General features: G+C 61.9%; 51 protein-coding genes and 1 riboswitch (1 of these 52 only partly in view). Of the genes, 18 read left to right on the forward strand and 33 right to left on the reverse strand.

The window, feature by feature from the left end; genetic code table 11:
- From BFP99_RS03155 to BFP99_RS03165, 3 genes are all read right to left on the reverse strand, one after another.
- On the reverse strand, window positions 1–372 hold a 372-nt coding region (locus BFP99_RS03155), incomplete at its 3' end, for an AMIN domain-containing protein (RefSeq protein WP_141690747.1).
- Window positions 373–387: 15 nt separating this feature from the next.
- Complete coding sequence (gene tsaE, locus BFP99_RS03160; protein ID WP_027604903.1) at window positions 388–858, reverse strand: tRNA (adenosine(37)-N6)-threonylcarbamoyltransferase complex ATPase subunit type 1 TsaE; 471 nt, start codon at window positions 856–858, stop codon at window positions 388–390.
- Window positions 846–1,706 (reverse strand): NAD(P)H-hydrate dehydratase, encoded by an 861-nt coding sequence (locus BFP99_RS03165; protein ID WP_065946606.1) that lies wholly within the window; start codon window positions 1,704–1,706, stop codon window positions 846–848. The genes tsaE and BFP99_RS03165 overlap by 13 nt, the downstream gene beginning before the upstream one ends.
- Window positions 1,707–1,769: 63 nt before the next feature.
- Here BFP99_RS03165 and queG point away from each other — a divergent pair, with 63 nt between their 5' ends.
- Window positions 1,770–2,834, forward strand: coding sequence for a tRNA epoxyqueuosine(34) reductase QueG (gene queG, locus BFP99_RS03170; protein ID WP_065946607.1), 1,065 nt, complete (start codon window positions 1,770–1,772; stop codon window positions 2,832–2,834).
- Here queG and BFP99_RS03175 read toward each other — a convergent pair.
- Both BFP99_RS03175 and orn read right to left on the reverse strand, forming a co-directional pair.
- Window positions 2,831–3,448 (reverse strand): trimeric intracellular cation channel family protein, encoded by a 618-nt coding sequence (locus BFP99_RS03175; RefSeq protein ID WP_175403002.1) that lies wholly within the window; start codon window positions 3,446–3,448, stop codon window positions 2,831–2,833. The two genes, queG and BFP99_RS03175, sit on opposite strands and share 4 nt — an antisense overlap.
- Before the next feature lie 171 nt (window positions 3,449–3,619).
- Complete coding sequence (gene orn, locus BFP99_RS03180; protein WP_010213620.1) at window positions 3,620–4,162, reverse strand: oligoribonuclease; 543 nt, start codon at window positions 4,160–4,162, stop codon at window positions 3,620–3,622.
- A 108-nt stretch (window positions 4,163–4,270) separates the two neighbouring features.
- On the opposite strand from orn, the gene rsgA reads away from it, so the two are divergent.
- Window positions 4,271–5,302: a small ribosomal subunit biogenesis GTPase RsgA gene (rsgA, locus tag BFP99_RS03185; protein ID WP_065925631.1), complete on the forward strand. Its 1,032-nt coding sequence runs from the start codon at window positions 4,271–4,273 to the stop codon at window positions 5,300–5,302.
- Between the two features lie 286 nt (window positions 5,303–5,588).
- Window positions 5,589–5,984: a type II toxin-antitoxin system PemK/MazF family toxin gene (locus BFP99_RS03190; protein WP_065925632.1), complete on the forward strand. Its 396-nt coding sequence runs from the start codon at window positions 5,589–5,591 to the stop codon at window positions 5,982–5,984.
- A 62-nt stretch (window positions 5,985–6,046) separates the two neighbouring features.
- Here the strand turns inward: BFP99_RS03190 and motB are convergent, their stop codons facing one another.
- On the reverse strand, window positions 6,047–7,063 hold the full coding sequence (gene motB / locus BFP99_RS03195) for a flagellar motor protein MotB (protein ID WP_065946608.1): 1,017 nt from the start codon (window positions 7,061–7,063) through the stop codon (window positions 6,047–6,049).
- 3 nt (window positions 7,064–7,066) lie between these two features.
- The gene (gene motA / locus BFP99_RS03200) at window positions 7,067–7,918 is read right to left on the reverse strand and encodes a flagellar motor stator protein MotA (protein ID WP_053139364.1); all 852 of its coding nucleotides are present in this window, start codon (window positions 7,916–7,918) and stop codon (window positions 7,067–7,069) included.
- 167 nt (window positions 7,919–8,085) lie between these two features.
- Between motA and BFP99_RS03205 the strand changes: the two genes are divergently transcribed.
- From BFP99_RS03205 to asd, 3 genes are read left to right on the forward strand one after another with little or no spacing between them, the layout of a single operon-like run.
- On the forward strand, window positions 8,086–9,621 hold the full coding sequence (locus BFP99_RS03205; protein WP_065925634.1) for an HDOD domain-containing protein: 1,536 nt from the start codon (window positions 8,086–8,088) through the stop codon (window positions 9,619–9,621).
- A gap of 58 nt (window positions 9,622–9,679) precedes the next feature.
- The gene (locus BFP99_RS03210) at window positions 9,680–10,495 is read left to right on the forward strand and encodes a rhodanese-like domain-containing protein (protein ID WP_065946609.1); all 816 of its coding nucleotides are present in this window, start codon (window positions 9,680–9,682) and stop codon (window positions 10,493–10,495) included.
- Between the two features lie 16 nt (window positions 10,496–10,511).
- Window positions 10,512–11,372 carry an archaetidylserine decarboxylase gene (gene asd, locus BFP99_RS03215; protein WP_003171334.1) on the forward strand — a complete coding sequence of 287 codons (861 nt, stop codon included), beginning with the start codon at window positions 10,512–10,514 and terminating at the stop codon, window positions 11,370–11,372.
- A gap of 49 nt (window positions 11,373–11,421) precedes the next feature.
- Here the strand turns inward: asd and serB are convergent, their stop codons facing one another.
- Entirely contained in the window at window positions 11,422–12,636 is a 1,215-nt protein-coding gene (serB, locus tag BFP99_RS03220; protein WP_065946610.1) for a phosphoserine phosphatase SerB, read from the reverse strand.
- A 133-nt stretch (window positions 12,637–12,769) separates the two neighbouring features.
- On the opposite strand from serB, the gene BFP99_RS03225 reads away from it, so the two are divergent.
- Window positions 12,770–14,302 (forward strand): AhpA/YtjB family protein, encoded by a 1,533-nt coding sequence (locus tag BFP99_RS03225; protein WP_065946611.1) that lies wholly within the window; start codon window positions 12,770–12,772, stop codon window positions 14,300–14,302.
- Between the two features lie 241 nt (window positions 14,303–14,543).
- Here the strand turns inward: BFP99_RS03225 and BFP99_RS03230 are convergent, their stop codons facing one another.
- The 5 genes from BFP99_RS03230 to BFP99_RS03250 form a co-directional block, all read right to left on the reverse strand.
- Complete coding sequence (locus BFP99_RS03230) at window positions 14,544–15,254, reverse strand: PqiC family protein (protein WP_027604914.1); 711 nt, start codon at window positions 15,252–15,254, stop codon at window positions 14,544–14,546.
- 173 nt (window positions 15,255–15,427) lie between these two features.
- Window positions 15,428–17,692, reverse strand: coding sequence for a DNA topoisomerase IV subunit A (parC, locus tag BFP99_RS03235; RefSeq protein WP_065925637.1), 2,265 nt, complete (start codon window positions 17,690–17,692; stop codon window positions 15,428–15,430).
- A 73-nt stretch (window positions 17,693–17,765) separates the two neighbouring features.
- Entirely contained in the window at window positions 17,766–18,761 is a 996-nt protein-coding gene (locus BFP99_RS03240; RefSeq protein ID WP_065946612.1) for an esterase-like activity of phytase family protein, read from the reverse strand.
- Window positions 18,761–20,665: a DNA topoisomerase IV subunit B gene (parE, locus tag BFP99_RS03245; RefSeq protein WP_027604917.1), complete on the reverse strand. Its 1,905-nt coding sequence runs from the start codon at window positions 20,663–20,665 to the stop codon at window positions 18,761–18,763. Before parE ends, BFP99_RS03240 begins: the two co-directional genes overlap by 1 nt.
- 54 nt (window positions 20,666–20,719) lie before the next feature.
- Window positions 20,720–21,328 carry a YqiA/YcfP family alpha/beta fold hydrolase gene (locus tag BFP99_RS03250; protein WP_065925639.1) on the reverse strand — a complete coding sequence of 203 codons (609 nt, stop codon included), beginning with the start codon at window positions 21,326–21,328 and terminating at the stop codon, window positions 20,720–20,722.
- Window positions 21,329–21,482: 154 nt separating this feature from the next.
- Between BFP99_RS03250 and BFP99_RS03255 the strand changes: the two genes are divergently transcribed.
- From BFP99_RS03255 to BFP99_RS03265, 3 genes are all read left to right on the forward strand, one after another.
- The gene (locus tag BFP99_RS03255; protein ID WP_065946707.1) at window positions 21,483–22,391 is read left to right on the forward strand and encodes a LysR family transcriptional regulator; all 909 of its coding nucleotides are present in this window, start codon (window positions 21,483–21,485) and stop codon (window positions 22,389–22,391) included.
- Window positions 22,392–22,609: 218 nt separating this feature from the next.
- Window positions 22,610–23,926 (forward strand): MFS transporter, encoded by a 1,317-nt coding sequence (locus tag BFP99_RS03260; protein ID WP_065946613.1) that lies wholly within the window; start codon window positions 22,610–22,612, stop codon window positions 23,924–23,926.
- 75 nt (window positions 23,927–24,001) lie between these two features.
- Window positions 24,002–24,985 (forward strand): M14 family metallopeptidase, encoded by a 984-nt coding sequence (locus BFP99_RS03265; protein ID WP_065946614.1) that lies wholly within the window; start codon window positions 24,002–24,004, stop codon window positions 24,983–24,985.
- Between the two features lie 11 nt (window positions 24,986–24,996).
- On the opposite strand, the gene cpdA is transcribed toward BFP99_RS03265, so the two are convergent.
- From cpdA to BFP99_RS03280, 3 genes are all read right to left on the reverse strand, one after another.
- The gene (gene cpdA, locus BFP99_RS03270; protein ID WP_065925642.1) at window positions 24,997–25,809 is read right to left on the reverse strand and encodes a 3',5'-cyclic-AMP phosphodiesterase; all 813 of its coding nucleotides are present in this window, start codon (window positions 25,807–25,809) and stop codon (window positions 24,997–24,999) included.
- Between the two features lie 97 nt (window positions 25,810–25,906).
- Entirely contained in the window at window positions 25,907–26,356 is a 450-nt protein-coding gene (locus BFP99_RS03275) for a DUF1249 domain-containing protein (protein ID WP_017526444.1), read from the reverse strand.
- A complete protein-coding gene (locus tag BFP99_RS03280; protein WP_027604920.1) occupies window positions 26,347–26,964 on the reverse strand; it encodes an NUDIX domain-containing protein in 618 nt (205 codons plus the stop codon). Before BFP99_RS03280 ends, BFP99_RS03275 begins: the two co-directional genes overlap by 10 nt.
- A gap of 193 nt (window positions 26,965–27,157) precedes the next feature.
- On the opposite strand from BFP99_RS03280, the gene BFP99_RS03285 reads away from it, so the two are divergent.
- A complete protein-coding gene (locus BFP99_RS03285; RefSeq protein ID WP_027604921.1) occupies window positions 27,158–27,904 on the forward strand; it encodes an RsiV family protein in 747 nt (248 codons plus the stop codon).
- On the opposite strand, the gene cytX is transcribed toward BFP99_RS03285, so the two are convergent.
- Window positions 27,873–29,150: a putative hydroxymethylpyrimidine transporter CytX gene (gene cytX, locus BFP99_RS03290; RefSeq protein ID WP_065946615.1), complete on the reverse strand. Its 1,278-nt coding sequence runs from the start codon at window positions 29,148–29,150 to the stop codon at window positions 27,873–27,875. The genes BFP99_RS03285 and cytX overlap by 32 nt on opposite strands.
- A gap of 96 nt (window positions 29,151–29,246) precedes the next feature.
- Window positions 29,247–31,151, reverse strand: a complete 1,905-nt coding sequence (thiC, locus tag BFP99_RS03295) for a phosphomethylpyrimidine synthase ThiC (RefSeq protein WP_065925644.1) — start codon at window positions 31,149–31,151, stop codon at window positions 29,247–29,249.
- A 149-nt stretch (window positions 31,152–31,300) separates the two neighbouring features.
- Window positions 31,301–31,406, reverse strand: a riboswitch (TPP riboswitch).
- Window positions 31,407–31,602: 196 nt separating this feature from the next.
- On the opposite strand from thiC, the gene BFP99_RS03300 reads away from it, so the two are divergent.
- Complete coding sequence (locus BFP99_RS03300; RefSeq protein WP_065946616.1) at window positions 31,603–33,042, forward strand: TolC family outer membrane protein; 1,440 nt, start codon at window positions 31,603–31,605, stop codon at window positions 33,040–33,042.
- Window positions 33,043–33,103: 61 nt separating this feature from the next.
- Here BFP99_RS03300 and waaA read toward each other — a convergent pair whose 3' ends face one another.
- Window positions 33,104–34,381, reverse strand: coding sequence for a lipid IV(A) 3-deoxy-D-manno-octulosonic acid transferase (gene waaA, locus BFP99_RS03305; protein ID WP_065925645.1), 1,278 nt, complete (start codon window positions 34,379–34,381; stop codon window positions 33,104–33,106).
- 23 nt (window positions 34,382–34,404) lie between these two features.
- Entirely contained in the window at window positions 34,405–35,295 is an 891-nt protein-coding gene (locus BFP99_RS03310; RefSeq protein WP_065925646.1) for a LysR family transcriptional regulator, read from the reverse strand.
- Window positions 35,296–35,397: 102 nt separating this feature from the next.
- On the opposite strand from BFP99_RS03310, the gene BFP99_RS03315 reads away from it, so the two are divergent.
- From BFP99_RS03315 to BFP99_RS03330, 4 genes are all read left to right on the forward strand, one after another.
- Complete coding sequence (locus BFP99_RS03315; RefSeq protein WP_027604927.1) at window positions 35,398–35,733, forward strand: DMT family transporter; 336 nt, start codon at window positions 35,398–35,400, stop codon at window positions 35,731–35,733.
- Between the two features lie 135 nt (window positions 35,734–35,868).
- Window positions 35,869–37,038, forward strand: a complete 1,170-nt coding sequence (locus BFP99_RS03320; RefSeq protein WP_065925647.1) for an NAD(P)/FAD-dependent oxidoreductase — start codon at window positions 35,869–35,871, stop codon at window positions 37,036–37,038.
- A complete protein-coding gene (locus BFP99_RS03325) occupies window positions 37,035–37,847 on the forward strand; it encodes an aldo/keto reductase (RefSeq protein ID WP_065946617.1) in 813 nt (270 codons plus the stop codon). Before BFP99_RS03320 ends, BFP99_RS03325 begins: the two co-directional genes overlap by 4 nt.
- A 41-nt stretch (window positions 37,848–37,888) precedes the next feature.
- On the forward strand, window positions 37,889–38,857 hold the full coding sequence (locus BFP99_RS03330; RefSeq protein ID WP_065925649.1) for a metal ABC transporter ATPase: 969 nt from the start codon (window positions 37,889–37,891) through the stop codon (window positions 38,855–38,857).
- A gap of 126 nt (window positions 38,858–38,983) precedes the next feature.
- Here BFP99_RS03330 and BFP99_RS03335 read toward each other — a convergent pair whose 3' ends face one another.
- From BFP99_RS03335 to BFP99_RS03360, 6 genes are all read right to left on the reverse strand, one after another.
- Window positions 38,984–39,919 (reverse strand): NAD-dependent epimerase/dehydratase family protein, encoded by a 936-nt coding sequence (locus BFP99_RS03335; protein ID WP_065946618.1) that lies wholly within the window; start codon window positions 39,917–39,919, stop codon window positions 38,984–38,986.
- Entirely contained in the window at window positions 39,912–41,336 is a 1,425-nt protein-coding gene (hldE, locus tag BFP99_RS03340; protein ID WP_065925651.1) for a bifunctional D-glycero-beta-D-manno-heptose-7-phosphate kinase/D-glycero-beta-D-manno-heptose 1-phosphate adenylyltransferase HldE, read from the reverse strand. Before hldE ends, BFP99_RS03335 begins: the two co-directional genes overlap by 8 nt.
- A gap of 103 nt (window positions 41,337–41,439) precedes the next feature.
- A complete protein-coding gene (gene cysC / locus BFP99_RS03345; protein ID WP_065946619.1) occupies window positions 41,440–42,048 on the reverse strand; it encodes an adenylyl-sulfate kinase in 609 nt (202 codons plus the stop codon).
- Window positions 42,041–42,745 carry a sulfotransferase family 2 domain-containing protein gene (locus tag BFP99_RS03350; RefSeq protein ID WP_065925653.1) on the reverse strand — a complete coding sequence of 235 codons (705 nt, stop codon included), beginning with the start codon at window positions 42,743–42,745 and terminating at the stop codon, window positions 42,041–42,043. Before BFP99_RS03350 ends, cysC begins: the two co-directional genes overlap by 8 nt.
- Before the next feature lie 153 nt (window positions 42,746–42,898).
- Window positions 42,899–44,707: a lipid A export permease/ATP-binding protein MsbA gene (gene msbA / locus BFP99_RS03355; protein WP_065925654.1), complete on the reverse strand. Its 1,809-nt coding sequence runs from the start codon at window positions 44,705–44,707 to the stop codon at window positions 42,899–42,901.
- 9 nt (window positions 44,708–44,716) lie between these two features.
- Entirely contained in the window at window positions 44,717–45,895 is a 1,179-nt protein-coding gene (locus BFP99_RS03360; protein WP_027604936.1) for an O-antigen ligase family protein, read from the reverse strand.
- 148 nt (window positions 45,896–46,043) lie between these two features.
- Between BFP99_RS03360 and BFP99_RS03365 the strand changes: the two genes are divergently transcribed.
- A complete protein-coding gene (locus BFP99_RS03365) occupies window positions 46,044–46,610 on the forward strand; it encodes a hypothetical protein (RefSeq protein WP_027604937.1) in 567 nt (188 codons plus the stop codon).
- Here BFP99_RS03365 and BFP99_RS03370 read toward each other — a convergent pair.
- From BFP99_RS03370 to BFP99_RS03400, 7 genes are read right to left on the reverse strand one after another with little or no spacing between them, the layout of a single operon-like run.
- Window positions 46,599–47,696, reverse strand: a complete 1,098-nt coding sequence (locus tag BFP99_RS03370) for a glycosyltransferase (RefSeq protein WP_065925655.1) — start codon at window positions 47,694–47,696, stop codon at window positions 46,599–46,601. The genes BFP99_RS03365 and BFP99_RS03370 overlap by 12 nt on opposite strands.
- A 39-nt stretch (window positions 47,697–47,735) precedes the next feature.
- The gene (locus BFP99_RS03375) at window positions 47,736–48,500 is read right to left on the reverse strand and encodes a hypothetical protein (protein WP_027604939.1); all 765 of its coding nucleotides are present in this window, start codon (window positions 48,498–48,500) and stop codon (window positions 47,736–47,738) included.
- Between the two features lie 51 nt (window positions 48,501–48,551).
- A complete protein-coding gene (locus BFP99_RS03380; protein WP_065925656.1) occupies window positions 48,552–49,508 on the reverse strand; it encodes a glycosyltransferase family protein in 957 nt (318 codons plus the stop codon).
- Between the two features lie 23 nt (window positions 49,509–49,531).
- Window positions 49,532–50,929: a PIG-L deacetylase family protein gene (locus BFP99_RS03385; RefSeq protein WP_065946620.1), complete on the reverse strand. Its 1,398-nt coding sequence runs from the start codon at window positions 50,927–50,929 to the stop codon at window positions 49,532–49,534.
- On the reverse strand, window positions 50,926–51,822 hold the full coding sequence (locus BFP99_RS03390; RefSeq protein WP_065946621.1) for a GNAT family N-acetyltransferase: 897 nt from the start codon (window positions 51,820–51,822) through the stop codon (window positions 50,926–50,928). Before BFP99_RS03390 ends, BFP99_RS03385 begins: the two co-directional genes overlap by 4 nt.
- Window positions 51,822–52,952: a glycosyltransferase gene (locus tag BFP99_RS03395; RefSeq protein WP_065946622.1), complete on the reverse strand. Its 1,131-nt coding sequence runs from the start codon at window positions 52,950–52,952 to the stop codon at window positions 51,822–51,824. The genes BFP99_RS03390 and BFP99_RS03395 overlap by 1 nt, the downstream gene beginning before the upstream one ends.
- Window positions 52,936–54,693: a carbamoyltransferase family protein gene (locus BFP99_RS03400; RefSeq protein ID WP_057702547.1), complete on the reverse strand. Its 1,758-nt coding sequence runs from the start codon at window positions 54,691–54,693 to the stop codon at window positions 52,936–52,938. Before BFP99_RS03400 ends, BFP99_RS03395 begins: the two co-directional genes overlap by 17 nt.
- 277 nt (window positions 54,694–54,970) lie before the next feature.
- Between BFP99_RS03400 and BFP99_RS03405 the strand changes: the two genes are divergently transcribed.
- Window positions 54,971–56,847, forward strand: partial view of a TonB-dependent receptor family protein gene (locus BFP99_RS03405; RefSeq protein WP_065946623.1) — the 5' portion only. The gene runs 223 nt beyond the window's last position; 1,877 of the gene's 2,100 nt are visible here — the first part of the coding sequence; its start codon is at window positions 54,971–54,973; the stop codon falls past the right edge of the window.

A 56,847-nucleotide genomic window follows, 5' to 3' on the forward strand; every position in this document is an offset into this window, starting at 1 on the left:
CAGCCGGTTGCCGTATTGGGCGTTTGGCGCCAGGGAGAAGCTTTTCGGGGTCACGACCTTTTTCAGGTCGATTACCACCCGCAGGTCGGTCGGCGTGCGCTGCGCCGAGCGCATGGCGGTAATCGGCGTGTTGGCGGTGGACACGTTCAACGGCGCGGCCAGGGTCGCACCATTGATGTCGATCACCAGGCGATCGGGCGCCGTGAGGGTAAAGACACTGTGCTGGACCGGGCCAGACAGGTCGAACACCAGTCGCGTGTTATCCGGCGCTCGCCACAGGCGAACACTCTTCACCTGTGAAGCAGCCAGAGCATTGACAGTCATTGCCGCAAGCAACACCCCTACGACAGCAACCAACGCGCGAAAGCGCATACCTAACCCCACCAATTATTTGAATTCCAAAGCCAGAGCGGCGCACCACGACTCACCGCGCGCGCCCTGGGGCAACAACTTCAGCTGACGTCCGTGATCATGCGGCGTAATGGTAATGGTCAGGTCCGGCTTTGGCAAAAAGCCTGTGCCTTTATCTGGCCACTCAATCAGGCACAGCGCATCTTCATCGAAGTAATCACGGATGCCCATGAATTCGAGTTCTTCGGGATCCACAAGGCGGTAGAGGTCGAAATGGAAAGCCCGCACTGCGCCGATCTCGTAGGGTTCAACCAGGGTGAACGTGGGACTCTTGACCGCCCCGGTGTGGCCCAACCCGCGAATGATCCCCCGGGACAGCGTGGTCTTGCCCGCCCCCAGGTCGCCTTCAAGAAAGATCAGCCCTGACCCGGCCGTGACCTGGGCAATACGCTGACCTAACGCCACCATGGCGTCTTCATCGGCCAGGAAAAGAATTACTTCAGACACGGCGACTGTTCCTCCAGCAATTGACGAATGGCGGGTATCAGGTCGCTGGCGGCCAGCCCGCGACCAAAGCTGCCCTGGCGATCCCCTGCCGTGGCGTGCAACCAGACGGCCAGGCAGCTGGCTTCATAAGCCGGCATGCCCTGGGCCAGCAGCGCACCTACCAGGCCGGCCAAAACGTCACCGAGGCCCGCCGTCGCCATCGCCGGATGGCCTTGGTCACAGCGTGAAACGCGCCCGTCCGGGCTGGCAATCAAACTGCCAGCACCCTTGAGGATAGCCACTGCCTTGAATTTCTGACTCAACGCGCGCGCCACCTTAAGACGATCGGCCTGAACCTCGGCTGTCGAAATACCCAACAAGCGCGCCGCCTCCCCAGGATGCGGAGTGATCACGCAATGGGCCGGCAGGCTCACACTGCCAGTCGCCAGTTGATTGAGTGCATCGGCATCCCAGACCTGCGGCTGCCGTGCATTGGCTGCAACAGACAACAGGCTTTTACCCCAGGCGGCTTCGCCCAGGCCGGGGCCAATGACGATTACCGAGATTTTTTCCAGCAAGCCCATCAACTGGTTGGCCGAACTCACGCCGACGCTCATGACTTCCGGCAAACGGGCCAGCGCGGCCGGCACATGCTCAAGTCGAGTGGCCAGGGACACCATGCCCGCGCCACTGCGCAGGGCACTTTCGGCACTCAACAGCGCGGCACCGCCAAAGCCCCGGTCGCCGCCAATCATCAACAGGTGGCCGAACTGGCCTTTATGGGCGTCCGGGGAACGCGCAGCCAGTTGCGGCAAATGGCCGTGCAACAAAGGCTGAACGTCGGTTATTTCGTGTTTTGTCTGCGGCATGCGTCTTCAAGCTCCGATGTCTGGCAGAATTATACGCATCTAACCTGTGGTTTCCCGTGTCTCATGCCCGCTATTACCTCCGATCTGCCCGCCCTCGCCCAATCGATCAAGGACTGGGGCCGCGAGCTGGGCTTTCAACAAGTCGGCATCAGCGGCCTGGACCTGGCCGAGCATGAACAACATCTGCAACGCTGGCTCGACGCGGGCTACCACGGCGAGATGGACTACATGGGCGCCCATGGCAGCAAACGCTCGCACCCGGACGAACTGGTGCCGGGTACCCTGCGCGTGGTGTCGCTGCGCATGGATTACCTGCCCGGCGACACGCAGATGGCGCAACTGCTGGCAAAACCGGAAAAAGCCTACATCTCGCGCTATGCCCTGGGCCGCGACTACCACAAGCTGATCCGCAAGCGCGTGCAGCAGTTGGCCGACCGCATCCAGGCGCAGATCGGCCCTTTCGGCTTTCGCGCCTTTGTCGACAGCGCGCCCGTGCTGGAAAAGGCCATTGCCGAACAAGCCGGCCTTGGCTGGATCGGTAAAAACACCCTGGTGCTCAATCGCAAGGCCGGCAGTTATTTCTTCCTCAGCGAACTGTTTGTCGATTTGCCGCTGCCCGTGGATCCACCCCACGCCACGGAGCACTGCGGCCGCTGCACCGCCTGCCTGGATATCTGCCCCACCAACGCGTTTGTCGGCCCCTATGTGCTGGACGCCCGGCGCTGCATTTCCTACCTGACCATCGAACTCAAGAGCGCCATCCCTGAAGACCTGCGCCCGCTGATCGGCAATCGGGTATTCGGCTGCGATGACTGTCAGATCGTTTGTCCGTGGAATCGTTTCGCGCGACCCACTGCCGAGAGCGATTTCACGCCACGGCACAACCTGGATAACGCAGAACTGGCGGAGCTGTTCATGTGGGATGAGGATAAATTCCTCAGCAGTACCGAAGGCTCACCGTTGCGCCGTGCCGGTTACGAGCGCTGGCTGCGCAACCTGGCGGTGGGCCTGGGCAATGCGCCGTCGAGCATTCCGGTGCTGGAAGCCTTGAAGGCACGCCGGGATTACCCGTCGGAGCTGGTGCGCGAGCATGTGGAATGGGCGCTGAACCAGCACGCATCGCGCTAGTGCACGTCGTCGTTGTAGACGAACTTGGGCATTTCCCAGTGAAACCGGATCGCCAGCAGGCGCAATAGAAAGCCGCTGAACAGGGTCAGTAGAATCGCCTGCTCGCTGGGCAGTTCCAGGTAGAGGCACAGCAGGTAAAACCAGGCGGCGAGGAATGACACGCTGGCGTACAGTTCACGGCGGAAGATCAGCGGAATGTCGTTGCAGAAGATATCCCGCAGAATGCCGCCGAAGACGCCGGTGATCACCCCGCTGACCGAGGCCACCAGCATGCCGTGGCCCATTTCCAGGGCGGTCATGCAGCCGATCAAGGTGAAAGCAACCAGGCCCACGGCATCCAGCGCGAGGAACAGCGAGCGCAGGCGACGCATCAAGGGTGCGATAAAGATCGTCACCAGCGCCGCGATGGAGGTCAGCACCAGGTATTCCGGATGCTTGACCCACGTCAGCGGGTAGTGGCCGAGCAATACATCACGTACCGAGCCGCCGCCCAACGCCGTCACGCAGGCGATCAGCACCACACCAAACCAGTCCATGCCGCGCCGGCCGGCGGACAACGCGCCGGTCATGGCTTCGGCGGTGATGGCGATGAGGTAGAGCATCAGCAGCATGATGGCGATCCTTGTAGTGAGCGGGCTTGCCCCGCGCTGGGCTGCGCAGCAGCCCCAAATACTTGGCGATGATATCTATAGGGAGAAATGCGGCAACGGCAGTGGGCCGCTACGCAGCCCAGCGCGGGGCAAGCCCGCTCACCACAGGAAGCCCGGACACGGTAAGAAACCGTTTCAAGCCTTGATGAAATGCTTGCGGTAATGCTGCAGCTCGGCGATCGACTCGCGAATATCATCCAGCGCCAAGTGCGTGCTGCCTTTATGGAAGCTGTCCTTGACCTCCGGCGCCCAGCGCGCAGCCAGTTCCTTGAGCGTGGACACATCCAGGTTGCGGTAGTGGAAGTAGCTTTCCAGCGCTTTCATATGGGTATAAAGGAAGCGACGGTCCTGACAGATGCTGTTGCCGCAGATCGGCGACTTGCCCTTGGGCACCCACTTCTCCAGGAAGGCAATGGTTTCGGCTTCGGCTTCGGCCATGCTGATGCGGCTGTCACGCACACGCTGAGTCAGGCCGGAGTTGCCGTGGGTGCGGGTGTTCCACTCGTCCATGGTGGCAAGCACGGCGTCGCTGTGGTGGATGGCGATCACCGGACCTTCGGCCAAGGTGTTGAGGTTGCTGTCGGTGACAATGGTCGCCATCTCGATGATGACGTCGGTGTCAGGGTTCAGACCGGTCATTTCCAGATCGATCCAAATCAGGTTCTGTGGGTTTTGCATGGCTTGATTCTCTTGGCACCTTGGCGTAGCTGCGCAGTTTAGCAGGCGGGGCCGTGCTAGACTCGCGACCGTTTTACCCAACCTTTGCATTATCGACACGGAACACCAATGGCCAAACGCCAGCTCAATCGTCGCCAAAACTGGCGCATCGAAAAGATTCAAGGTGAACGCGCCGCCCGCGCCGCCAAACGTGAATCCTCCGCCGTGGAAGCGCTCGAGGGCGGCGACCTGGGCCCCGAACAGACGGGCCTGGTAATTGCGCACTTCGGTGTGCAGGTCGAAGTCGAGGCGCTGGAAGGCGAACTCGCGGGCCTGGTGTTCCGCTGCCACTTGCGTGCCAACCTGCCTGCGCTGGTCACCGGCGACAAGGTGGTATGGCGCGCCGGCAACCAGGGCATCGGCGTGATCGTCGCCCAACTGCCGCGCAGCACCGAACTGCGTCGCCCCGACAGTCGTGGCCAGCTCAAGCCGGTAGCGGCCAACGTCGACATGATCGTGATCGTGTTTGCACCGCTGCCCGAGCCCCATGCCAACCTGATCGACCGCTACCTGGTGGCAGCCGAGCATGCCGGCATTCGCCCGTTGTTGCTGCTGAACAAATTCGACCTGATCGACGAGCAGAATGCCCCCGCGCTCAACGCGCTGCTGGCGGTCTACCGCACCCTGGGCTACCCGGTGCTGGAAGTCTCGGCCCATCACGGCAATGGCATGGAACAGCTGCAACAGCAGTTGGACGGACGTATCAGCGTCTTTGTCGGCCAGTCGGGCGTGGGCAAATCCTCGCTGGTCAATAGCCTGCTGCCGGAAGTCGATACCCGCGTGGGCCCGCTGTCGGAGCTGTCCGGCCAGGGCACCCACACCACTACCACGGCGCGGCTGTTCCACTTCCCGGGCGGCGGTGAGTTGATCGACTCCCCGGGCATCCGTGAATTCGGCCTCGGCCACGTCAGCCGCAGCGACGTGGAAGCTGGCTTTATCGAATTCAACGACCTGATCGGCACCTGCCGCTTCCGCGATTGCAAACACGATCGCGAGCCGGGCTGCGCCCTGCTCAAGGCCCTGGAAGACGGCCGCGTGCAGCAGCAGCGGATGAACAGCTATCGGTCGATTATTGCGAGCTTGCCGGAAAGCAGTTATTGAGCAGGCATTTCCTGATACATATAAATGGAGACGTAAAGCACCCTGCTCCATTGATTTAGCGGGAGCTGGCATCAAGAATTCGGCACAACTGGGTGGCTCACCGACGCAAGCCAGCTTGAATTCGACATTCCTGATGCCCATAATCGCTCCGTCACCAGCGCAGGCTGGCAGGAGTCTGGATCCTTTTCGGGGTTGATCCAGCGGCGCAGAAGGGGCGATGCAAGCTCCACTGCGTGTCGAATGAAGCCGCCTTCGGGCGGCTTTGCTTTTTGTGGGGAATTGACGATTGACTCTCTACTATCATCCCAAACAAGGCGATGTGCTGCTTTGTGACTTCACCCGCGGCTTTGTGGCCCCGGAGATGCTCAAGATCCGCAAGGTGGTGGTGATATCCCCTACAGCCACCCACAAGCGCAAACTCTGTACCGTTGTACCGATCTCCTCTACCGCGCCGGAGATCCAGTACGACTGGCATCACCTGCTTCGTACAAATCCACTTCAATCCGATGGCTACAAAGAGCTGTGGGTGAAGTGCGACATGATTTATACCGTCAGCTTCGAGCGCCTCGACAAGCTGCATAGAAAGACCCGATCCAAAGGACGAGAATACTTCGTGCCACGCTTGGGCACCGACGACATGCAAGGCGTGATCAGCGGGGTCAAGGCCTATCTACCACTCTGAGTAGAAATGAAAACGCCCCGATCAGTCGGGGCGTTTTCATTGGTAGACAAGCTGTATATGGCTTAGGACCCCGTCGCCGGCGCCGTGGGGTCTTTCACGCCGCCATCATCAAACAGGTTCAGCTTCTGCCGCAGCTCATGGGCCGGCAATGGCTCCTGGCCGGGCGGGATGGCATGTGGGTCGGCCGGCACTTCACCCGGCGCACCTGCTCCCGGGGTCGGTTGTGGTGGCGGCTGATCGCCTTCAATCGCACGCTGGGCCTTTTTGGTCAGCACCACGATATCGATGCGGCGGTTGATCGGGTTGAACGGATCCTTCGCATCAAACAGTTGCGAGGACGCAAACCCCACCACCCGCGCCACTTGCGGGTCGGGATAGCTGCCGGCCACCAGCACACGACGCGCGGCGTTGGCACGGTTGGCGGAAAGCTCCCAGTTGCCGAAGTCACCCTGGCCCGCGTAAGGCTTGGCATCGGTGTGGCCGCTGATGCTGATCTTGTTCGGCACCGCCTTGATAGTGTCGGCCATGGCCAGCAGGATGTCTTCAAAGTACGGTTTCAAGCGTGCGCTGCCAGAGTCGAACATCGGCCGGTTGGCGGCGTCGGTGATCTGGATACGCAAGCCATCCGGGGTGATCTCGAACGAAATCTGATCCTTGAACTTCAGCAGTTGCGGGTTTTCCTCCACCTTGTTTTGCAACTCTTGCAGCAACAGCTCAAGACGTTCCTGCTCGACCTGCTCGGCCATGGCTTCGACGGTATCGCGCTCGATCGGGATTTTTTCCTGCGGTGCTTCGGTCTTGACTTCCGGGTTGATGGTGCGCTCAGGCGCCAACTGCGGCGAACCGCCCAGGTCGATCACAAAGGGCGTGCCGCTTTCCGAGAAGCCAATCGGGTCTTTGAAGTAGCCGGCAATGGCGATCTTCTGTTCGGGCGTGGCGGTGGACATCAGCCACAGCACCAGGAAGAACGCCATCATCGCCGTGGCAAAGTCGGCGAAAGCGATTTTCCAGGCGCCGCCATGGTGCCCCGCAGCGAAGCGCTTGACGCGCTTGATGATTATCGGCTGGTTGTTTTCCATGGCTTAGCGACCGCGAACCGCTTGTTCCAGCTCGGCGAAGCTTGGGCGATGCTTCGGGTACAGCACCTTGCGACCGAACTCCACCGCCAACGAAGGCGGCATGCCGGAAGCGGACGCCACCAGGCTGGCCTTGATCGATTCGTACAGGTTGATTTCTTCCTTGGCATCGTGGGCCAGGGAGGTCGCCAGCGGGCCGAAGAAGCCGTAGGCCGCGAGAATACCGAAGAAGGTACCCACCAGCGCCGCACCTACGTGCATGCCGATAGCCGCCTGGTCACCTTCCCCCAGGGAAGCCATGGTTACCACGATACCCAGCACCGCCGCGACGATACCGAAGCCGGGCATGCCGTCGGCTACACCGGTCACGGCATGGGAAGGATGCTCCAATTCTTCCTTGAGGCTGAACAATTCCATGTCGAACAGGCCCTCAAGCTCATGGGGAGCCATGTTGCCGGAGGACATGATGCGCAGGTAGTCACAGATGTAGGCGGTCATGCGCTCATCTTTGAGCACGGCCGGGTACTTGGCGAAAATCGGGCTGGCCGCGGCGTCCTCGATGTCGGCCTCGATGGCCATCATGCCTTCGCGGCGGCTCTTGTTGAGGATCTCGTAAACCAGGCCCAACACTTCCAGATAGAACGTGTGGGTGAAACGCGAACCGAACATGCCCAGCGACTTCTTGATCACGTGCATGGTCATGTAGCCGGGGTTCGCCTGCAGGAAGGCACCCAGTGCCGCACCACCGATAATCATCACCTCGAAAGGCTGGATCAGTGCCGCAATTTTACCGTGGGACAGGACGTAGCCGCCGAGCACGCTCGCGAAGACGACGATAATGCCGATAATTTTAGCCATAGGAGATGAGTACTTGCGCCGTCGGGTTCATGGACATATTTGGGGGAACTGGAAAACTCTTGTTCTACTTATCGGCAAAACTGCGCCAGACTATAGCCCGTTAAGGCGAAAAGCCAGTTCGGCCCGCTCCGGGTGTGTTGACCGCAAGTGATGATCGCGCCCCAATCATGGCTAATGAAACGACAGTCCCAACTGCAAAACCTGCTTCTCTAGCCGCTTGGATCAAGCGCCTGGACGAAGTGCTGCTGCCTGTTCCACAGGCCAGCCATGACCGCGTGTGCAAAGCCATCCGCGATAGCCGCAGTTCGTTGCGAGATATTGCCGAGCTGATGCAAAACAGCCCGGCCCTCGTACTCAGCGTCATGCGCGAGGCCAACAGCCACACCCATGGCAGCCTGACGGCGCCGGCGGAAAACCTCGAAGTGGCGCTTAACCGCCTGGGCCTCAAACGCGCCGAGGAACTGCTGGCACGCCTGCCGTCAGTGCCGGCCCATGAAATTCCCGTAGCGCTGCGCCAGTTGCTGCTGGTCAGCCAGCACGCCTCGCAACAAGCCAATGGATTGTTCGGCAGTCGCCTGGCGCGGCTGTGGCAGGACATTCATTGGGGCAGCCTGCTGTTTCTTTCACCGATGTGGCCGATGGCCGTTGCCTACCCCAAGCTCCTGGAAGAATGGGAACTGCGGGTCATCCACAAGGGCGAGTCGGCACGCAAGGTCGAACAGGCATTGTTCGGCGTGCGCCTGCTGGACCTGTGCCTCGGCCTGACCGAGACCTGGCACCTGCCGATCTGGGTGTCCCAGGGGTATACCTTGCTGCGGACCGAGCAGCGCTTGCTGGTCAAGGCCCTGCACATCGCCCGCGAAGACGACCCTCTTCGTCACCAGCAACTGCTCGACGCCGATCCCAACCTGCGCCGCTGGTTGAATCAGCCGGCCAATACGGTACTGCTGGCCAACGGCCTGGCGATGTCGGCCCAGGAGTCCTGGACCTGCCCGCACACCCAGCGCTGGCAATACCTCACCGCGTTGTACCTGCAACAGCCCCTGGGCGAAGTGCAGCAACAGGTCCACCAGCAAGCCGTCACCAGTGCCCGCGACACCTTGATGCCCGATCTCTGGCACCCGGCGCTGTCGCTGATCTGGCCGTGGCATGTACACAAGATTCATCGCGGCCTGTTACCGGCACCACCGCCCACCGCCGAAGCCCTGGCCGTCTGGCGCAAGCGTTGTACCGAACTGCTGGTGGAGCCGAGCCGTTTTGCCAACGCCATGCATTTGACCACGTGCGCCAAGGAAGCCCTGGTGGCCAGCGGCATGCAGCGCGTCCTGTTATTTATGGCCGATCGAGCCCTGAGCACCTTGCGTGTGCATCAGGCCGACGGCCTGCCGAAGGACGCCGCCAACCTGAGCCTGGAAGTGGTCAACAGCACGCTGCTGCAGCGCCTGCTGGAAAAGTCCGCCCAGGTGCGCCTCACACCGGAAAACCACGCCCAGTTCTCGGCACTGCTGCCGCCGATCCTGCGCCGCCTGTTCACCGGCGAGCACCTGTTGTTGCGCTCCATGAGCTGCAACGGTCGGGTGGTGATGGTGATGGTCGCCGACCAGGGCGGCGGGCCATTCTCGGAAACCACCGTGCAGGCCTTCGGTAAAACTGCCCAATGCATCGAGAAAGCCCTGCACAGCTTTACCAACCGCAGCGCTTGATGCTTGCGCTACAATCGCCGTCCTTTAATCGCCAACATTTGTGCCCAGGAGACCTCACATGCCTGACTTCTCTGGCTTGCCGCTGGTGATCGAGTCCAGTGACCTGCTCGCTCAACTGGATGCCGAACACCTGATTCTGGTGGACCTCACCAGTGCCGCCCGCTACGCCGAAGGGCACATCCCCGGCGCGCATTTCGTTGACCCCAAGCGCACCCAGCTGGGCCAGGCGCCGGCACCCGGCCTGCTGCCCGGCAAGGCCGAGCTTGAGAAACTGTTCGGCGAACTGGGCCACACGCCCGACGCCACCTACGTGGTCTATGACGACGAAGGCGGTGGCTGGGCCGGGCGTTTCATCTGGATGCTCGATGTGATCGGCCACCAGAAATACCACTACCTGGATGGCGGCCTGCTGGCGTGGCTGGAGGGCAAGCACCCGCTCTCCACCGACGTGCCCGTCCCGGCCGGCGGCCCGGTCAGTCTTACGCTGCACGATGGCCCCACCGCCACCCGCGAATACCTGCAAAGCCGTCTTGGGGCTGCCGACCTGGGCATCTGGGATGCGCGTGGCCCGCTGGAATACTCCGGCGAGAAAGTCCTCGCGGCCAAAGGCGGCCACATCCCCGGCGCGGTGAATTTCGAGTGGACTGCCGGCATGGACAAGGCGCGCAACCTGCGCATTCGCCGCGACATGCCGCAGATCCTCGAAGACCTCGGGCTGACCAAAGACAAAGAAATCATCACCCACTGCCAGACTCATCATCGCTCTGGCTTCACCTACCTGGTGGCCAAGGCGCTCGGTTATCCGCGAGTCAAAGGTTATGCCGGTTCCTGGGGCGAATGGGGCAACCACCCCGACACCCCCGTCGAGATTTAAGGTTTAAGGACAGTCAATGAAAAAGCAGTTGTTTATCCTCAGCCAGTACCTGCTGCCGCACCACCTGCTGTCGCGGTTGGCCGGCTGCATCGCCGAGTGCCGCGTGCGCTGGTTCAAGAATGCCTTCACCACGTGGTTCGCCAAGCGCTATCAAGTGGACATGTCCCAAGCCCTGGTAGAAGACGTGACCGCTTACGAGCACTTCAACGCCTTCTTCACCCGCGCCCTGAAAGACGGTGCTCGCCCACTGGACCAGACCCCTGGCGCAGTATTGAGCCCAGCCGATGGCGCAGTCAGCCAGCTTGGCCCCATCGAGCACGGTCGTGTGTTCCAGGCCAAAGGCCACAGCTTCAGCGTGCTGGAACTGCTGGGCGGCGATGCAGCGGTCGCTGCGCCGTTCATGGGCGGCGATTTCGCCACCATCTACCTGTCGCCGAAGGACTACCACCGGGTGCATATGCCACTGGCCGGTACCCTGCGTGAAATGGTCTACGTACCTGGGCGGATTTTCTCGGTGAACCAGACCACCGCCGAAAACGTGCCGGAGTTGTTCGCGCGTAACGAGCGTGTTGTCTGCCTGTTCGACACCGAACGCGGCCCGATGGCCGTGGTATTGGTCGGTGCGATGATTGTGGCGTCGATTGAAACCGTATGGGCCGGCCTGGTGACTCCGCCGAAGCGCGAGCTGAAAACCTTCCGCTATGACGAAGCTGCGCGCGCGCCGATTCACCTGGAGAAGGGTGCGGAACTGGGTCGCTTCAAGTTGGGCTCCACTGCGATCGTGCTGTTCGGGCCGGATCAGGTGAAGTGGGCAGAAGAACTGGTGGCGGGTTCGCCGGTGCAGATGGGCCAAGGCATCGCTTTACCTAAAGCCTGACGCCGAACCCAATGTGGGAGGGGGTTTGCTCCCTCCCACATTTAGTCAGTTACAACTGACCGTCGCGGTCGCGAAAGCCCAGCAGATACAGCACGCCATCCAACCCCAAGGTCGAAATCGCCTGCTTGGCCGATTGCTTGACCAATGGCTTGGCGCGGAACGCCACCCCCAAACCAGCAATTGCCAGCATCGGCAAGTCGTTGGCGCCGTCACCGACCGCAATGGTCTGCTCTAGACGCAAACCTTCCTTGTGGGCCAATTCCTTCAGCAGGTCCGCCTTGCGCTGCGCATCGACAATCGGCTCGACCGCGACGCCGGTCACCTTGCCATCCACCACTTCCAATTCGTTGGCGAACACATAGTCGATGCCCAGCCTGGCCTGCAATTGCTTGGCGAAGTAGGTGAAGCCACCCGACAGGATTGCCGTCTTGTAGCCCAGGCGCTTGAGTTCGGCAAACAGGGTTTCGGCGCCTTCGGTCAGGCGCAGCGACGCGCCGATGGAGTCCAGCACGTTCACGTCCAGGCCCTTGAGCAAAGCCAGGCGCTCCTTGAAGCTGGCGCGGAAATCCAATTCCCCGGCCATGGCGCGCTCGGTGATTTCGGAAACCTGCTCACCCACGCCGGCCGCCTTGGCCAACTCGTCGATAACTTCGGCTTCGATCAGCGTGGAGTCCATGTCGAACACCGCCAGGCGGCGATTGCGACGGAAGAGAGAGTCTTCCTGGAAGGCGATATCGACATTCAGCTCCTGGGCCACGCTGAGGAATTCGGCGCGCAGGGCTTGCGGGTCGGCAGGCTCACCGCGCACGGAGAACTCGATGCAGCCCTTGCCCTTGTCGGCCGGGGTGTCCAATGGCATGCGCCCCGACAGACGGTCGATATGGTCGATGTTCAAACCATACTGCGCGGTAATAGAGCTGACGCGCTGCAGCTGTTCGGCGGTGACCTTGCGGGTCAGCAGCGTCACGATATGGCGCTTCTTGCCCTGGCCGGCCACCCACTGCTGGTAATCCGCTTCGGACACCGGGGTGAAACGCACCTGCTGATCGAGCTTATACGCCGTAAACAGGATGTCCTTGAGCACCGATGAGGCCTGCTCGGTGCTGGGGATTTCCACCAGGATGCCGAACGACAGCGTGTCGTGGATCACCGCCTGGCCGATGTCGAGAATGTTCACACCACCTTGGGCCAGAACGCCGGTAATGGCTGCGGTAAGACCTGGGCGGTCTTCACCAGTGATGTTAATCAGGACAATTTCGCGCAAGGCGCACCCCCAGGCTGGAAAAAAACCGCATTCTACCCACTTTCAGTGACCATCGGGCACAGCCAGCGCTTTGCCGGTCTTGGGCCTGTCGCTATACTGCGCGTCAACTTCACGGACCAAGAGCCGAGCTCAAGTGAACCGGCCCACGCCAGTAAAAACCGACAACTTCTTCCTGCTGATCTTCCGGGCACTGCGCCACCGCCGTGTACCGATCGCATTACGCATCGCCAGCCATAACGTGATCCTGGTCGCATTGGCCCTGGTGATCTACGCCTGCGTGATGGGTTTGCAATTCAAGCAGGCCATGCACGAGCAGGCCGACGCCCTGGGCGAGAGCCTGACCACGCAGACCGCCACTTCGGCGACTGAGCTGCTGGTGTCCAACGACATCCTCAGCCTCAACGTGCTGCTCAACAACCTGACCAAGAACCCGCTGGTGGCCCATGCTGCCATCTACAGCGTGGACAACCGCATCATGGCCGAAGCCGGGCAGCGCCCGAAAAACGGCCTGTTGGGCGAAGCCGAAGGCCTGTACCAGAGCAATATCACGTTTCAGGATGTGAAGGCCGGCCAACTGCGTATCAGCCTCGACATGCAGCAGTTCCAGCAGCCGATGACCATCAGCCTGCAAAGCATGGGCATCCTCAGCGCCATCCTGCTGGCATTGGCCCTGGCCCTGAGCCTGCGCCTGGGGCGGCATATCTCCACGCCGCTCATGCAACTGCGCATCTGGCTGCGGGACATCGACGAGCACACCCCGGCAACCGACCGCCAGGATGAAATCGGCGACCTTGCCCGCCAGCTGCACGCCAGCTTCGCCCCGGAACCGGTGGTGCCCGAGGTCGAGCCAGAGCCTGAATACGACGACACCGATTACGACGAAGAGCCCGAGTTCGAAGTGCGCAACCTGCGTGACCCGGGCTTCGACGAGCGTCCGCCGGTGGCGGGCCTCAAGCCGGCACCGCGCCATGCCTTCAAGGCCGAAGAAGACGAGCTGGACGATGAAGACCCCTTCGCCGACCTGCGCGATACGTCAGCCGACAGCCCCGCAATCGCCCCCAAGGCGGCGCCGGTACGCAGCAGCGAGCCGCAGTACAGCGCTGTGCTCGCCGTGCAATTGGGTGCCCAGGACCAATTGCGTCGCCTGCCCCGCGCACGCCTGACCGAACTGCTGGAGCGCTACCGCGACTGCCTCGACCAGGCCGCCTCGCTGTACCAGAGCGAACTGCACACCCTGAACGACGGCAGCACGCTGATGCTGTTCCACAGCGAAGACAGCGGCGAAGATTACCTGACCAATGCGATTTGCTGCGGTGAGTTGCTGCGCGCCCTGGGCCATGAATTGCAGATCGAAGTCGCCGACAGCGGGATCACCCTGCAACTGCAACTGGGCCTCACCGTGGGCGACGACCTGTTCGGCATGAGCCAGATCGACCTGCTGCTGACTGAAAACGCCCAGGACGCACTGGCCTTGTCCCAACACAGCCGCAACCTGCTGCTGGTCGAGCGCAAGATCAGTGAAGACACGCTGATCCGCCAGCGCGCGCGTATCCGCCCGATTGCCAGCCCTGAGGGGGCAAGCTGCGTGGAGCGGTTGATGGAGCCGTATCCATCGATGCTGGAGCGGCAGTTGGCACGGATGCACGAGACCCGCGCAAAGCCCTGAAGCACACCGCCGGACTAATGTCTCCTGTAGGAGCGAGCTTGCTCGCGAAAAACGTCAACGATAACGCGTTGTTCCTGAATGAACGCGGCGCCTGTGAGTTTTTCGCGAGCAAGCTCGCTCCTACAAAAAACATTAGGGCTTGCCCCCTCCCACATTTGGATCTCAACAAGCCTCAAGTCAATCGCAGATAAGCAAAAAGGCCCGCTGATTCAGAGGGCCTTTTGTTTGTGTGGCATTCAGATCAGAACCTGAACACTTCCATATCCGTACGGATCGGCGTAGCCATCGGCATCTTCGGCTTTTGCGGCTCTGCCGGCTTGGCCTGTACCGGGGCCGACTTACGGGGCGCCTCGGCGATGGGGGGCTGGTTGGCCAGGGGCTTGAGGGCCACCGACAACTGCTGCGCCAATTGCTGCAGCAGCACGCCCTGGGCCTGAACCTGGGACGCGGTGGTGCCGGCATGTTCTTCCTGCAGGTGCACGATGCGGTTATCACGCACCTGGCCGCGACGGTCGATCAAGCGCCATTGCGCATCGAGGATCGCCGGTTGCGATTTACCGGAGTCGAGCCGGGTAATGGTCAGCAAGACCTGCACATCCGGGCTGAAGCCGGTTGGTGCGGGCGCCAGGACCACACGCTGGCTGTCCAACTGACCGGCCACCTGACGCAACATCAACTGGTTGATGTCAGACGATAAACTGCCTGCCCAACGACCATCGGTGGAACCTTGCAGGCTTCCATCGTTCTGACGTTGCAGCAGGGTTTCGCGTTGCAGGTAGTCGGCGACGACCACCGGCCCGAGCAAAACGGCCATGCCAGCGGTCTGGGCTGGCTGAGCTGGACTTCCGCTGTCCAGCTGGTACAGCGACACAGGCTGGTGTGTGCTGCAACCCGCCAACCCCAAAAGGCCAGCGAGCATCAAAAATAGAGGAACGCGTGGAGCAGTCATCATCCCATCCAGGTGGCTGCCACAAGGCGAACCACAATGTAATACTAAAAATAACCTAAACACGCTCGGCCACGCCGGCGCTGGAAAGGCCATATCATCCGTGAATATGCGCCATGACTCCAGCGCCAAAGCGTCGATCTACGCTTTAAATCGTAGATCGAGGGCTCTAATACGCCTTAAACCGGCGTTTCCACCAGCAAAGCATCCACACGCTGGAAGCCGCGAGGCAGTTTATTACCGCGACGACCACGCTCGCCCTTGTAGTGTTCGAGGTCGTCGGGGCGCAATGACAACGTGCGCTTGCCGGCCTGGAGCACCAGGGTGGCACCTTCCGGGATCACCGCGATGTCGGTCACGTACTCTTCGCGACTGGCCACCCGCTCGCCGGGAATACCAATAATCTTGTTGCCCTTGCCTTTGCCCAACTGCGGCAGATCGCTGATCTTGAACACCAGCAAGCGCCCTTCGGTGGTCACCGACGCCAGCCAGTTGCCTTCGCGGTCTTCCACCGGACGCGGCAGGATGACCTTGGCGTTGTTCGGCAGGCTCAACAACGCCTTGCCCGCCTTGTTCTTGGCCTGCAGGTCTTCACCCTTGACCACGAACCCGTAACCCGCGTCGGAAGCGATCACATACAGAGAATCGTCATCCGGCAGCAGCACACATTCAAAATTCGCCCCAGGTGGCGGCGTCAGGCGACCGGTCAACGGCTCGCCCTGCCCCCGCGCCGATGGCAAGGTATGGGCCGGCACCGAATAACTGCGCCCGGTGGAGTCAATAAACACCGCAAACTGGTTGGAGCGCCCGGCGGCGGCAGTCTTGAAGCCATCACCGGCCTTGTACGACAAGCCAGTGGCGTCAATATCATGCCCTTTGGCTGAGCGAACCCAACCCTTTTCCGACAGAACGACGGTAATTTTCTCGTTCGGCAGCAGTTCGGTCTCTGTCAGCGCCTTGGCTTCGGCACGTTGCACGATTGGCGAACGGCGGTCGTCGCCATAGGTTTCGGCGTCCTTGATCAACTCGCTGCGCACCAGCTTCTTCAGCTTGGCTTCGCTGCCCAGCAGGGCTTGCAGCTTGGCTTGCTCCTTGAGCAGCGCGTCCTGTTCGTCGCGCAGCTTCATCTCTTCCAGGCGTGCCAACTGACGCAAGCGGGTGTCGAGGATGTAGTCGGCCTGGATCTCGCTCAGCTCGAAGCGCGCGATCAGCTCAGCTTTCGGGTGCTCCGCGGTACGGATGATGTGGATCACTTCATCCAGGTTGAGGTAGGCAATCAGCAAGCCGTCCAACAGGTGCAGGCGCCGTTCGACCTTGTCGAGGCGGAACTGCAGGCGGCGGCGTACGGTTTGTATCCGGAACTCCAGCCACTCGACCAGCAGGTTGCGCAGGTTTTTCAACTGCGGCTTGCCGTCCAGGCCGATGATATTGACGTTGACCCGGTAGCTGGACTCCAGCTCAGTGCTGGCAAACAGATGCTGCATCAGCACTTCGTGGTCGACCCGGCTGTTAGTCGGGATGATCACAATACGGCATGGGTTTTCGTGGTCGGACTCGTCACGCAAGTCAGCGACCTGGGGCAATTTCGACGGCTTGGCCTGCATCAGCGCGGCAATCTGTTCCAGCACCTTGGCACCGGACACCTGGTGCGGCAGGGCGGTGACGATAATGTCGCCGTCTTCGATGTGATACACGGCGCGCATGCGCACCGAGCCCTTGCCGGTTTCGTACATCTTCAGCAGGTCGGCGCGCGGCGTGATGATTTCCGCTTCGGTCGGGTAATCCGGGCCCTGGATATGCTCGCACAGCTGCTCGACCGTGGCCTTGGGCTCATCCAGCAAGCGTACGCATGCGGTGGCGACTTCGCGCAGGTTATGCGGCGGTACGTCGGTGGCCATGCCGACCGCGATACCGGTGGTGCCATTGAGCAGGATATTCGGCAAACGTGCGGGCAACACCAGGGGTTCGTCGAGAGTACCGTCAAAGTTCGGTCCCCAGTTCGCGGTACCCTGGCCCAGTTCGCTGAGCAACACTTCCGAATAGCGCGACAGGCGCGCCTCGGTGTAACGCATGGCCGCGAAGGACTTGGGATCATCCGGCGCACCCCAGTTACCCTGGCCGTCGACGAGGGTGTAGCGGTAGCTGAACGGCTGGGCCATCAGCACCATGGCTTCGTAGCACGCCGAATCGCCGTGGGGGTGGAACTTACCGAGCACGTCACCGACGGTACGCGCCGACTTCTTGTGCTTGGAATCGGCGTCCAGGCCCAACTCACTCATGGCGTAGATGATGCGCCGCTGTACGGGCTTGAGGCCGTCGCCGATATGCGGCAATGCACGGTCCATGATCACGTACATGGAGTAGTTGAGGTAGGCATTTTCGGTGAAGTCAGCCAGCGACCGGCGTTCTACGCCATCTAAGCTGTCTGCGAGGATGTCACTCATGCGGGCCTCATCATTGTTTGGTAAGGCGCAGCGGAAATGCCGCCGCGCCGGATCGATTCAAAAAAGTAGCGGCTCATGGCTGGGCGCTCCAGCCGCCAGCGGGGGCGGCAAAACGATAGACCATGGGGCGTTTTTCACCATCGGCGCGGGGGCCGAAATTATTGTCGATGCCCAGCCAGGCACCGTCTGCGTCCACCACCAGGGCTTCGGCCAGGCCATAGGGCTGGGCGTAACGCCGCTCGGGCGTCAGGGTTTCGTCGGCGAACGACCAGCACAGCTCGACCTTGGCCGTGACCGTATCGCGCCGGCAGATCTGGAACGCATTGCGCTCCAGGGTAAACAGCTTGCCGTTGAACAGTGACAGATCGGCGAAATCCTTGGACACCGCCTTGGCACCGACGAACTTGGCCGGCTGCATCTCCTGGCCGGCCTCGCTCAGCAACACGCAAGGGCCGTCGCAATCCCACAGGCTTTGCGGGCGCTTGATGGAGATGAGGCCGCGCCGCTCACGCTCCGCAGCCAGCCAGATCTGATTGCCCTCGGGGTTGATTGCCAGGCCTTCGAACAACGCATTGAAGTGCAGCAACATGCCACTGGCCCGGGCTTCACGCACCATGCCCGGGGCGATCTTCAACCATTCAGGCGCACCGCTCACCGGTACTTGCAGCACCGCCGCATGGGCTTCGCTGACAATGTAGCGATTGCCGGCGGCATCGCAGGTGATGCCTTCGAAATCCAGGTCGCCGCCGCGAATGAACGACGCAGCCTTGGTGCGCGAACGCAGCCCCCAGGGCAGCCCGGATTCCGGCACCGGCGGCACATCGATGCTTACCGCTTCGGCTTGCCAGGTCGGCGCACGGGTATCGAGACGGTAGATCTGGTCGTCATCACGATCGGAAACCGTCCACAGCTCCTTGCCACACAGCGCCAGGCCCGACAGGTTCCCGCCGCGCATGCCGTCCACCGGGTGTTCGGACACCAGCTTGAGCTCAGCCACGGGCGCGGCAACTACCGAAGTGGCCACCAGCCCGCTCAACATCAGGATCGCCAGGGCGACACCTGTGCGCATCAGCCCAGGACCTCAGCCAGGTTGCCCTTGGATTCCAGCCAGGACTTGCGGTCCGGCGCGCGTTTCTTCGCCAGCAGCATGTCCATCATTTCCGAGGTGGCGGCGAAGTCTTCCAGGGTCAACTGCACCAGGCGCCGGGTGTTGGGGTCCATGGTGGTCTCACGCAGTTGCGGCGGGTTCATTTCACCCAGGCCCTTGAATCGGGTGACCTGCGGCTTGCCACGCTTCTTCTCGGCCACCAGGCGGTCGAGAATGCCATCGCGCTCGGCTTCGTCCAGGGCGTAGAAAATCTCCTTTCCCAGGTCGATCCGGTACAGCGGCGGCATGGCGACGTAGACGTGACCGGCATCCACCAACGGACGGAAGTGCTGCACGAACAACGCGCACAGCAGGGTCGCGATGTGCAGGCCGTCGGAGTCGGCGTCGGCGAGGATGCAGATCTTGCCGTAGCGCAGTTGGCTCATGTCGGCTGCGCCTGGGTCGACGCCGATGGCCACGGCAATGTTGTGCACTTCCTGGCTGGCAAGGACTTCGCTGCCATCGACTTCCCAGGTATTGAGGATCTTGCCGCGCAACGGCAGGATCGCCTGGAATTCCTTGTCCCGCGCTTGCTTGGCGGAACCACCGGCGGAGTCACCTTCGACCAGGAACAGCTCGGAGCGCATCGGGTCCTGCCCGGCGCAATCGGCCAACTTGCCCGGCAATGCCGGGCCCTGGGTAATGCGCTTGCGCTCGACCTTCTTGCTGGCCTTGAGGCGACGGCCGGCGTTGTTGATCGCCAGTTCCGCCAGGGCCAGGCCCAGTTCCGGGTGCTCGTTGAGCCACAGGCTGAAAGCATCCTTGACCACACCGGAGACAAACGCCGCCGCTTCGCGGGACGACAGGCGTTCCTTGGTCTGGCCGGAGAACTGCGGCTCTTGCATTTTCATCGACAGCACGAACGCAATGCGCTCCCACACGTCTTCCGGCGCCAGCTTCACGCCACGCGGCAGCAGGCTGCGGTATTCGCAGAATTCGCGCATGGCATCCAGCAGGCCCTGGCGCAGGCCGTTGACGTGGGTGCCGCCCTGGGCGGTGGGGATCAGGTTGACATAGCTTTCCTGCACGCTGTCGCCGCCTTCGGGCAGCCACAGCAGCGCCCAGTCGACGGCTTCCTTGTTGCCGGCCAGGCTGCCGCAGAACGGCTCGTTGGGCAGGCGTTCGAAATCACTGACGGAGTCTTCCAGGTAGGAACGCAGGCCGTCTTCGTAGTGCCACTCGACTTTCTCGCCAGTGCCTTTGTCTTCAAAGGTCACCAGCAGGCCCGGGCACAATACGGCCTTGGCCTTGAGCACGTGCTTGAGGCGGCTGATGGAGAATTTCGGCGAATCGAAGTACTTAGGGTCCGGCGCGAAGTACACGCTGGTGCCGGTATTGCGCTTGCCGACGGTACCGATGACCTGCAGGTCGGTGGCTTTGTAGCCATCGGCGAAGGTCATCTCGTACTCGTTGCCGTCGCGCTTGACCTTGACCCGCACCAACGTGGACAGGGCGTTGACCACGGAAATACCCACACCGTGCAAGCCACCGGAGAACTGGTAGTTCTTGTTGGAGAACTTGCCGCCGGCGTGCAGCTTGGTGAGGATCAGCTCGACGCCCGACACACCCTCTTCCGGGTGAATGTCCACCGGCATGCCGCGACCATCGTCGGACACTTCCAGGGAGTGGTCGGCGTGAAGAATGACGTGCACCGACTTGGCGTGCCCGGCCAAGGCTTCGTCGACGCTGTTGTCGATGACTTCCTGGGCAAGGTGGTTCGGCCGGCTGGTGTCGGTGTACATGCCGGGGCGTTTGCGCACCGGGTCGAGGCCCGAGAGGACTTCGATGGCGTCGGCGTTATAAGAGCTAGCGCTGGGAGTGGCCATGGGGTCTCGTCGTGAGTCGTTCGATTAAAAAGTAACCTGCAATTTCCAAGGCAATTACAGTGCCGAGAAATCGAAGGATTGATACTGATCTGCGCCAATGCCGGCAAAACTCAACAATGCCGGTAATTGCCGGGCAAACCCCTGGTAACCATGGTCGCCACCGGCCTGGATGCGCAAGGCACAGGCCCGGTAATACTGCTGGGCGAGGCGATAATCCAGTGTTTCATCGCCGGTCTGCAACCACACCTGGTAACGCGCGGCGTCCTGGGGCGCCGGTACTTCCAGCTCGGCCAGCGCCGTGACATGGTCGTGGGTCAGTTCCCAGGTTTCATCGGTGTAGAGGTTCTTCTGGGTGCCCAGGTAACCGTCGAACATCCGATGGGGGCTGACCGCCGGGTTGACCAGGAGTGCCTTGAGGCCATGGCGCTCGGCAAGATGGGTTGCATAGTAGCCGCCGAGCGAGCTGCCGACCAGCAGCGGCCGCCCCAGCTGGGCAATGGCTTCCTCCAATTGAGGAATTGCCTGACGGGGATGGTGATGCAGGGCCGGCACGCGCAATTGATCAGCCAGGCCCAGGGTGTCCATCACGGTAACCAGCTGGCAGGCCTTGTTGGACGCGGGCGCACTGTTGAAACCGTGGATATACAGGATCGAAGCGGACATGCCGGGGCCTCGCTGGGGCTGCCAAAGAGGCGCAGTTTACAGGGAACAGGGGGCTTGTGGGTGCAGCCGATCGCCGCTGACGGTACTATCTGCGGCCCGGGAACCCGGATATATGGCCGGAGGCCAGTGGCCCGACTTCAAGCGGGGAAACACCATGCAACTTGAATGGCTTGAGGATTTTGTCGAACTGGCGCGCACTCGCAGCCTGTCGCGTGCCGCCGAAAATCGCTGTGTCACGCATCCAGCGTTCGGTCGACGTATCCGGGCGCTGGAAGAATGGGTCGGCACGCCATTGATCGAGCGCAAGCAACCCCTGTCACTGACACCCTGCGGCCTGCTGTTCCTTGATGCCGCCACTCAATCGCTGGAATTGCTGGGCACTGTCAGAGCGCAGTTCAAAAATGACACCCTCAGCCGCGACGAACCGGTGCGCATCGCCACCGGCCGGACCCTGGCCTGTGACTTTTTCCCCGATTGGTACGAGTCATTGCACCCGAAACTGGGCAGCTTTGCGGTGTCATTGCTCACCAGCGGTGCGCAAGAAGCGATCAGCCGGTTGTCCGCCGGCGAGGTTGATCTGCTGCTGAGTTTTTCCAGCCCGCTGACCCAGACGCTGTTGGACCCGGAGCATTTCGACTCCCGAGTACTGGCCAAGGAGGAACTGCTACCGGTCAGCGCCCCGAGCGCCCCTGGGCAGCCGCAACTGCAGATACTCGCCGACAGCAACGCCCTGCCCATCCCTTGGCTGGCCTTCTCACCCACTCTGACACTGCGCAGCGTACTGGCCCGGCATTTGGATCGACTGCCGCAGCGCCTGGCGCTGCGAATGGTTTACCAAGCGGACTCCTATGAAGCCATTCTGGAAATGGCCAAGCGTGGCCGGGGGCTGGCGTGGTTGCCGCGCATGGTCGTCAACGACGCGCTGGCATCGGGCGAGCTGCTGATGGCGGGGGGCGCCGAATTTTGCGTCAGTTTCGACGTTTCGCTGCATCGCCTGCGCGCCAACCGGAGCGAGATGGTGATGAGGATATGGACAGCCTTGACCCCCTCCACCACCCAGTAGCCGGATTTACGCGCTCTATCACCGCTGCCGGCAACAACCTGCCGGGTCGTGCCGAAACAGCTCAAATCTGTGCCGAAAGAGCAATTGCCGTTCTGCCGCCTTTGGTTCACTTTCATCCGGGCTTTCACCCATAACAATTAACGCCTTCGATGTCGCCAGGCCGCGCTGCGGTTCGGAGAGTCCGTAGGCCAACAGTGAAACAAACCCGGTGCACACTCATGACAACTCAATCATCCGCCTTATCATCGGCCCAAGCTCCCACCCGGCGCGGCCCATGGAAAGAGATCATCGCTGCCAGCGTCGGCAACGCGCTGGAGTTCTATGACTTACTGATCTATGGCTATTTTGCAGTCGTCATCGGCAAACAGTTTTTTCCGTCCGATAACGAAACCACCTCATTGCTGCTGGCCGTAGGCTCGTTCGGCATTTCCTTTTTGATGCGCCCGCTGGGCGCCATTGTGCTCGGTTCATACACCGACAGAGCCGGACGAAAGGCGTCATTGACGCTGTCGATCATGATCATGCTGGTCGGCACCGCAATGATTACGTTCGCCCCGACCTACGAGCAGATCGGCCTGGCGGCGCCGCTGCTGATCATCGTTGCCCGCATGCTCCAGGGGTTTTCCACGGGCGGCGAATTTGGCGCGGCGACCGCGTTCATGGTCGAACACGCCGACGCCGGGCGACGGGGTTTCTTTGCCAGCTGGCAATTGTCTACCCAGGGGCTGGCAACTGTGCTGGCGGCGGGTGTCAGTGCGATCCTCAGCTATGCGCTGTCGGATGTGCAGTTGAACGATTGGGGCTGGCGTGTAGCCTTCGGCTTCGGCCTGCTGATCGGGCCGGTAGGCTTTTACATTCGCAGACAAATCGATGAAACGCCGGACTTCAAGAAAAACGTAGCCAACGTAGCGGTCAAGACCCCACTGCGGGATGTCCTGATCAAAGGGCACGTCAGCCTGTTGCTGGCTATCGGCGTGGTGGCGGGCGCGACCGCATTCAATTACGTGCATAAGCTGTACATGCCGATCTACGCCTTTAAACAACTGAGCATCACCGCCACGTCGTCCTACCTGGGGGCCCTGATGACCGGCATTACGTTGATGCTCATGGCCCCGATTTTCGGTGGGCTTTCCGATCGCCACGGGCGATTCCGAGTGTTGACCATCGCCTTGTCGATTACCGGACTGTCGTCTTATCCGATGTTCCTGCTGCTCAATATCTTCCCCAGTTTCTCCACGCTGCTGGTCGTGCAAGCGCTTGTCGGCGTATTGATTGCGGCCTGCCTGGGGCCAATCCCGGCAATGCTTGCCGACATCTTCCCAACCAGCATTCGCGGTACTGGGCTGGCGCTGAGCTACAACTTTTCCGTGACCCTGTTTGGTGGTTTCGCCCCGTTGATCGTGACCTGGATGATCGAGGCAAGCGGCAGCAAACTGGCGCCGAGCTTTTATGTGATGGCAACCATTTTGATCAGCGTACTGGCGATCGCCTGCCTGGGCCGGCGCATGCGCAGCGCCCATCCCTGCGCCAGTTAAGGGCCGCGAGTCCCCCCTGCTTGTCGCGGCTCGCCCCCGCGACAAGGTACCCACCTTGAGCCCTCGGAGGCAGACATGAAAACCCTTGAGCAGGTTCGTGCATCACTGACACCGTACCCTGTGGAAGTCGAGTTCCCCGATCTCAGCCAATGGAAAGCCGGCAACTGCGGGATCGACTATGTCCACAGTTTTGACAGCGGCACGCCTGGGCCACATGTGCTGGTCATGGCACTGACCCATGGCAATGAAGTCAGCGGAGCAATCGCAGTAGACGCCTTGCTGCGCAGCGGCGTGCGCCCTCGCAAAGGCCGTTTGTCACTGGCGTTCGGCAATATCGAGGCCTATCACCGCTTCGACCCACACGACATTGACGCCACCCGTTTTGTCGACGAGGACATGAACCGTGTCTGGCTACCATCAACACTGGACGGCGAGCGAGACTCCGTGGAACTGCGTCGCGCACGTGAGCTGCGACCGCTGATCGACAGTGTCGACTTGCTGCTCGATATCCATTCGATGCACGAAGAATCCCCACCACTGATGATGTGTGGGGCCTGCGCCAAAGGCCTGAAATTCGCAAAATCGTTAGGCGTACCGGCAACCGTGGTGGTCGACGCCGGCCACGCCAATGGCCGGCGTATGCGTGACTATGGTGGGTTTGGCGATCCCGCCAGCCAAAAAAACGCACTGCTGATCGAGACCGGCCAACATTTTTCTAAAAAAAGCCAACACGTCGCCCTCGATATTGCCGCACGCTTCCTGATGGCGACTGATGCAGTCGCCGAGGCCGACGTCTTGAAGCTCCTGAGCCAGGAAAAGCCGGGGCCCCAGCAATGCCTGCAAGTCACTGAACCGGTGATCGCCCACGGCATGGACTTCCGTTTTACCGATGACTTCCGCGGCCTTGAGCGCATAGCCCAGGCTGGAACAGTGATCGCTCGGGACGACCGGCGCGAGATCGTCACACCCCATGACGACTGCGTGTTGATCCAGCCCTCGCTGCGGCAGTTGGGTCCAGGGGTTACGGTAGTGAGGCTGGCGAAGGTTCTGGATATTTAGCCGCCGAGACGTCAATAGCCGTCACTGCCGTAGTCCACCTGGAAGGCGAAGCCTTCGACCCGCTCCACCCCGGTCTCCAACCGTCCGTCGGCATACAGGCGCAACCAACGATAACCCGGCGCTTGCTCGCTGACCTTGAAATCCTCGCTGCCCGGCGCGAACTGGATGCAGGTGGACGGCGAAGCCAGCAGGCGCACGCCGTTGCGCTCGCGGTCGATCTCCTGGTGCACGTGGCCCCAGAGCACTGCCCTCACCTGCGGAAAACGGTCCAGCACGGCAAACAACGCATCGGGGTTGCGCAAGCCGATAGGTTCCATCCACGCACAGCCGATGGGCACCGGGTGATGGTGGAAACACACCAGATGATGGCGGTTCGGGGCTTCGCTCAAGGCTTGAGCCAGCAATTGCAGCTGCGAATCCTGCAGGTAGCCCGGCACCGAGCCCGGCACGGCGGAGTCGAGCAGGGTGATACGCCAGTTGCCGACGTCCACTACGGGCTCCAGCAGGTCACTGTGCGCGGCGGCGTGCACCATAATCTGCGGTTCGTCGTGATTACCGGGAATCCAGCGCGCCGGGGCCTTGATCTGCTGAGTCAGGTCACGAAATGCCTGGTAAGACGCCAGCGTACCGTCCTGGGACAAGTCCCCCGTGGCCACTACCAGGTCGATGTGCGGCTGTTGCTGGCGCACCAATCCAATCACCCGCTGCAGGCTCTCACGGGTGTTCATGCCCAACAGCAGGCTGTCGGCCTCGGCAAACAGGTGGCTGTCGGACAGCTGCACCAGCAGCGCAGCATCGGGGTTCAAGGTGGATACGCTCGGCAAGGCGCTCTCCCAAGGCAATCACAGGAATATAGAGTTGGAGCGATTATGCTGGGGCAGGACGCAAAGAGGAAACCCAGGAAGCAGACGCAGTTCACATCTACCGCACGACTTCGAACTCGTGGCCCAGGGCCAGGCAGTGGCTCAACCATTCACCGAGGAACACATTGAGCTGTGCTTTCTCATCGGGCTGGTGCATGAACACATTCGGGTAAGGATAAATGCTGCGAAAGCGCCGCGCATGTTCGGCGCTGATCACTTCGGCCATCCGCGCATCGTGGTACACCTGCACTTCCAGCTGCGGCACCGGCAGCCACGGCAGGCTGTGTTCCTGGCGCACCCGCAGGGTGGTGGTGTACGGGCAATTGACGATGACTTCCAGGGCCAGCACGCCCAGCATCTGGTCGCCATGGGTCACGCCGATGCGGCGCGCCTCCGGGGTGTGGCGCATGTCGGGCAACAGACGCATCAGCCGCGCATAGTTGGCCTCGCAGGCGGCTTGCAGCCCGATCAGGTCGACTCGATAACGTTCCCGTGCCTTTACTGCCATAACCCCCTCACTTCCGCGCGATTAAGCGCAAGCCATTGCAGGGCGATAATGCTGGCTGCGTTGGAAATCCTGCCGTCGCGCACGGCTTGCAGGGCGTCTTCAAAAGCCCAGACCGTGACGCGGATGTCTTCTGCCTCTTCTTCCAGTCCATGGACACCACCGGCCCCCGAGCTGTCGCAGCGACCCAGGTACAAGTGGACAAATTCGGTACTGCCACCGGGCGACGGGAAATACTTGGTGATCGGCCACAGTGCGGAGAACGTCAGCCCAGCTTCCTCCTCGGCCTCGCGGTGTGCAACCTCCTCCGGCTGCTCATCCCTGTCGATCAGGCCGGCGACCATCTCGATCAACCATGGATTGTCGGTACGGCCCATGGCACCCACGCGAAACTGCTCGTTGAGCACCACTTCATCACGCTGCGGATCGTAGGGCAGAACACACACGGCGTCGTGACGGACGAAGACTTCGCGATTGATCACTCGGCTCATGCCGCCAGCGAATTTTTCGTGGCGCAATTGCACGCGATCGAGCTGGTAGAAGCCCTTGTAGGCATTGTCGCGCTGAACAATCTCGATCGTGCTCGGCGTCGATTTCGCAATGTCTGTCATACCCTTCCTCATCATGTCCGGTGCAATTCGCGCCATCCTAACGCGCTCGTGCCCCTTGGTGCAGCCCCTTTGCGGTTGCCGGGCCAGACGGAGGAGGTCAAACTCACGCTCAATCAGCTTAGTGGCGAACTGACTGCCTTGCTGGTAGTCGAAGCTGCACAATTTCGCTCTTATCGATAGACGAAGGACATCCATGTCGCTTTTAAAAATCGCCTCCGTGGCCTGCATCGCCCTGACCCTCGGCGCCTGCCAAAGCCTGTTCCAACCCAGCTATCGCACACCGCTGGAAGCCACCCGCGACGCCAGCGAGCAGAGCAAGCCGGGCTGCGCCGCCAGCGATTGCCCGCTGGTGAATATCGACACCGTGCACTTTGCCAAGGAACCCAAGCTGGATGCCTTGATCGAACAACGCCTGCTGGAAATGACCCGTACCAACGCGGGCGACCCGCTGCCGTCGAGCCTGGAGTCCTATCGCGAGCAATTCCTCGGCACCGCCGCCCCACGCAACAGCATGTACTTGCAGGCCAAGGTACGGGAGCAGCATGACGGTTTGGTAATCATCGAGCTGTCCAGCTACCTGGACCAGGGCGCCACCCACGGCGAGCCTGGCCGCGCGTTCATCAACTATTCGCGTCAGCAGCAAAAGGCCCTGTGGCTGAGCGATATGCTGCTGCCAGGCAAGGAAGACGCGTTCTGGAAAGCCGCCCAGGTGGCCCACAACAGCTGGCTGATCAGCACCCGCCTGAGCCTGGAACCGGAGTTCGTGAAAACCTACCCGTTCCAGAAAACCCCGAACGTGGCGCTGACCTACGGGGGCGTGATCCTCAAGTACCCCACCAGCACCATCGCGCCGTACGCCCTGGGCCATGTCGAGTTGCAGATCCCCTACTCGCGCCTGGAAGGCATCCTCAAGCCTGAGCTGGTGCCCGCGCGCCGCTGAAGGCCCGTCCCAGGATGAACTGCAACAACCCTGCCAGCACCAGCGCCGGCAGGGTTGCCCCGATGTCCGGGTACAGGTTGGCCAACAGATGATACGTGCCGATGCCACCCAGCCAGGCCACCAGTGCCGGCCAACGCAGGCTGGCGAACGTGCCATGAGCACGACGGCGCAGGATGAAATGATCCACCAGCACCACGCCGAACAACGGCGCAAACACTGAGCCGATCAGCAACAGGAAGTTCTGGTATTGCGCCAACGGGGCAAAACAGGCGATCAGGGTGCAGATCACACCAATGGCCAGGGCCAGGTGCTCGACCTTCACGCGCAACAGCATCCCACTGGACACCGCCGCCGAGTGAATATCGGCAAAGGCGTTTTCCGACTCGTCCAACAGGATCAGCAACAGCGGAATCCCCAGGCCAGCCCCGGCCAGCGCCAGCAACAGCGCATTCACTTCACCACTGGGCGCAAACGCCAGGGTGTAGGCCACGCCCAGGCTCATCAGCCAGAAATTGCCGATAAAGAAGCCCAGCGCCGTGCCGCCAAACACACTCTTGGCGCGCTTGCCGAAGCGTGAGTAATCGGCAATCAGCGGCAACCACGACAGCGGCATGGCGATGGCGATATCAAAGCCGACGGCAAAGGGCATCGAACCGTCACCGGCCCGAGCCCGGAGTGCGCCGAGGTCAGCCTTGGCGAACAGGTTCCAGGTCAGCCACAGGCAGGCCGCCAGCAGCAGCCAGATCCCCCATTTGCGCAGGATCTGGCGTACGAACGTCAATGGCCCGCTGACCGCCAGCAAGGTCGCCAAACCACCGAAGAACAGTGTCCACAGCAACGGGCTGGCCAACAGGCTGCCGTCGCTGAACGTGCGTGCGCCCAACAGGCTGGCGGCATCGCGCATCACAATGATCTCGAACGAGCCCCAGCCAATCAGTTGCAACAGGTTCAGCAACGCCGGCAGGCTCGCACCTTTGGCCCCGAGGCTGAGCTTGAGGGTGGCCATGGCGGACAGCCCGGTGTCGCTGCCGATCACACCGACGGCAGCCAGCAACAGCACGCCGACCAGGGTGCCGAGGAAAATCGCCAGCAAGGAACCGGACAAGCCCAGGCCCGGCGCGAGCAAGGCACCGGTCTGCAGGACCATCAGGCCGATGCCAAGGGAAAACCACAGGGAGAACAGGTCGCGGGCGCCGAAGACACGCTTGTCGGAGGTGACCGCGATGTCAGGGGAATAAGTGTTCAAATCAGAAGTCTCAAGAGAACATGGTTACGAGCCGCAAGCCGCAAGAAAAAGCAGATTCAGCTTTTAACTTGTAGCTTGCCGCTTGCCGCTTGCCGCTTAAACTTTCTTGTACAACTGACTGCCTTCCTGCTTGAACCGCTCCGCCTGCTCCGCCAAGCCCTTGGCCACGTCCACATCCACCGCGTCAATGCGCTGGTTGGCCGCGTACTCGCGCACTTCCTGGGTGATTTTCATCGAGCAGAACTTCGGCCCGCACATGGAGCAGAAGTGCGCGACCTTGGCCGAGTCCTTCGGCAGGGTTTCGTCGTGGTACGAACGCGCGGTGTCCGGGTCCAGGCCGAGGTTGAACTGGTCTTCCCAGCGGAACTCGAAGCGTGCCTTGCTCAAGGCGTTATCGCGGATCTGCGCGCCCGGATGCCCCTTGGCCAAGTCCGCCGCATGGGCGGCGATCTTGTAGGTGATGATCCCGGTCTTCACGTCATCCTTGTTCGGCAGGCCCAGGTGTTCCTTGGGCGTGACGTAGCAGAGCATGGCGCAACCGAACCAGCCGATCATCGCCGCACCGATGCCGGAGGTGATGTGGTCATAGCCCGGCGCGATGTCAGTGGTCAGTGGGCCGAGGGTGTAGAACGGCGCTTCGTCGCAGCATTCGAGCTGCTTGTCCATGTTCTCCTTGATCAACTGCATCGGCACGTGGCCGGGGCCTTCGATCATGGTTTGCACGTCGTGCTTCCAGGCGATCTTGGTCAGCTCGCCAAGGGTTTCCAGTTCGCCGAACTGCGCGGCGTCGTTGGCGTCGGCAATCGAGCCTGGGCGCAGGCCGTCGCCGAGGGAGAAGCTGACGTCATAGGCCTTCATGATTTCGCAGATTTCGTCGAAATGCGTGTAGGTGAAGTTCTCTTTGTGGTGCGCCAGGCACCACTTGGCCATGATCGAACCGCCACGGGACACGATGCCGGTGACGCGCTTGGCGGTCAGCGGCACGTAGCGCAGCAGCACGCCCGCATGGATGGTGAAGTAATCGACGCCCTGCTCGGCCTGTTCGATCAGGGTGTCGCGGAACAGCTCCCAGGTCAGGTCTTCGGCCGCGCCGCCGACTTTTTCCAGGGCCTGGTAGATCGGCACGGTACCGATCGGCACCGGCGAGTTGCGGATGATCCACTCACGGGTTTCGTGGATGTGCTTGCCGGTGGACAGGTCCATCACGGTGTCCGAGCCCCAGCGAATGCCCCAGGTGAGTTTCGCCACTTCTTCTTCGATGGACGAACCCAGGGCGCTGTTGCCGATGTTGCCGTTGATCTTCACCAGGAAGTTACGGCCGATGATCATCGGTTCCAGTTCGGTGTGGTTGATGTTGGCCGGGATGATTGCGCGGCCACGGGCGATTTCTTCACGCACGAATTCAGGGGTGATGATTTTCGGCACGCTGGCGCCGAAGCTGTGGCCGGCGTGTTGCTGGTCGAGCAGGCCACTGGCACGGGCCTCTTCCAGCTTCATGTTTTCGCGGATGGCGACGTATTCCATCTCCGCAGTAATGATGCCTTTGCGCGCGTAGTGCATCTGCGTGACGTTGGCCCCGGCCTTGGCGCGGCGCGGGTTTTTCACGTGGGCGAAACGCAGCGCAGTCAGCTCCGCGTCGCTCAGGCGCTGTTGGCCAAAGTGCGAACTCAAGCCCGACAGGCGCTCGGTGTCGCCACGCGCTTCGATCCACGGCGAGCGCACATCGCCCAGGCCTTTGCGCACATCGATGATCACATTCGGGTCGGTGTACGGGCCGGAGGTGTCGTAGACCACCACGGGCGCATTGATTTCGCCGCCGAAGTCGGTGGGGGTCACGTCCAGGCTGACTTCGCGCATGGGTACGCGAATGTCCGGGCGAGTGCCCTGCACGTAGATTTTTTGCGAGCGGGTAAACGGCTGCACGGAGCCGGAGTCGACCTTGGCCGATTCACTCAAATGCACGGTGTTTTTCAGTTTTGTACTTTTTATTTCTGTGCTCATCACGGGCTCTCCAACTATCCAGGCGGTGGATTTTTTGTCGGAGCGAACCTGTGACGGACGGATGCACTGAAACCAGTGCTGTGCTTGGTGCACGAGGGTTGTTCGAAGGTCGAACAACATCCCGGACGAAGCACAAGAGGACTCGCCGGGGGACGAGAAATCTTGTTCCCTACGCAGGCGTTAACCTGATCAGGTTCAACGGGATCCGGTATTTACCGATCTCAGCCTTCCAACAAGGCACCCCGACAAGAACTCGGCCAGTCTAGACCATGCCGTGGGCAAATTGCCAATAGCGGTGCATTCAGCGTGATGAATGGCGTGATTGCGGGATTGTTGCGCCGAGTCAGCGCCACTACACTCGATTGCCGCCACAATGCTTGACGCCAGGAATGGCCCGTCTTAGCCTTGGGCGTTAAATTATCGCCGTAATATTCACACTAGGGATCGCCTCATGCTGCGCAAACTCTCACTGGCTCTCGCCGTGTCTTGTGCGACCAACGGAATGGTCTGGGCAGCTGAAGCGCCCTTGTCCGCCAAAACTGACCTGGTCAGCGTCTATCAGGAAGCGGTGGATAACAACGCCGACCTCGCTGCCGCCCGCGCCCAATACGGCGCGCAGAAAGAAGTCGTGCCCCAGGCCCGCGCGGGGTTGCTGCCGAACCTGTCGGGCGGTGCCGACATCAATAACGTGCGCACCCAGATCGACACACCCGCCGCCACGGCCAACCGCGACGCCCACTCCTGGCGCGCGACCCTGAGCCAGCCGCTGTTCCGCGCCGATCGCTGGTTCCAACTGCAAGCCGCCGAAGCCACCAACGAACAGGCGGCGCTGCAACTCTCGGCCACCGAACAGAACCTGATCCTGCAAAGCGCCGAGAGCTACTTCGCCGTGCTGCGCGCCCAGGACAACCTGGCCTCGACCAAGGCCGAGGAAAATGCCTTCAAGCACCAGCTGGATCAATCCAACGAGCGCTTCGACGTGGGCCTGTCGGACAAGACCGATGTGCTGCAATCCCAGGCCAGCTATGACACTGCACGGGCCAACCGGATCCTGGCCCAGCGCCAGGTGGACGATGCCTTTGAAGCGCTGATTACCCTGACCAACCGCCAGTACAACTCGATCCAGGGCATTGTCCACACGCTGCCGGTGTTGCCACCGCTGCCCAACGACGCCAAGGCCTGGGTCGAGACCGCCGGTCGCCAGAACCTGAACCTGCTGGCCAGCAACTACGCCGTCACGGCCGCCGAAGAAACCCTCAAGCAGCGCAAGGCCGGCCACGCGCCGACCCTGGACGCCGTCGCACAGTATGAAAAAGGTGACAACGACGCCCTTGGCTTCAGCAACCCGAATGCCTTCGGCACGCCGTACCGTGGCGATGTGGAGCAGCGCACCATCGGCCTGCGCCTGAACATCCCGATCTACAGCGGCGGCCTGACCAGCTCGCAGGTGCGGGAGTCGTATTCGCGCCTGGGCCAGACCGAGCAGCAACGCGAAGGCCTGCGTCGCCAGGTGGTGGAAAACACGCGCAACCTGCACCGCGCAGTAAACACCGATGTGGAACAGGTCCAGGCGCGCCGCCAGTCGATCATCTCCAACCAGAGCGCAGTGGAAGCCACGGAAATCGGTTACCAGGTGGGTACGCGCAATATCGTCGACGTGCTGGACTCACAGCGCCAGCTCTACGCGTCGGTGCGCAACTACAACAACAGCCGCTACGACTACATCCTCGACAACCTGCGCTTGAAACAGGCGGCGGGCACCTTGAACCCAGGGGACCTGCAGGACCTGACGCGCTACCTCAAGGCCGACTACAACCCGGATCGCGACTTCCTGCCGCCGGACCTGGCCAAGGCCGCCGCCGAGCAGCTCAAGGCCCGCCCGGGCTACTGAGCACACCACAAAACCAATGTGGGAGGGTTCTACACCCTCCCACATTGGTAACGGTGTTAAGTCAGTGAGCTATCAGTCTATCCAAACCATCCAGCAAGCGCTTAAGCGCCCCCTGATTAGCCTGCATCACCTTGAGCCCCGCCTGCGCCATGCGGCGTGCATCCTGCGGCAGTTCGAACAGCTGGCGTACGGCCTCGGCCAGCCCTTCTGCGTCCTCCACCTCTCGCAACGCCCCCGCTTCGCGCATCATCGCGGTGATTTCGAGGAAGTTGAACACATGGGGGCCCATGATCACCGGCTTGGCCAGCGCCGCCGGTTCCAGCGGGTTGTGCCCGCCGGTCGCGACCAGGCTGCCGCCGACAAAGGCGCTGTCGGCCAGGGCATAGAGAAACAACAGCTCGCCCATGGTATCGCCGAGCAGTACCGAGGTTTGCGCGGTCACCGGCTCGCCGCTGGAGCGACGCACCGTGGCAAACCCTTGTTGCGCACACAACTCGAACATCGGGCCGAAGCGCTCCTGATGACGCGGCACCAGGATCAGCAGCGCGTTGGGATAGCTCTCGAGCAGTTGCCGGTGGGCCGCCAGCACCACGTCATCTTCGCCTTCGTGGGTACTGGCAGCGATCCACACCGGGCGCTCAGCGGCGCCCCATTGCTCGCGCAGGACGGCGGCACGCAGCGGCAGCTCGGGGTCGATGGTCAGGTCGAACTTGATCGAGCCGGTGACTTCGACGGTTTCCGGGCGTGCGCCCAGGCTTAGGAAACGCTGGGCCTCAGTCTCGGTCTGTACCGCGAACAGGCTCATTTCCGATAGCATCGGCGCCGTCAGCCTGGCAAAACGCGCATAGCCCTTGGCCGAACGCGCCGACAGCCGCGCATTGGCCAAGGCCACCGGAATACCGCGCCGGGCGCAGGCGTGGATATGGTTGGGCCACAACTCGGTCTCCATGATCACCGCCAGCCGGGGCTGTACACGATCGAGAAAACGCTTGGCTGCACAGGGCAAATCGTAAGGCAGGTAGCAATGCTGGATGCGCGGCTCGTTGGCGAACAACGCCTGGATGCGCTCGGAACCGGTGGGCGTCATGCAGGTGACGGTGACCGGCAGCTGTGGATAACGCGCCAACAAGCCGCGGATCATCGGCGCCGCGGCAATGCTTTCGCCCACCGACACCGCATGCACCCAGATCCCGCCCGGCTGCATCGCCGGCAAGCCATAGGAAAACCGCTCGCCGACGCGCCGGGCATAGGCCGGCGCCTTGCGTGCACGCAACCAGAGACGTAAGGCCACCAACGGCAGCGCCAGGTAAAACAGACAGCTGTAGAGAGTTCTATTCATGGCGTCGGAGTTTATCGGCTTTTTCAGTCGATCGCCTGCAAGCACTCGGCAAAACGTTTGGCGAGAAAGCGCGCGGCGGGGCCCAGGTGCTCGTCGCGCCGCCAGACCAGCTCCACCACCAGGGCCGGTGGCGTCCATTCGCTGTCCAATTCCACCATCTGCTGCTGATAGGTCGGGTATTGCACGATATGCCGTGGCAGCCACGCCCAGCCCAGGCCGCTCATCAGCCATTCGGCCAGTACGTAGAAACTGTCGGCACGCCACACCAGCGGGCTGGCCGCTTCGCTGCCGGGGTAGACACTGGTCTGGGTCGACATCAACAACTGGCGAAACTGGGCCAGGTGCTGGCACGTCACGTAGGGCTCCTTGGCCAACGGGTGGTTCACGCCGCACACCGTGACCATCTCCACGCTGCCTACCACCCGCCGCTCCAAGGCTTCGGGGATCTGGTCGTGATAGAACAGCAGGCCCAGGTCGGCCTGGCGCTCCACCAACTTGCGCGCCACATCGCCCTGGGCGGCGCTGGACAGTTGTACTTCCAGCAACGGGTATCGCCCCGCCAATGCCTCAAGGCTGTCGAGTACCGGCTGGAACAACATCGCTTCATCCTGGGCCAGGCGCAGGCAGGCTTCTTCACCGCGGGTCAGTGACAGTGCCCGGCCATTGAGGCGCTCACATTGGCGCAGCACTTCGCGGGCCTCCTCCAGCAACACACTGCCGGCTTCGGTGAGGCTGGGCTGGCGGCCGCTGCTACGCTCGAACAGGCTCACGCCAAGGTCGGTCTCCAGCATCGCAATCGCGTTGCTGACTGCCGATTGCGCCTTGCGCTGCCCGCGCGCCACCGCTGAAAACGAACGCTGCTCGGCGACGCTGACAAACAAACGCATCTGCTCCAGGTTCCATTGCATGCTCACCCCACAACCCATCTTAATTTCGGATAGGTAATGACTTTACCCCATCTGATAAAACTCTAGAATGCCGGCCTTATCAGATTGCTTTACACCGAGGACTCACCCATGAACGCCGCCTACTGCTACCTGGCTATTGCCATCTGCTCGGAAGTGATCGCTACCGTTTCCATGAAAGCCATCAAGGGCTGGAGTACTCCCATCCCGCTGTTGCTGGTGATCGTCGGCTACGGCGTGGCGTTCTGGATGCTGACCCTGGTGGTGCGTACCGTGCCCGTCGGCGTGGCCTATGCGGTATGGGCCGGGATGGGCATCGTGATGGTGAGCATTGCCGCGCTGTTTATCTATGGGCAGAAGCTCGATGTGCCGGCGATGCTGGGGATGGGCCTGATTGTGCTGGGCGTGGTGGTCATCCAGCTGTTCTCGAAAACTGCAGGGCATTAAAAGCAGCAGTAAGTTGCGAGCGACAAGCGGCAAGAAAGAGCGCCGCGAATCGCTTCTAACTTGCCGCTTGCAGCCGATAACTTGTCGCTGCGCGCTATACTGCACGCCCTTTTCTATCCACGAGGTCTCGCGCGCATGCCTATTTCCACCGACGTCCTGATTGTCGGCGCCGGAGTTGCCGGCCTCTGGCTGAATGCGCGCCTACGCCGCCAGGGGTTTTCCACGGTGCTGGTGGAAAACGCCACATTAGGTGGCGGGCAAAGCGTGAAATCCCAGGGGATTATCCACGGCGGTGCCAAATACGCCCTGCACGGCGCCCTCACCGGCGCCTCCGAAGCGATTGCCGATATGCCGCGCCGCTGGCGTGAAGCCCTGGCCGGTGACGGCGAGCTGGACCTGTCCGGCGTGCGTGTGCTCTCGCAAGCCCATTACCTGTGGTCCCCAGGCACGATCGCCGGCAACCTCACCAGCTTTTTTGCCAGCAAAGCCGTGCGCGGCCGTGTCGATCAGGTCAAGGGCGACGACCTGCCGCCAGCCCTGCAAGACCGTGGCTTCAAGGGCAAGGTCTATCGCCTGGCCGAACTGGTGGTGGACGTACCCAGCGTGATCGAACGCCTGGCGCAACTGGCCGGTGACGGCTTGCTCGCCGGGCAGCATATCGCCCCCCTTTACGAAGGCGACACCTTGGTGGGCTTGAACGTCGATGGCCGCGAAATCCGCGCCCAGCGCATCGTCCTGAGCGCCGGTGGCGGTACCGCCGAACTGCTCGCCGCCCTGGGCCTGAGCCAGCCGGCCATGCAGAAACGCCCGCTGCATATGATCATCGCCAAGGGCCCAGGCCTGAAGCCGCTGTACGCCCACTGCCTGGGCGGCGGTACCAAACCGCGCATCACTGTCACCACGCACCCGGCTGCCGATGGCAATTGGGTGTGGTACATGGGCGGCGACATTGCCGAGGCCGACGGCGTGGCACGCACACCCGAAGAACAGATCGCCACCGCCCGGAAAGAGTTGGCGCACCTGCTGCCCTGGATCGATATGAGCCAGACCCACTGGGCCACGCTACGGGTCGATCGCGCAGAACCCCTGCAATCGGGCCTGAGCCGGCCTGACAACGCCTTCGTCGCCGAAGAGGGCCGTCTGCTGGTGGGCTGGCCGACCAAGCTGGCGCTGGCGCCGGATTTCGCCGATCGCGTGATCAACAGCCTCGAACGCGACGGCATCCGCCCAAGCGCATCGGAGCCTTTGCCCGACCTGCCAAAACCCGCCATCGGCGTACCAGCCTGGGAGCAACTGTTGCCATGAGCCTGCCGACCCTGCACGACCTGCACCGCCCCTTGGGCAGCACCGGCCTGCTGGTGTCGCCGCTCGGCCTCGGCACCGTCAAGCTGGGCCGCGACCAGGGTGTGAAGTATCCCAGCGGCTTCACCATTCCCGATGACGACGAAGCACGGATGTTGCTGCGCCAGGCCCGCCAGCTGGGCATCAACCTGATCGATACCGCACCCGCCTACGGGCGTAGCGAAGAACGCCTGGGGCCACTGCTGCGCGGCCAGCGCCAGGACTGGGTGATTGTCAGCAAGGTCGGCGAAGAGTTCGAAGAAGGCCTGTCCCGCCATGATTTCAGCGCTGCCCATACACGGATGTCGATCGAACGCAGCTTGAAACGACTTGAAACGGATTTTATCGATCTGGTGCTGGTGCACTCCGATGGCAACGACCTGCACATCCTCAACGACTGTGAGGTGTACCAGACCCTCGCGCAGCTGAAACAAGAGGGCAAGATTCGCGGTTTCGGTTTCTCCGGCAAAACCGTCGAAGGTGGCGTGAAGGCTCTGGAACAAGGTGATTGCGCGATGGTCACCTACAATCTGAACGAACAGGCGGAAAAAGCCGTCATTGAGTATGCGGCGGCCCATGGCAAGGGCATCCTGGTCAAAAAGGCGCTGGCCAGCGGCCACGTCTGCCTGGAACCGGGAATGGATCCAATACACGCCAGTTTCATGCTGTTGTTTGCGCAAACGGGCGTCGCCAGTGCTATTGTCGGGACCATCAATCCGCTGCACCTGGCCCATAACGTGGCGACCGCTGCCAAGGTCATTCGTCAACTCTGATGCCGCCGACGCGGCCGACCCCGTCGCAAGAAGGAGCCGACATGCCGCGAACGCTCATAAGAAAAAACCCCAGCAACTTCAAGACACTGCCCCTGCACGTCGAAGCCACCCCCGAAGGCCTGATCTACCAGGGCGTGGGTATGCCGCTCAACTTCGCCCAGACCCTGCAACGGCGCAAGCCGGTAGAGGTGCCGGATGCCGAACGCTTCGCCCTGGAACTGGCCAACCTCGGCGTATCGGTGCGCCTGACCCTGCACTGGCAAAACAAGGATTACTGGGTGTTGGTGCGCCAGCGTCGCCAGGACCGTGGCGATGTGGTGCTCAAGCTGATCTCCGGCTACGTGCCCGCCCATGAACTGAACCTGCCGCTGCACACCGCCATCCAGGAGATTGCCGAGGAATGCCTGTTGGAGACCCCGGAAGGCTGGCTCGGCGGGCGCTTCAACGACACCTGGTTGCCTGCCCCCTACTCCGCCGCGCTGCATTACCGTGAAGCCTTGCCGTTTCGCTTGAGCCCTTTGTCAGGGGCCGCACGCCCGGTACGTTGCGCAACCACCCAACTGATCGAGCGCCCGCGGGCCTATGTGCATGTGCCGACCGCGTCGCTGCAACTGATTTATGACTTGCGCCTGGAAGTGCCGAAGGAAGCCAAATCCCTGAGCCTGTTCCATGTAGATGAGCGGCTTGAAGGCGACCAACTGGTGGCACGCCTGGACCGCCAGCGCCCGGACCTGTACCTGATGCCACTGAAAGACGGCCAACCGCTCGCCGAGCTCTACACCGTCAAGAAAGACCAGCTCTACCCCGCCAGCACCCGCGGTCTATACCTGGCGGAAAGCTTCGCCCAGCAGGAAGGTTGGCTGGTGCGCGACGAGCGCATTCGCTGGAAGGATTGGCTTCGCCAGCAAGGCCTGGCAGAGCCTGAGAAAGAATCGAAATTGAAGCGCCTGACCGGCAAGGCACGCCAGATGCTGCGCAAGATCGTGCCAAATAAAAAAACCAGCCGCTGAGGGCTGGCTTCGATAACTGTAGGAGCGAGCTTGCTCGCGAAAAACTCAAGGGCGCCGCTTTTAATCAGGATACCCGCGTTATCGTTGACGAGCTTCGCGAGCAAGCTCGCTCCTACAGGTGAACAGTCAGCCTCTGAGCAACCGCGCCAGGCCAACCGTCAGCGGGGTCGGCTCAGGTAGCTTGAAGCTGGCCAGCAAACGCTGGTTATTCGCCCGCGAATGCCGAATGTCTCCCGAGCGTGCCGGGCCGTAAGTCACGGCAGGCAACGTACCAATGGCCTCTTCCAGTGCCTGCAGCACCTGCTTGAGGGTAGTCGTGCGGTTCCAGCCGACGTTGATCGCCCCCAACGGCGCGTCCGGGGCTTCGATGGCCTGCACCAGCACGTCCACCAGGTCTTCCACGTACATGAAGTCGCGGGTCTGCTCGCCATCGCCGAACACGGCAATCGGCAGGCCTTGCTGAGCCCGTTCGCTGAAGATGCTGATCACGCCGGAGTACGGCGATGACGGATCCTGGCGCGGGCCGAAGATATTGAAGAAGCGGAAAATCACCGGCTCCAGGCCATGCTGGCGCCGGTAGAAGTCGAAGTAATGCTCGCCGGCCAACTTGTCCGAGGCATAGGGCGTCAACGGCGCCTTGGTGGTCTCTTCGTCAATGGAAGCGCCCTCGCCGTTGTTGCCATACACCGCCGCGCTGGAAGCGAATACCACCCGCTTCACACCGGCTTTGCGCATGGCTTCGCAGACATTCAGGGTACCGACGAAATTGCTCTGGTGCGTGCTGACCGGGTCATCCACCGAAGCCTGCACCGAAGCTACCGCCGCCAGGTGCACCACCGCCGTCGCGCCGACAGCGGCACGCGCCACCAGCCCGGCATCGGCGACATCCCCCTCGAGCAGCTCGACGCGCGGGTTGTCCAGCGGCAGGTTGCTGCGTTTGCCCGTGGACAGGTTATCCAGCACTCGCACTGCGTAGCCCTTGGCAAGCAGCGCGTCGACCAGGTGCGAGCCAATGAAGCCCGCGCCACCGGTGATCAGGACCAACGGATCAGCCTTACTCATTGTTGCGGATCTTCTCGACAATGGCGGTGGTCGAGCTGTTCTCAACCAGGCCCAGCACTTTGACCTTGCCGCCGTAGGCACTGACGATGTCGGCACCGACCACCTGGTCGACGGAGTAGTCGCCGCCCTTGACCAGCACGTCCGGCTTGACCTGGGCCAGCAGGTTTTCCGGGGTGGCTTCAGGGAAGCTGATCACCCAATCCACCGCGCCCAACCCGGCCAATACCGCCATGCGTCGGTCGACGCTGTTGATCGGACGGCCAGGGCCTTTCAGGCGGCTGACCGACGCGTCATCGTTGACCGCGACGATCAGCCGATCACCTTGGGCGCGAGCCTGCTCCAGGTAGGTCACATGGCCGGCGTGCAGGATGTCGAAACAGCCATTGGTGAACACAATGCTTTCGTTGTGGGCACGGGCATCGTCAATCGCCAGCAGCAATTGCTCGATGCTCAGCACACCACGTTCCGAACCTTCGGAGCGCTGGATCGCACGGCGCAGTTCAGGCGCGCTGATCGCGGCCGTCCCCAGCTTGCCGACTACAATGCCCGCCGCCAGGTTGGCCAGGGCCACGGCGTGGGGCAACTCTTCGCCGGCCGCAATGGAGGCCGCCAGGGTGGAAATCACGGTGTCACCGGCACCGGTGACGTCAAACACTTCACGGGCACGCGCCGGCAGGTGCATCGCCGGGTGACCGGGACGCAGCAGGGTCATGCCGTGCTCGCCACGGGTCACCAGCAAGGCGCCGAGGTCAAGGTCGGCCATGAGTGCCGCGCCTTTGCTCACCAGGTCGTGCTCATCGGCGCAACCGCCGACGATGGCTTCGAACTCGCTGAGGTTCGGTGTGATCAGGCTGGCACCTCGATAAATCGAGAAGTCCTTGCCCTTGGGATCGGCCAGTACCGGAATGTTCCGCGCCTTGGCGGCCTGGATCAGTTCCTGATGGTTCTTCAGGGCGCCTTTGCCGTAGTCGGACAACACCAGCACCTTGATACCTTCGAGCAACGCGTCGACCTGGCCACTGAGAGCCAGGGCGTCGGTGGCGAAGGGTTCTTCGAAATCGATACGCAGCAATTGCTGGTGACGGCTCATCACCCTCAGCTTGACGATGGTCGGCTGATGGGCAATGCGCTGGAACAGCGCGCGCACGCCGGCGCCGCGCAGGCTGTTGGCCAGGCTGTCGGCGGCTTCGTCGTCGCCGGTCACACCGACCAGGGAGGCCGGGGCGCCGAGGGCGGCAATATTGAGGGCAACGTTGGCAGCGCCACCTGGACGGTCTTCGATTTGCTCGACCTTGACTACCGGTACCGGCGCCTCAGGGGAAATCCGTGAGGTACCGCCATGCCAGTAACGGTCGAGCATGACATCGCCGACCACCAAGACAGGGGCTTGATCGAATCGCGGCATGGACAACTTCATGGAGCAACCCACATACAAAATGAACAGGGGCGCGATATTAGCACAGGGTGAGCGCCGCCTAGTTCGAGAGCTTTATCCGCGATGCATCAGGCACTGAAACTGATCATTTTTTAAACAGTGCCACCAGGATCTGCTCCACGGCTTCGGCCAACTCGACCTCATCGGTATTGATTTCGCAGTCGGCGGCAAGCGGTGCCTCATAGGGGCTGTCCAACCCGGTGAAGGCCTTGATGCGCCCCTCCAGTGCGGCGCGGTACAAGCCCTTGGGATCGCGCCGGGCACATACGTCAAAGGGCGTGCTGACATAAATCTCAAAGAACTGCTCCGGCCCGAACAGCGCCCTGGCCCGCGCCCGATCGACGCTGAACGGCGAGATCGCCGACACAATGACAATCAAGCCGGCGTCCACCATCAGGCGCGCCACTTCGCCGATACGCCGGATATTTTCCTTGCGCGCCGCATCGCTCATGCCCAGGTCATTGCACAGCCCCGCGCGCAAGTTATCGCCATCAAGCACGAAGGTGTGCCGCCCCTGCTCGTTGAGTTGCACCTCCAAGGCATTGGCCAGGGTCGACTTGCCGGACCCGGACAGCCCCGTCAGCCATACGCAGCAGGGCTGCTGATGCTTGAGTGCCGCCCGTGCGGCCACGGACAGCGATAGGGAAAAGGGACGGATGGCAGCGCCACCGCCGGTCAGCAACTGGCTATTCATAACCCAACACCTCGTAGTCACGTTGATAGGCACGCCTGACCAATCGGCGCGTGCGCGAGGAGCAAAAGTCCCTGACCGCCTCGTGGCGACGCCCCAGGGAAACATTCAGATGTGGCAGGGATGAGTCCACGCCGAGGCGTTCGCACAGGTGCAGGAAGTCTTGCTGCAAAGACTCCTGGCGCCCGAGGAAGTCCATGGCCATCTGGCCCATGTGATCGACCAGGAAGTCGGTCTGGGGAGCAAAGTGCAATTGACGTCGCAGGTTATCCGGGTGCAGCCAGCCGGCAATGAAATGGTCGAAGTCGCGGTAGCTGGAAACGAGCGACTGGGCTTGCAGGTCGCGAGCGCCCATAGGGTTGCCGCGCAAGTAGGTATAGGCCGAGTAAGCGCGCTCCAGCGGGTCGCGTACGAAAGCGAATTTGAAGCTGCGCTCGCAGTGTTGGGGAAATTGCTGCTCATACCAGTAATACGGCAGATGCCCCGGCCAGCGCCCCTCGAGAAGTGCCGAGCACACGCTGCTGCCGGCGCATTTGGGCACATGGATAAACACGCACTGGTGTCGTTCGAAAGCCGGGTTAAGCGTTGCTACCCCAGACAGGGATTTGTTCACCGCCTGGCGATCCACCACCGACAAACGCCCCAGCAGAAACACCCTCTGGTGTTTGGGAAGCAGCTTCCACAGTAGACGTTGCAACATTCCAATACCCACGCAAGAAGGTTAGCCCTCTCGTTCGTCATTCGAATCGAGAAGGCCAACATAACAAACGACAAGCGCTGGATTATTTGGCTTTGGTCAAGCCCTGTAACGGGCCTGATACAAACACCGGGGCGCATTGCGCGCCCCGGCTGGTCAGGTGATGTTTGCCGTGGCCGGCTCGTCCAGCCCCATGGCGTGCAGGCGCGAGTAATAGCCGCCCATGGCCAGCAGTTCGAGATGTGTCCCGCGCTCGACAATTTCGCCGTGATCCATCACCAGAATCAGGTCGGCTTTCTCGATGGTGGACAAACGGTGCGCAATCACCAGGGTGGTGCGACCTTTCATGACCTTGTCCAGTGCTGCCTGGATATGCCGCTCGGACTCGGTATCCAGGGCCGAAGTGGCCTCATCGAGGATCAGCAGCGGGGCATTTTTCAGCAGGGCCCGGGCGATCGCCAGGCGCTGACGTTGACCACCGGAAAGCAGCACGCCATTTTCACCGACTTCGGTGTCCAGGCCTTTTGGCAGCTCGGAGATGAAGTCCATGGCGTAGGCGTCGGCGGCGGCTTTCTCGATGTCGGCACGGGGTGCATCGGCCAGGTCGCCGTAGGCGATGTTGTTGGCCACGGTGTCGTTGAACAAGGTCACATGCTGGGTCACCTGGGCCACGTGACGACGCAGGTTACGCAGGCGGTAGTCTTCGATCTCGACCTCGTCCAGCAGGATTTCCCCGGTTTCATGATGGTAGAAACGCGGGATCAGGCTGGCCAGGGTCGACTTGCCGCTGCCCGAGCGGCCGACCAGGGCGATCATCTGCCCAGGGGCTGCGCTGAAGCTGATGTTCTTGAGCACCTCACGCTCCGTACCCGGGTAGGTGAAACTCAGGTTGCGCACGTCCAGGCGACCGCTGACGCGATCACGCTCCACAGTGCCGCTGTCGACTTCGGGTTCTTCATCCAGTTGTTCGAAGATGCTCTCGGCACCGGCCACGCCTTTCTGGATCGTCGAGCTGACTTCCGACAGCTGGCGAATCGGCTTGGGCAGCAGGCCCGCCGCAGTAATGTAGGCCACCAGGTCACCCGCCGTGGCTTCACCGCGCAACAGCAGCACCAGGAACATCAACGCGGCCATGGCCGTGTAGATCACCAGTTGCAGCATCGGCGTATAGACCGCACCGGTCTTGTTCATGCGCAGCTGCTTGTCGGTATTGCCCTGGCTGGCGGCGGCAAAGCGACGCTCCTCGTAGCTTTCGCCACCGAAGCTGCGTACCACGCGGTAACCCTGGATGGTTTCCGAAGCGACGTGCGTCACATCGCCCATTGCCACCTGGATCTTCTTGCTCTGCTTGCGGAATTTCTTGCTGGTGCTGCCGACCATGATCGCGATCAGCGGCAGGATCGCCAGCATCACGAGGGTCAGCTTCCAGTTCATCCACAGCAGGTAGCCGAACAGGAACACCACCGTCAGGCCTTCGCGGATCACCACCTTGATTGCATCGGTAGCCGCACCGGTGACCATGGTCACGTTGAAGGTGATACGGGAAATCAGGTGCCCGGAGTTGTGGGTATCGAAATAGCGGTTAGGCAACACCAGCAGCTTGTTGAACAACTGGACCCGCAGGTCATGCACCAGCCCCAGGGAAACCTTGGCCAGGTAGTAGTTGCCCAGGAACGACCCCAGCCCCTGCCACGCGGCGATCAGGATGATCAGCAGCGGCACGGCCATCAGCAACTTCAGGTCCTTGAACAACGGGATATTGGGCAGGAACACCACATCGGGGTTGCTCAAGCCATCGACGAAGTACTTGAGAATCCCGGCGAGCATTGGCTGGGTCGAAGCGAAGATCACGAAGCCCACGATACTCAGCAGGAACATGCCGAGGTACGGTTTCACATAGCCCAGCAGCCGGAAATAGATTTTCAGGCTGGATTCCTGGTCCGCTTTGGGCGGTGCGTCACTCATGTGTCGAGCTCACTGATTGGGTAGGACGCGAACTTTATCACACGCGTCGGGTTTGGCCCGAGCCCAGACCAAAACACTGGCCAGGGCAATCGGCAGCCAGGAGATAAACCACTCGGCCCGCGGCGTGCCGGTCAGGCTGGCGGCATCGAATTGCATGGCCAGGAACGAAAACACCCACATGCCGATGATGCCCTTGCCATAGAGCGTGTCGCGGGCCTTCCAGGCCTGCCACAGCACCCCGAACCACAGGCCGCACCACAGCAGCAGGCCGGGCAGGCCCAACTCGATGCTCACGTGGGTGAACAGGTTGTGGGAGTGATCGAAAAAGAGGTTATCGGCAAATACCTTGTAGTCCCCGCCCAGCCCCAGGCCGGTCCACGGGCGCTCGCTGATCATCTGCACGGCGGCCATGAAGATCTGCGGACGGTAAGACACACCCCGGGCCAGCACCAGGGACTGCATGGCGAAGAACACCGCCAGCGCCGCGATGACCGCACCAATGGCAATCACCGTGCTACGGCGGTCACGGCACCAGGCCGGCATTGCCACGACAGTCAGCAACAACGCCAGTGCGGCGCCGCGGCTTTGACTCAACACCACGAACAACCCAAGCAACGCGATGGACACTGCCCATGCCACCTGCATCCAGCGACCGCGCGGCAGCCAGTGCAGCAACCACACGGCGGCCAGGCCGATCACATAGGCACCCAGGATCGGATGGCTCAACTGGCCCAGGCCTTCGAGACGCGCATACCAGTCGTTATGCTCAAAGCCATAGAATTTGATGATCGCCAGGAGCGACGACAGGGCCAGGCCGAAACCACCCCATTGCATCACGCGGATCACCTGCTCGGTCCGGCCACAGGCGAGTACCGGGAAAAACAGCAGGAACACGCCGATGTACAGCAGACGCTTGGCTTCGCGCGAAGGGTCCTCGGCATTGGTCCACGTCAGGCTGATCGCCCCCCAAGCTGCCAGCAACCCGACCATCACGCAGAGCCAGCGCTGTTCGCGCCAGACCTCCATGAGACGCTCACGGGCCGACCAGGCAAACACCATCGCCGGCAACCACAGGAACAGCGTCAAACCCTGTTGATAAATCTTATTGGTCGGGGCAAAAGCAATCGCCAGCAAAAACCAAAGTAACCCGAAAATCATCCATACCTGCGCCCAACGACTTGCTTGCATCACCCGCTCCTGAATACGTTCAACCCGCCAACCCGGCATGGTTAAAACCCAAAACTTTCGGCATTATTACCGATCACTGTGCCCGCGACTCCCACAAGGCTTTCCGACGATGCAATGTTCAAGGCTTTCCCAAGCCGATTTAACCGCGATGATTGAAGGTGCCAGAATCCTGGAACAGGACAGCTACGGGCCCAAAGTCTACCTGCTGACCGACGGGAACATCCTCAAGCTGTTTCGCCGCAAGCGCCTGCTGTCGTCCGCGCTGTTCCGCCCGTACTCCAAGCGTTTCATCGACAACGTGGCGCAGTTGCAACAACGGGGCATCCCGACCCTGACCGTGCTCGCGTTCTTTCAACTGACGGCGCCCGGCATGACCGCCGTACTCTACCGCCCCTTGCCGGGCGAAACGCTGCGCCAGATTTCCAACCGTGAAGGCTTTGACTGGCACACCAACCTCGACCCGCTGGTGGCCCTTATTCGCCGCCTGCATGGCGCGGGCATCTACTTCCGTTCGTTGCACCTGGGCAATATTGTCGTGACACCGGACAATGAAATGGGCCTGATCGACGTGGCCGACATGCGTTTCCTGCGCGCGCCCCTGAACCCGGAACTGGCGAGGCGCAACCTGCAACACTTCGCCCGCTATATTGCGCGCGAGAAGCTGAACGAACACTTTCCAATGCAAGCACTGGAGCAAGCGCTGCTAGCGGCATGAGAACAGCCGCCGGGTGGTTTCAGTGAAATCGTTCCAGGCCTGCTCCGGCGCCAACGCCCGCGATTGAGCCTCGACAACCTGCACGCCGGAACTCACGAACGCGCGTGCCAGGAGTTGCCCCCAGGACGTGGCGCTGTCTACGGGCGCGTACCAGCCGGCATCACCCAGTTGTTCGCGGAACACTGCCAGCTCGCTGGTCAGTACAGGCACGCCGGCCATCACCGCCTCTTGCAGGATCAACCCCAGGCCCTCTTCCGTCGACGGAATGGCGACCCAGTCAAACGCCCGATAAAGGGTCGCCGCCTCAGGAAGATGCCCCGGCAGGTACACCTTGTCGCGCAAGCCAAGCGCCTCGATACGCGCCTCAAGCCTGGGCCTCGCCGGCCCCTCGCCGATGATCACCAGGCGCGCATCCGGCCGATCGGCCGTCGCACTGGCAAAGGCCTCCAGCAAACAGCCAAACCCCTTGCCGTCGACCAGTCGACCTACCGCCCCCACTGCCGGCGAGCCATCCAACGGCAGCCCCAGGCGGGATCGAGCCGGCTCACGGGCAAGCGCGGCGGCACGAAACACAGCAGGATCGAAGGCACTGCGCAGCACCGCCACGGGCCGTTGCAGGTAACGCTCAAGGGAGCCGGCGAGGGTTTGCGACACGGCCGCCAGCGTCAGTTGCGACGCCGGGAGTTGCTCGAAGAGCTTGCGATCAGCTTTGCGCAAGCGCGTGACGCCATGAAAAATCACCACGGCCCGCACCTGCGGCAGGTGCTTGAGCACCGGTAAAAGCACTCGCGCGACACCGATGCCATCTAGCAGTACAACCTGCACATCCTCAGGCAGGGCCTTCTGGAAGCGCGCACGCATCCAGGGCATCAGCCACTTCCACAGGTGCCGCCCCTTGAGCCTGGCGGATGAGAGGTTCCACTCGACGGCCTGTTCGACCAGGCCATCGCTGCCAGCGGCGCTGCCCTGAAGCAACCAGGTGTGCACCGGTACATCGCTGTCGGCCTGGGCCAGTATTTGCTGATGAACCTTCTGCACCGAAGCGAATGCAGAGCCACCAGCCCACATGATGTTGAGAATACTCATCGAAAAAACCTTATGCGGCGTTGGTGTGGCTCGTCGTATTTACTGGCGGATCAACCAACCGATGCCGACCCCCAGGATCAGCATGAGCACCAGCTTGACCCGCTCTCGCCGCTTGCGCCGCGCCTTGGTCAAGCGCTCTTCCGCCGTCGCCACATGCAAACCGAAACCGGTGTGCAAGACCGCATCGCCCTCCAGGGTGACGGCGCCCAGGTTCAGCTGCGCGTAACGCCTGGAAAGCCCTTTCTCACCCTCGAACCCGGCATAGGGCGCACATAACCGGTATTCCTTGATACGTCGCAGCCCCGGGTTCAGCGAGAACCCTTGCCACTCAGGCTTGTCGGACAGCAAGGAATAACAAGGTACCCCGCCAATCACCTCGCGCGGCCCCAGATGAATATAGGGGCTGTGCACCTGCAAGTCGTAAACGTAATTGCGCAACCAGACTTGGAGAATATCGGGACGCTGCTCCAGCACGGTCTTCGAATCCTCGACAAAACCGGGTCGATAAAACGCCCAGTCATCTTCGCAATGGAATATGTACGGGGTCTTGACCGACCCGTAGGCCAAGTCGATGGATGCCAATTGCCCCAGCTTCGGGCGGTTGATCAGGAACGTGCAATGGCCGAGCCAATGCTCGGGAATCGCCAGGCGTACCGCGTCATCGCCAGAGTCTTCGGTAATGAAGACTTCGCGGATGGCCGCTGTATTGAACAGATCGAAGCTCGCGAGCGTGCGCTTCAGCAAATCGAAGCGACCACAACTGGTCACGACGAGCGTTATATCGCTTTGAGCGGAGAATTGCATTCAAGCCTCGATAATATCATAAGGCCACCAAGCGCGGCCACCTGGCAGATATCAAACGCCTAGTTTCAAGCGCAGCGTTTCCAGCAAACTCAACGGTGCCCGGGGCCGCAGCGGCGGCTTCAGCGCCTCGACAATGCGCTGGCCGATGCGCGCAAAGCTGAACTGGCTGACCGCGAGGTCCTGCCCGTTGCGCGCAATCTCGGCCGCCAGTTGAGGATTGGATCGCAATGCAGCGAGTTTTTCCTGCAACTGGGGAATGTCTTTATAGAACACCACATTGACCATGTCCTTGAAGCCAAGGGCCTGGTTTTCCCCGGCACCCTGGTCAAACGCCAGCAGCACACAACCACAGGCCATGGCTTCGAAGTTCTTGATCATATACTCGCCCATGCCCACGTCGGCACTGACGAAAAAACGAATCCGGTTGAGGGTTGCGCAGTATTCCTCCCCGGATTTGGTGCGCGTAACCACCAAAGGTTCAACGCGGGCCAACTCATCGAGCAATGCCTTGCGACCACTGTAGGCCACGCTGTTGGTGCTGCCGACAAATGCCAGCTCAATGTCGCGCTCCAATCCCTGGGCCTGCAACAGCGCCTGATCGTAGCCCTTGGGCACGAACACCGCATCGAAGCCTTCGGCGCGCAGGCGCTCGGTCACCATATGCCCCGAACTGATGACCCGCACCCACGGCAAGCGACGGTAATGGGCACTGAACTTGCCCGTGTACTTGCAGGGAATGTAGTTCTGGTAGGCATCGTGTTCGAGGATCACCAGGTTCGGGATCGTACGGATAAAGCCGGCCTGGCGAATCTCCTGCTTGAACCGCAGGAAGAACACGATGCGGTCATAACGGCTCACGTCGACTTCACGCTTGAAGTAACCGCGCAGGTTGCGCTGCTCAGCACTGCTCAGCCAGCGGGTATCACACTCGCAGTGCTCGGCAATGCCTTCGTACAGGCGATCGAGAATCGCGCGCTGTTCTTTCTGTACCAGAAACAAAACTTTCATGACCTTCCCTTTCACAACTGCCGTCACAAACGCCAGAACAACTCATGCCGTCGTACGGCCTTGCGGAAAAACTCGTTCTCACCATAAGGCGACCGCGCCCGTCCCGCCAAGACCCGTTGCAGCCAGCGCCGCACACGACGCTTGAACGGCGGGGCGGGTTGCAGGTCATGCATCATGCCCAGCGCCATGGCCTTGTCGCGCTGCCGGGCCAGCGACAGCGACAGGCTGCACGGCCACAGTTCCAGCGCGTCATCGAACAGCGGCGGCAAGGCAATACCGGTGCCCGCGTCGCCCATGGGCCAGCGGTCGTTGTCATGCAGGTGGTTGGCGTAGCCGAGCACGGTGGTCGGCTGCCACTCCAAACCTTGCAAGGCTTCGATCACCGCTTGCTGCGCACAGATGTGGTCCGGATGAGGATCCAGGACCGGATGGGGCAAGACGATCACTTCAGGGCGTGCGGTCAGCAGCAACTGACGCAGATCGGCGAGCAGGTTTTGCCAGGTCGGCAGGCCATCGGCATCCGCCGGCAACGGGAAAGGGTTGAATTGGCGGAACAGGCGGGTATCCGACAGGTCGGCCTCGCGCGAAGCGATCGGCTGATCAGGCGCAGCGCGCATCGCCGGCAGTTGCAGGCAGAAGTAACCCAGCTGCACACAGTGTGCCTGTGGTACGCCGGCCCAAAGCGGCACGGCAATGCTGTCCCAGGCACGCAGGCGCCCTTTGGTCCGCGCGGCCTCGACCGGATCCAGGCCCATGCGTTGATAGTGCTCGGCTTCGATTTCACCGGCGGTAAGGGTCACGATCCACGGCTTGTCGGCCTGGCTGTAAAGACCGAAGGCAGCCAATTCGGCATCGTCGGCATGAGGCGCGATAACCATGACCCGCTGCGCCGAATAATCCGGCGTACCCCAGGCCCACAGCCGAGGAGCGCCCTGCAGGCTGCAAAAGCGCCCGCGTAAACGCAACTCACCGGACATCAGGGCCGGCGCCCAGCCACTGAGGTTCAGGTAGCGAACGCCATTCACCCCGCGCTCGAAGGCCTGTCGGTCAGTGCTCCCGCCGCCCAGAATCTCAATGGCCGGATCCAGGAAACGTCCCAACCAACCACTCTTGACCTTGATAGCCAATACCAGGGTCGCCTCGGCTTGCAGCGGCGAATCCACCCGCAGCCGGTCACCGTCGAAGCGAACCCCGGCCACCTCGGCATCCGTCGAAAACCGGTATTGGTAGTCTTCGTGGGGCGCATAAAACAGATGGTCGGCAAACCATGCCTCGTGGGCGATCCAGGCCAGCACACCGAGCGCCAACGGCAGCCACCACGCCACCCAGATACCAATCACCACCAGCAGCAGCAAGCCGATCAGCAAGCCGACCCGTTTGTTGCGCCGATGGCGCTTGAGCAATTGCTGTTTGCGGCTCATACGGTCAGCACCGGCACAGCGTTGCACCAACGGTCCTTGTACTCGCGGTCGGCACGCCCGAAGGAGAAACGCAGCGGCTTGCCGACTTCACGTGCCTGTTCCCAGGCGCCCTGGGTATTGAGGAAGCTCAGGACACTGCCCGGGCTGAACGCCCGGGTTTCAGGGTCGACGCCACCGTTGACGTACTCCACGCTGATCCACTCCGGCGACTCGACCCGGTACACCAACTGGACCGCGATGGGCGCATCATTGAGGAAGATCACCGAACCGATCAGCCATTCGCGCAGCAGCTCGATCACCTCGGCCATGCGTTCGGCGCCGGTGGCGACAAAGCCCCAGCGGCGCAGGAACAGGTCGCAGTAGATCGCCGCCAGCTCCTCGCTGGAAAACTCGCTCACCGGTCGCACCACCCCACCGGCCTCTTCGAGCAAGCGCAGTTCGCGACGCTGGTTGTAGCGAAATTTCTTCGACAGTTCTTCCGGGGTGCGGGCCATGGCCAACTGTTCGGCCTGGGGCTTGAGGCCGCTGAAACGGCCTTCATTCAGGGCCGACAAATAGCGTGCACGGTGCCGCAAGGGCGCCTGGGCTGCAGGCGCGGCGGGCAGGATCAACTCGGCGTTGCCCAGGTCGAACAGGCCTTTTTTGCCGCGCTGCTTGAGCACATCCTTGGACAAGGCCAGGTCGCGCCCCCAGGTCGCGATGCAGGCTTGAAGCTCGCCGCCCTGCTCCCAGGCCAGGTAACGCACCGGGATGTCGGCCAGCCCGGCCAGACGTTCGATCACTTGTGGGTGGGTCGCGACACTGCCGCCAAAACGCTGCCAGGCATCGCTGTAGACCGGCGCATCGACGACGGACCAGCCACGCTCGCGCCAGCCTTGGAATCGATTGAGCATCAAGCCCCCGCGGTCAGTTCAATAACGTGTGGCAATTGCCAGAAGGTATCGCGTACCGCCTGATCCGAGAAACGCTCGCGCAGGCGCTCCAGCATCATTTCGGCGCATTGCCGTTGCTGGTGTTGATCCATTGCTGCCAGATGCCGCAGCCCCTGGGCAAGGTGTTCGGCATCGCCGAAGGGAAACAGGATACCCACGCCCTCGACCACCTCCTTCGCACCGCCACAGGCCGTGGCCAGCAACGGGACGCCGGCCGCCATGGCTTCCAGCAGCACCATGCCAAAGGGTTCGTGGTCGGAGCTCAGGGCAAACACATCGAATGCCCGGAAGTACCGACGCGCATCCGGCACCTGGCCGAGGAACAGCACCTTGTCGGCAATGCCCAGCTCCCGTGCGAGGGCCTTGAGGTCCTGCTCCAGGCGCCCGCTGCCGAGGATCGCCAGGCGGCTTTCGGCCGGCAAGTGCGCCAGCGCCTGGGCAAAGCCCTTGAGCAGTGTGGCCTGGTCCTTGTCCGGGTGCAGGCGGCCGACATTGCCGACCACCCATTCGTCCGGCGACAACCCCAACGCGTCGCGCGCCTCATGTGCAGGCACCTGTGTGGCCTGCAAGGCGTCGACGTCGATGCGGTTGTACAACGTCTGGATGCGTGCCGCCGGCCAGGTCGGCAGGCAACGGCGCATATCGTCACGCACCGCGTCGGAAACCCCCAGCAGGCTCAGGCGCTTGCGGAAGAACCCGGCAAACAGCCTGCGACTGCGACGCTGGTAATCCCCAAAGGCGTGATGCACGCCAATCACCGGCAGCCGTGTGCCGAGCAAGGCGATGTAGATCGGCTTGAAACGGTGCGCGATACAAAAACTGAAGTTGCGCGACGCGGCGATCTTGCGCAGTTCACGAATGGCACCCAGCTTCAGGCCACGAATGGCCTTGGAGCTGAATTCCATGAACAACACTTCATCGGACGCACAACCGGCGGCCACGTGCGGGTCGGCGACCCCCGTGAGAAACACCGTGGTCACCTTGTAGCCGGAGCCTGCGAACAAACTGGCGTACTGCCGCGCGCAGTCCAGGAATGGCCCGTCATAGCCATGGCAGAACTGCAGGACGTGGCGTTCAGCCGAGCGCGTCATAAGGGTCCACGCCGTCCTTGACGACCAGGATGTCTTCCATGATCAGGTACTGCAGGTCAGAGCCGAAGAACATGTTCAGCGCGTCGGTCGGCGAGCAGATCATCGCTTCGCCACGACGGTTGAGCGAGGTGTTCAGGGACACGCCGTTGCCGGTCAGTACTTCCAGCTCTTTCATCATGTCGTAGTAGCGCGGGTTGTATTCGCGCTTGAGCACCTGGGCGCGGGAGGTGCCGTCTTCATGCACCACTTCCGGCACGCGGGTCTTCCACTCTTCCGACACTTCAAAGGTGAAGGTCATGAACGGCGCCGGGTGATCGACCTTGATCATCTGCGGGGCCACGGTGTCGAGCATCGACGGGCAGAAAGGCCTCCAGCGCTCGCGGAACTTGATCTGGTGGTTGATACGGTCGGCCACGCCGGTCGCACTTGGGCAACCGATGATCGAACGACCGCCCAAGGCACGCGGGCCAAACTCCATGCGGCCCTGGAACCAGGCCACCGGGTTGCCGTCGACCATGATCTTGGCAATGCGCTTGGGCATGTTCTCGATCTTGCGCCAGTTCGGCTTGCTCTCGTGCTTGGCGCAGGCGGCGATCACGTCTTCGTTGCTGTAGGACGGGCCGAGGTAGACGTGTTCCATCTTCTCCACCGGTACACCACGGGCGTGGGACACGTAGGCGGCGGCACCGACGGCGGTGCCGGCATCGCCGGACGCCGGCTGCACGAACAGCTCTTTCACGTCGTCACGGGCAATGATCTTCTGGTTCAGCTTGACGTTCAGCGCGCAGCCGCCGGCGAAGGCCAGCTTGCCGGTGTCCTTGAGGATATCGCCCAGGTAATGGTCGATCATCTGCAAGGCCAGCTTTTCAAACAGCGCCTGCATGCTGGCGGCGTAGTGAATGTACGGCTCGTCGGCGATGTCGCCTTCGCGCTTGGGGCCCAGCCACTCGATCAGTTTCGGCGAGAAGTAGAAGCCCTTGCCCTTCTCTTTATAACGGCGCAGGCCAATGACGTTGGCGTAGTCGGTGTTGATCACCAGCTCGCCGTTTTCAAACGAGGCCAGGCGCGAGAAGTCGTACTTGCTGGCATCGCCGTACGGCGCCATGCCCATGACCTTGAACTCGCCGTCGAGCATCTCGAAACCGAGGAACTCGGTGATCGCGCCGTACAGGCCGCCGAGGGAGTCCGGATCGTAGAATTCCTTGATCTTGTGGATCTTGCCGTTTTCGCCGTAGCCGAAGAACGTGGTGGCGTACTCACCCTTGCCGTCGATGCCGAGGATCGCGGTCTTCTCCTGGAAGCCGGAGCAGTGGTAGGCGCTGGACGCGTGGGCCAGGTGGTGTTCAACCGGTTCGATCTTGATTTTCTTCGGGTCGAAGCCCAGTTGCTCCAGGCACCAGACGATCTTGTTGCGATAGCGCTTGTAGCGACGGTTGCCCATCAGGATCGCGTCAAGTGCGCGGTCCGGGGCGTACCAGTAACGCTTGGCGTAGTGCCAGCGCGCCTCGCCGAACAGGCTGATCGGGGCGAACGGGATCGCCACCACATCAACGTCGGAAGGCTTGATGCCGGCCTGTTCCAGGCAGAACTTCGCCGACTCGTAGGGCATGCGGTTCTTTGCATGTTTGTCGCGTACGAAGCGCTCTTCTTCGGCGGCCGCGATCAGCTTGCCGTCGATATACAAGGCTGCGGAAGGATCATGGCTAAGGGCGCCGGACAGGCCAAGAATCGTCAATGCCACAGGGGTCTAGCCTCTTTTAGTCTGCATGCAGGCGGGTTGCGCCTGAAAAAAGTGTGCTTCCCGCCTGGGCAGGAAACAGCTAAAGGGCGGGATTATAGCTCAAAAGCAGTGGGAAGCTGTTAGCGGCAAGAGTCGCCTGCACCATCGCCGTGTGTGCAGTGCGAGCGCGCTGATGGGTCGCGTAGCCGAATTCCTGAATGATAAAAATCTTCCCAGTCACTAAACTCGCGCCCTTTTGCGCGTTTACACCCTAAGCGCCACGGATTCCGGCTGACTCATGACCCCTCTCGCTCGCTTCAACCTGTTGCTGCCCGGCCTGCTCGCCCTGTGCGGCGTCGCCCAGGCTGATGACCCCGCGCTGATCCTCGACCCCAGCGTCGTCACCGGCTCGCGCAGCGCCAGCCCGACCTTCGACCTGCCCTACTCGGTGGGCGGCATCAGTCGCGAGCAGATCAGCGACGGCCAATTGGGCATCAACGCCTCCGAAGCCCTGGCCCGCGTGCCCGGCCTGGTGGTGCAGAACCGCCAGAACTATGCCCAGGACCTGCAGATTTCCTCCCGTGGCTTCGGCGCCCGCTCGGCCTTCGGTGTGCGCGGCATCAAGCTGATCGCCGACGGCATCCCCGCCAGCACCCCGGACGGCCAGGGCCAGGCCGCCACGTTCAACCTCGACACCGCCGAGCGTATCGAAGTGCTGCGCGGCCCGGCCGCCACCCTGTATGGCAGCAATGCCGGCGGCGTGATCCAGATGTTTTCCCGCGATGGCGAAGGCCCGCCACGCATCGGCGCCGAAACCCTGGTGGGCAGCGACGGCCTGAACAAGAACCACCTGAGCGCCGAAGGCGCGGCGAACGGCGCAGGCTTTGTACTCGACGCCTCGCGCATGGATACCAACGGCTACCGCGACCACAGCAGCGCCCGTCGCGACCAGACCTTCGCCAAGCTCAATGTCCAACCGGATGACGACAGCAAGCTGGCGCTGATCTACAGCAACCTGGAGCAGAACGGTACCCAGGATCCACTGGGGCAGACCTGGGACGCCTACAAGGCCGACCCGCGTTCGGTGAGCAGCAATGCGCTGACGTACAACACGCGCAAAAGTATCGATCATCAGCAATTGGGCATGAATTATGAACGGTACTTCGGCGATGCGACGCTGCAGGTGAACGGGTATACCGGGCGGCGGAGTGTGGTTCAGTATCTGTCGATCCCGGACAGGTTCGGCAGTGGCGCCGCCAATCCGGCTAACGCTCGCGGCGGTGTGGTAGCTTTCGACCGCAAGTTCTACGGCGGCTCCCTCCATTGGTTGCAACCTATCACCAGCGCACCCGGCGAGCTGACCCTGATCACCGGCCTCGACTACGACCGCAGCCAGGATGATCGCCAAGGTTATTCCAACACCGTCAATGGGGTGCATGGTGTCAAAGGGGCCTTGGGCCGCGATGAAATCGATACCGCCACCAGCCTCGACCCGTTCGTGCAAGCCAACTGGCTGCTGGGTGACTGGACCCTGCAAGCCGGCCTGCGCCACAGCACCATGGAAATGGACGTAGACGATCACTTCCTCAGCGACGGCAACGACAGCGGCAGCAAGACCTACCAGAAGAACACGCCGTCGATCAGCGTCATGTACGCCTTCACACCTGACTTGCACGGTTATGTAAGCGCGGGCAAAGGTTTCGAAACCCCAACCCAGGCCGAGTCCGCGTATTCCAGCACGGCGAACGGCTTCAACTTTGCGCTCAAGCCATCGGTCAGCCAACAGTATGAAGTTGGCCTGAAAGCTCGCATTGGCCAGGACACCCGCGTGAATGCGGCCCTCTTTCAGATCACCACCGAGGACGAACTGGTAGTGCAGCAATCCAGCGGAGGGCGCACCACTTACCAAAACGCCGGCCGCACCCTGCGTCGCGGCTTCGAACTGGGCATCGAAAGCCAACTCGCCGAACACTGGAGCACTAACCTCGCCTACACGCGCCTGCAAGCCACCTATGACAGCGACTTCACCAGCGGCACAACTGCCGTCGACAAAGGCAACTACCTCCCCGGAGTGCCGCAAACCACGCTGTTCGCCGAGCTGAACTGGAAACCCCGGGACTGGGTCAGTACCGCTGTCGAAGGCCTGTACCGCAGCAAGGTCTACGTCGAAGACAC

Source organism: Pseudomonas sp. 1 R 17, assembly GCF_900067035.1.
GTDB lineage: Bacteria > Pseudomonadota > Gammaproteobacteria > Pseudomonadales > Pseudomonadaceae > Aquipseudomonas > Aquipseudomonas marginalis.

What these genes read in the sequence shown, in the direction of transcription:
- BFP99_RS03165 (WP_065946606.1), bottom strand. Translation starts at nt 1,706, where the DNA reads ATGCCGCAGACAAAACACGAAATAACCGACGTTCAGCCTTTGTTGCAC.
- queG (WP_065946607.1), top strand. Translation starts at nt 1,770, where the DNA reads ATGCCCGCTATTACCTCCGATCTGCCCGCCCTCGCCCAATCGATCAAG.
- orn (WP_010213620.1), bottom strand. Translation starts at nt 4,162, where the DNA reads ATGCAAAACCCACAGAACCTGATTTGGATCGATCTGGAAATGACCGGT.
- rsgA (WP_065925631.1), top strand. Translation starts at nt 4,271, where the DNA reads ATGGCCAAACGCCAGCTCAATCGTCGCCAAAACTGGCGCATCGAAAAG.
- motB (WP_065946608.1), bottom strand. Translation starts at nt 7,063, where the DNA reads ATGGAAAACAACCAGCCGATAATCATCAAGCGCGTCAAGCGCTTCGCT.
- motA (WP_053139364.1), bottom strand. Translation starts at nt 7,918, where the DNA reads ATGGCTAAAATTATCGGCATTATCGTCGTCTTCGCGAGCGTGCTCGGC.
- BFP99_RS03205 (WP_065925634.1), top strand. Translation starts at nt 8,086, where the DNA reads ATGGCTAATGAAACGACAGTCCCAACTGCAAAACCTGCTTCTCTAGCC.
- BFP99_RS03210 (WP_065946609.1), top strand. Translation starts at nt 9,680, where the DNA reads ATGCCTGACTTCTCTGGCTTGCCGCTGGTGATCGAGTCCAGTGACCTG.
- asd (WP_003171334.1), top strand. Translation starts at nt 10,512, where the DNA reads ATGAAAAAGCAGTTGTTTATCCTCAGCCAGTACCTGCTGCCGCACCAC.
- BFP99_RS03230 (WP_027604914.1), bottom strand. Translation starts at nt 15,254, where the DNA reads ATGATGACTGCTCCACGCGTTCCTCTATTTTTGATGCTCGCTGGCCTT.
- parC (WP_065925637.1), bottom strand. Translation starts at nt 17,692, where the DNA reads ATGAGTGACATCCTCGCAGACAGCTTAGATGGCGTAGAACGCCGGTCG.
- BFP99_RS03240 (WP_065946612.1), bottom strand. Translation starts at nt 18,761, where the DNA reads ATGCGCACAGGTGTCGCCCTGGCGATCCTGATGTTGAGCGGGCTGGTG.
- parE (WP_027604917.1), bottom strand. Translation starts at nt 20,665, where the DNA reads ATGGCCACTCCCAGCGCTAGCTCTTATAACGCCGACGCCATCGAAGTC.
- BFP99_RS03250 (WP_065925639.1), bottom strand. Translation starts at nt 21,328, where the DNA reads ATGTCCGCTTCGATCCTGTATATCCACGGTTTCAACAGTGCGCCCGCG.
- BFP99_RS03255 (WP_065946707.1), top strand. Translation starts at nt 21,483, where the DNA reads ATGCAACTTGAATGGCTTGAGGATTTTGTCGAACTGGCGCGCACTCGC.
- BFP99_RS03260 (WP_065946613.1), top strand. Translation starts at nt 22,610, where the DNA reads ATGACAACTCAATCATCCGCCTTATCATCGGCCCAAGCTCCCACCCGG.
- BFP99_RS03265 (WP_065946614.1), top strand. Translation starts at nt 24,002, where the DNA reads ATGAAAACCCTTGAGCAGGTTCGTGCATCACTGACACCGTACCCTGTG.
- BFP99_RS03275 (WP_017526444.1), bottom strand. Translation starts at nt 26,356, where the DNA reads ATGGCAGTAAAGGCACGGGAACGTTATCGAGTCGACCTGATCGGGCTG.
- BFP99_RS03280 (WP_027604920.1), bottom strand. Translation starts at nt 26,964, where the DNA reads ATGACAGACATTGCGAAATCGACGCCGAGCACGATCGAGATTGTTCAG.
- BFP99_RS03285 (WP_027604921.1), top strand. Translation starts at nt 27,158, where the DNA reads ATGTCGCTTTTAAAAATCGCCTCCGTGGCCTGCATCGCCCTGACCCTC.
- thiC (WP_065925644.1), bottom strand. Translation starts at nt 31,151, where the DNA reads ATGAGCACAGAAATAAAAAGTACAAAACTGAAAAACACCGTGCATTTG.
- BFP99_RS03300 (WP_065946616.1), top strand. Translation starts at nt 31,603, where the DNA reads ATGCTGCGCAAACTCTCACTGGCTCTCGCCGTGTCTTGTGCGACCAAC.
- waaA (WP_065925645.1), bottom strand. Translation starts at nt 34,381, where the DNA reads ATGAATAGAACTCTCTACAGCTGTCTGTTTTACCTGGCGCTGCCGTTG.
- BFP99_RS03315 (WP_027604927.1), top strand. Translation starts at nt 35,398, where the DNA reads ATGAACGCCGCCTACTGCTACCTGGCTATTGCCATCTGCTCGGAAGTG.
- BFP99_RS03320 (WP_065925647.1), top strand. Translation starts at nt 35,869, where the DNA reads ATGCCTATTTCCACCGACGTCCTGATTGTCGGCGCCGGAGTTGCCGGC.
- BFP99_RS03325 (WP_065946617.1), top strand. Translation starts at nt 37,035, where the DNA reads ATGAGCCTGCCGACCCTGCACGACCTGCACCGCCCCTTGGGCAGCACC.
- BFP99_RS03330 (WP_065925649.1), top strand. Translation starts at nt 37,889, where the DNA reads ATGCCGCGAACGCTCATAAGAAAAAACCCCAGCAACTTCAAGACACTG.
- BFP99_RS03335 (WP_065946618.1), bottom strand. Translation starts at nt 39,919, where the DNA reads ATGAGTAAGGCTGATCCGTTGGTCCTGATCACCGGTGGCGCGGGCTTC.
- hldE (WP_065925651.1), bottom strand. Translation starts at nt 41,336, where the DNA reads ATGAAGTTGTCCATGCCGCGATTCGATCAAGCCCCTGTCTTGGTGGTC.
- cysC (WP_065946619.1), bottom strand. Translation starts at nt 42,048, where the DNA reads ATGAATAGCCAGTTGCTGACCGGCGGTGGCGCTGCCATCCGTCCCTTT.
- BFP99_RS03350 (WP_065925653.1), bottom strand. Translation starts at nt 42,745, where the DNA reads ATGTTGCAACGTCTACTGTGGAAGCTGCTTCCCAAACACCAGAGGGTG.
- msbA (WP_065925654.1), bottom strand. Translation starts at nt 44,707, where the DNA reads ATGAGTGACGCACCGCCCAAAGCGGACCAGGAATCCAGCCTGAAAATC.
- BFP99_RS03360 (WP_027604936.1), bottom strand. Translation starts at nt 45,895, where the DNA reads ATGCAAGCAAGTCGTTGGGCGCAGGTATGGATGATTTTCGGGTTACTT.
- BFP99_RS03365 (WP_027604937.1), top strand. Translation starts at nt 46,044, where the DNA reads ATGATTGAAGGTGCCAGAATCCTGGAACAGGACAGCTACGGGCCCAAA.
- BFP99_RS03370 (WP_065925655.1), bottom strand. Translation starts at nt 47,696, where the DNA reads ATGAGTATTCTCAACATCATGTGGGCTGGTGGCTCTGCATTCGCTTCG.
- BFP99_RS03375 (WP_027604939.1), bottom strand. Translation starts at nt 48,500, where the DNA reads ATGCAATTCTCCGCTCAAAGCGATATAACGCTCGTCGTGACCAGTTGT.
- BFP99_RS03380 (WP_065925656.1), bottom strand. Translation starts at nt 49,508, where the DNA reads ATGAAAGTTTTGTTTCTGGTACAGAAAGAACAGCGCGCGATTCTCGAT.
- BFP99_RS03385 (WP_065946620.1), bottom strand. Translation starts at nt 50,929, where the DNA reads ATGAGCCGCAAACAGCAATTGCTCAAGCGCCATCGGCGCAACAAACGG.
- BFP99_RS03390 (WP_065946621.1), bottom strand. Translation starts at nt 51,822, where the DNA reads ATGCTCAATCGATTCCAAGGCTGGCGCGAGCGTGGCTGGTCCGTCGTC.
- BFP99_RS03395 (WP_065946622.1), bottom strand. Translation starts at nt 52,952, where the DNA reads ATGACGCGCTCGGCTGAACGCCACGTCCTGCAGTTCTGCCATGGCTAT.